Annotated in this window: 45 protein-coding genes and 1 pseudogene; 17 read left to right on the top strand and 29 right to left on the bottom strand. The window is 52.7% G+C overall.

The genetic code is table 11. The features are described from left to right. On the top strand, positions 1-1,158 hold a 1,158-nt coding region (locus IK012_RS10065; RefSeq protein ID WP_290953915.1), incomplete at its 5' end, for a nucleoside recognition domain-containing protein. Here IK012_RS10065 and IK012_RS10070 read toward each other — a convergent pair. The 4 genes from IK012_RS10070 to IK012_RS10085 are packed head-to-tail and all read right to left on the bottom strand — an operon-like array spanning position 1,155 to position 5,954. Beyond that, positions 1,155-2,387: a hypothetical protein gene (locus IK012_RS10070; RefSeq protein ID WP_290953919.1), complete on the bottom strand. Its 1,233-nt coding sequence runs from the start codon at positions 2,385-2,387 to the stop codon at positions 1,155-1,157. The genes IK012_RS10065 and IK012_RS10070 overlap by 4 nt on opposite strands. Before the next feature lie 8 nt (positions 2,388-2,395). After that, positions 2,396-3,925: an MBOAT family protein gene (locus IK012_RS10075; RefSeq protein WP_290953922.1), complete on the bottom strand. Its 1,530-nt coding sequence runs from the start codon at positions 3,923-3,925 to the stop codon at positions 2,396-2,398. Next, on the bottom strand, positions 3,897-4,895 hold the full coding sequence (locus tag IK012_RS10080; RefSeq protein ID WP_290953925.1) for a calcium/sodium antiporter: 999 nt from the start codon (positions 4,893-4,895) through the stop codon (positions 3,897-3,899). Before IK012_RS10080 ends, IK012_RS10075 begins: the two co-directional genes overlap by 29 nt. 3 nt (positions 4,896-4,898) lie before the next feature. Continuing rightward, entirely contained in the window at positions 4,899-5,954 is a 1,056-nt protein-coding gene (locus IK012_RS10085; protein ID WP_290953928.1) for a porin family protein, read from the bottom strand. 153 nt (positions 5,955-6,107) lie between these two features. On the opposite strand from IK012_RS10085, the gene IK012_RS10090 reads away from it, so the two are divergent. The 4 genes from IK012_RS10090 to IK012_RS10105 all read left to right on the top strand — a co-directional run bounded on the left by IK012_RS10090 (position 6,108) and on the right by IK012_RS10105 (position 9,937). Further along, a complete protein-coding gene (locus tag IK012_RS10090; protein WP_290953930.1) occupies positions 6,108-7,574 on the top strand; it encodes a M17 family metallopeptidase in 1,467 nt (488 codons plus the stop codon). A gap of 161 nt (positions 7,575-7,735) precedes the next feature. After that, positions 7,736-8,491: an alpha/beta fold hydrolase gene (locus IK012_RS10095; RefSeq protein WP_290954038.1), complete on the top strand. Its 756-nt coding sequence runs from the start codon at positions 7,736-7,738 to the stop codon at positions 8,489-8,491. Beyond that, entirely contained in the window at positions 8,491-9,687 is a 1,197-nt protein-coding gene (locus IK012_RS10100) for a beta-ketoacyl synthase (protein ID WP_290953933.1), read from the top strand. Before IK012_RS10095 ends, IK012_RS10100 begins: the two co-directional genes overlap by 1 nt. Positions 9,688-9,718: 31 nt before the next feature. After that, a complete protein-coding gene (locus IK012_RS10105) occupies positions 9,719-9,937 on the top strand; it encodes a hypothetical protein (protein ID WP_290953936.1) in 219 nt (72 codons plus the stop codon). Positions 9,938-10,034: 97 nt separating this feature from the next. Here the strand turns inward: IK012_RS10105 and IK012_RS10110 are convergent, their stop codons facing one another. Further along, positions 10,035-11,267, bottom strand: coding sequence for a hypothetical protein (locus tag IK012_RS10110; RefSeq protein WP_290953940.1), 1,233 nt, complete (start codon positions 11,265-11,267; stop codon positions 10,035-10,037). A 95-nt stretch (positions 11,268-11,362) separates the two neighbouring features. Here IK012_RS10110 and leuB point away from each other — a divergent pair, with 95 nt between their 5' ends. Then, entirely contained in the window at positions 11,363-12,454 is a 1,092-nt protein-coding gene (gene leuB / locus IK012_RS10115) for a 3-isopropylmalate dehydrogenase (RefSeq protein ID WP_072978351.1), read from the top strand. A gap of 76 nt (positions 12,455-12,530) precedes the next feature. Here leuB and IK012_RS10120 read toward each other — a convergent pair whose 3' ends face one another. The 18 genes from IK012_RS10120 to IK012_RS10205 all read right to left on the bottom strand — a co-directional run bounded on the left by IK012_RS10120 (position 12,531) and on the right by IK012_RS10205 (position 35,971). Beyond that, positions 12,531-14,807, bottom strand: a complete 2,277-nt coding sequence (locus tag IK012_RS10120; RefSeq protein WP_290953945.1) for an MAC/perforin domain-containing protein — start codon at positions 14,805-14,807, stop codon at positions 12,531-12,533. A 516-nt stretch (positions 14,808-15,323) separates the two neighbouring features. Further along, positions 15,324-17,690 (bottom strand): hypothetical protein, encoded by a 2,367-nt coding sequence (locus IK012_RS10125; protein WP_290953948.1) that lies wholly within the window; start codon positions 17,688-17,690, stop codon positions 15,324-15,326. Positions 17,691-17,709: 19 nt separating this feature from the next. Then, on the bottom strand, positions 17,710-19,479 hold the full coding sequence (locus tag IK012_RS10130; RefSeq protein WP_290953951.1) for a hypothetical protein: 1,770 nt from the start codon (positions 19,477-19,479) through the stop codon (positions 17,710-17,712). Beyond that, a complete protein-coding gene (locus tag IK012_RS10135; protein WP_290953954.1) occupies positions 19,460-20,314 on the bottom strand; it encodes a TIGR02147 family protein in 855 nt (284 codons plus the stop codon). The genes IK012_RS10130 and IK012_RS10135 overlap by 20 nt, the downstream gene beginning before the upstream one ends. Positions 20,315-20,531: 217 nt before the next feature. Then, on the bottom strand, positions 20,532-21,683 hold the full coding sequence (locus IK012_RS10140; protein ID WP_290953956.1) for a hypothetical protein: 1,152 nt from the start codon (positions 21,681-21,683) through the stop codon (positions 20,532-20,534). Between the two features lie 98 nt (positions 21,684-21,781). After that, the gene (locus IK012_RS10145; protein ID WP_290953959.1) at positions 21,782-22,897 is read right to left on the bottom strand and encodes a hypothetical protein; all 1,116 of its coding nucleotides are present in this window, start codon (positions 22,895-22,897) and stop codon (positions 21,782-21,784) included. A 20-nt stretch (positions 22,898-22,917) separates the two neighbouring features. Beyond that, positions 22,918-24,225 (bottom strand): sugar MFS transporter, encoded by a 1,308-nt coding sequence (locus IK012_RS10150; protein ID WP_290953961.1) that lies wholly within the window; start codon positions 24,223-24,225, stop codon positions 22,918-22,920. Between the two features lie 23 nt (positions 24,226-24,248). Continuing rightward, entirely contained in the window at positions 24,249-27,002 is a 2,754-nt protein-coding gene (locus tag IK012_RS10155) for a TIGR02171 family protein (RefSeq protein ID WP_290953964.1), read from the bottom strand. 30 nt (positions 27,003-27,032) lie between these two features. Continuing rightward, on the bottom strand, positions 27,033-28,001 hold the full coding sequence (locus IK012_RS10160) for a tetratricopeptide repeat protein (RefSeq protein WP_290953967.1): 969 nt from the start codon (positions 27,999-28,001) through the stop codon (positions 27,033-27,035). After that, positions 27,991-28,632, bottom strand: coding sequence for an energy transducer TonB (locus IK012_RS10165; RefSeq protein ID WP_290953969.1), 642 nt, complete (start codon positions 28,630-28,632; stop codon positions 27,991-27,993). The genes IK012_RS10160 and IK012_RS10165 overlap by 11 nt, the downstream gene beginning before the upstream one ends. Positions 28,633-28,730: 98 nt before the next feature. After that, positions 28,731-29,135: a biopolymer transporter ExbD gene (locus IK012_RS10170; protein WP_173344166.1), complete on the bottom strand. Its 405-nt coding sequence runs from the start codon at positions 29,133-29,135 to the stop codon at positions 28,731-28,733. After that, a complete protein-coding gene (locus IK012_RS10175; protein ID WP_290953972.1) occupies positions 29,132-29,824 on the bottom strand; it encodes a MotA/TolQ/ExbB proton channel family protein in 693 nt (230 codons plus the stop codon). Before IK012_RS10175 ends, IK012_RS10170 begins: the two co-directional genes overlap by 4 nt. Before the next feature lie 3 nt (positions 29,825-29,827). Beyond that, positions 29,828-31,321 (bottom strand): MotA/TolQ/ExbB proton channel family protein, encoded by a 1,494-nt coding sequence (locus IK012_RS10180; protein WP_290953975.1) that lies wholly within the window; start codon positions 31,319-31,321, stop codon positions 29,828-29,830. Continuing rightward, positions 31,321-32,112, bottom strand: a complete 792-nt coding sequence (locus IK012_RS10185; protein WP_290953978.1) for a DUF3450 family protein — start codon at positions 32,110-32,112, stop codon at positions 31,321-31,323. The genes IK012_RS10180 and IK012_RS10185 overlap by 1 nt, the downstream gene beginning before the upstream one ends. A 193-nt stretch (positions 32,113-32,305) precedes the next feature. Beyond that, positions 32,306-33,079 carry an ankyrin repeat domain-containing protein gene (locus IK012_RS10190; protein WP_290953982.1) on the bottom strand — a complete coding sequence of 258 codons (774 nt, stop codon included), beginning with the start codon at positions 33,077-33,079 and terminating at the stop codon, positions 32,306-32,308. A 216-nt stretch (positions 33,080-33,295) separates the two neighbouring features. Next, positions 33,296-35,584: a LysM peptidoglycan-binding domain-containing protein gene (locus tag IK012_RS10195; protein WP_290953985.1), complete on the bottom strand. Its 2,289-nt coding sequence runs from the start codon at positions 35,582-35,584 to the stop codon at positions 33,296-33,298. After that, positions 35,581-35,721 (bottom strand): hypothetical protein, encoded by a 141-nt coding sequence (locus IK012_RS10200; RefSeq protein WP_173344170.1) that lies wholly within the window; start codon positions 35,719-35,721, stop codon positions 35,581-35,583. The genes IK012_RS10195 and IK012_RS10200 overlap by 4 nt, the downstream gene beginning before the upstream one ends. Before the next feature lie 73 nt (positions 35,722-35,794). Next, complete coding sequence (locus IK012_RS10205; RefSeq protein WP_290953990.1) at positions 35,795-35,971, bottom strand: hypothetical protein; 177 nt, start codon at positions 35,969-35,971, stop codon at positions 35,795-35,797. A 54-nt stretch (positions 35,972-36,025) separates the two neighbouring features. Between IK012_RS10205 and IK012_RS10210 the strand changes: the two genes are divergently transcribed. Continuing rightward, entirely contained in the window at positions 36,026-38,152 is a 2,127-nt protein-coding gene (locus tag IK012_RS10210) for a thrombospondin type 3 repeat-containing protein (protein WP_290953993.1), read from the top strand. Next, the gene (locus tag IK012_RS10215) at positions 38,149-38,637 is read left to right on the top strand and encodes an 8-oxo-dGTP diphosphatase (protein ID WP_173383507.1); all 489 of its coding nucleotides are present in this window, start codon (positions 38,149-38,151) and stop codon (positions 38,635-38,637) included. The genes IK012_RS10210 and IK012_RS10215 overlap by 4 nt, the downstream gene beginning before the upstream one ends. 36 nt (positions 38,638-38,673) lie before the next feature. On the opposite strand, the gene lptE is transcribed toward IK012_RS10215, so the two are convergent. Further along, positions 38,674-39,198: an LPS assembly lipoprotein LptE gene (gene lptE, locus IK012_RS10220; RefSeq protein WP_290953997.1), complete on the bottom strand. Its 525-nt coding sequence runs from the start codon at positions 39,196-39,198 to the stop codon at positions 38,674-38,676. A gap of 50 nt (positions 39,199-39,248) precedes the next feature. Between lptE and IK012_RS10225 the strand changes: the two genes are divergently transcribed. From IK012_RS10225 to serS, 5 genes are all read left to right on the top strand, one after another. Continuing rightward, positions 39,249-40,112, top strand: coding sequence for a hypothetical protein (locus IK012_RS10225; RefSeq protein WP_290954001.1), 864 nt, complete (start codon positions 39,249-39,251; stop codon positions 40,110-40,112). A 2-nt stretch (positions 40,113-40,114) separates the two neighbouring features. Then, complete coding sequence (locus IK012_RS10230) at positions 40,115-40,582, top strand: S24/S26 family peptidase (RefSeq protein WP_290954004.1); 468 nt, start codon at positions 40,115-40,117, stop codon at positions 40,580-40,582. Further along, entirely contained in the window at positions 40,579-40,848 is a 270-nt protein-coding gene (locus tag IK012_RS10235; protein WP_290954006.1) for a PqqD family protein, read from the top strand. Before IK012_RS10230 ends, IK012_RS10235 begins: the two co-directional genes overlap by 4 nt. After that, on the top strand, positions 40,845-42,488 hold the full coding sequence (locus IK012_RS10240; RefSeq protein ID WP_290954009.1) for an ABC transporter ATP-binding protein: 1,644 nt from the start codon (positions 40,845-40,847) through the stop codon (positions 42,486-42,488). The genes IK012_RS10235 and IK012_RS10240 overlap by 4 nt, the downstream gene beginning before the upstream one ends. Positions 42,489-42,908: 420 nt before the next feature. Beyond that, positions 42,909-44,195 (top strand): serine--tRNA ligase, encoded by a 1,287-nt coding sequence (serS, locus tag IK012_RS10245; protein ID WP_290954012.1) that lies wholly within the window; start codon positions 42,909-42,911, stop codon positions 44,193-44,195. 115 nt (positions 44,196-44,310) lie between these two features. Here the strand turns inward: serS and IK012_RS10250 are convergent, their stop codons facing one another. Together IK012_RS10250 and IK012_RS10255 are read right to left on the bottom strand one after the other, a co-directional pair. Continuing rightward, a complete protein-coding gene (locus IK012_RS10250) occupies positions 44,311-45,342 on the bottom strand; it encodes a fibrobacter succinogenes major paralogous domain-containing protein (protein ID WP_290954016.1) in 1,032 nt (343 codons plus the stop codon). Positions 45,343-45,491: 149 nt separating this feature from the next. Beyond that, positions 45,492-45,908: a type I restriction enzyme HsdR N-terminal domain-containing protein gene (locus tag IK012_RS10255; RefSeq protein WP_290954020.1), complete on the bottom strand. Its 417-nt coding sequence runs from the start codon at positions 45,906-45,908 to the stop codon at positions 45,492-45,494. A 372-nt stretch (positions 45,909-46,280) separates the two neighbouring features. Here IK012_RS10255 and IK012_RS10260 point away from each other — a divergent pair, with 372 nt between their 5' ends. The 3 genes from IK012_RS10260 to IK012_RS10270 all read left to right on the top strand — a co-directional run bounded on the left by IK012_RS10260 (position 46,281) and on the right by IK012_RS10270 (position 50,797). Continuing rightward, the gene (locus IK012_RS10260; RefSeq protein ID WP_173383499.1) at positions 46,281-47,582 is read left to right on the top strand and encodes a pyridoxal phosphate-dependent aminotransferase; all 1,302 of its coding nucleotides are present in this window, start codon (positions 46,281-46,283) and stop codon (positions 47,580-47,582) included. Positions 47,583-47,601: 19 nt separating this feature from the next. Next, positions 47,602-49,089: an RNA methyltransferase gene (locus tag IK012_RS10265; protein WP_290954024.1), complete on the top strand. Its 1,488-nt coding sequence runs from the start codon at positions 47,602-47,604 to the stop codon at positions 49,087-49,089. A 181-nt stretch (positions 49,090-49,270) separates the two neighbouring features. Continuing rightward, positions 49,271-50,797 carry a glycosyl hydrolase family 5 gene (locus tag IK012_RS10270; RefSeq protein ID WP_290954027.1) on the top strand — a complete coding sequence of 509 codons (1,527 nt, stop codon included), beginning with the start codon at positions 49,271-49,273 and terminating at the stop codon, positions 50,795-50,797. 139 nt (positions 50,798-50,936) lie between these two features. Here IK012_RS10270 and IK012_RS10275 read toward each other — a convergent pair whose 3' ends face one another. The 3 genes from IK012_RS10275 to IK012_RS10285 all read right to left on the bottom strand — a co-directional run bounded on the left by IK012_RS10275 (position 50,937) and on the right by IK012_RS10285 (position 56,404). Next, entirely contained in the window at positions 50,937-52,121 is a 1,185-nt protein-coding gene (locus IK012_RS10275) for a nucleotidyltransferase family protein (RefSeq protein WP_290954029.1), read from the bottom strand. Positions 52,122-52,124: 3 nt separating this feature from the next. Continuing rightward, positions 52,125-52,271, bottom strand: a complete 147-nt coding sequence (locus IK012_RS10280) for a hypothetical protein (protein ID WP_290954032.1) — start codon at positions 52,269-52,271, stop codon at positions 52,125-52,127. A 125-nt stretch (positions 52,272-52,396) separates the two neighbouring features. Beyond that, positions 52,397-56,404: an InlB B-repeat-containing protein gene (locus IK012_RS10285; RefSeq protein ID WP_290954035.1), complete on the bottom strand. Its 4,008-nt coding sequence runs from the start codon at positions 56,402-56,404 to the stop codon at positions 52,397-52,399. Positions 56,405-56,498: 94 nt separating this feature from the next. Here IK012_RS10285 and IK012_RS10290 point away from each other — a divergent pair. Then, a pseudogene (locus tag IK012_RS10290) lies at positions 56,499-56,623 on the top strand (dihydroxy-acid dehydratase); the annotation flags it as partial.

Genomic DNA, 56,623 nt, shown 5'->3' on the forward strand with positions numbered 1-56,623 from the left:
ATCTTCAACAAGGCTATCCTCGGCGCGTTCGACATGTCGAAAACCGCGTTCGAAATCGCCCTCGGCCTCACGGGCATTCTCTCCCTCTGGCTCGGCATCATGAAGATTGGCGAAAAGGCGGGCGCCGTGCAGATTCTCGCAAAAATCGTCTCCCCGCTGTTCAGCCGCCTGTTCCCTGAAATCCCGAAGGACCATCCCGTAGTCGGCACGATGCTCATGAACATCAGCGCGAACATGCTCGGGCTCGACAATGCCGCCACCCCGATGGGCCTGCAGGCGATGAAGCAGTTGCAGGACTTGAACCCGAACGAAGACAAAACTGTCGCCAGCAACTCGCAAATCATGTTCCTCGTGCTGAACGCGAGCGGACTCACGCTCATCCCGGTGAGCATCATGACATACCGCGCCCAGATGGGGGCAGCGAACCCGAGCGACATCTTCTTGCCCATTCTCCTTTCCACGTTCTTCAGCACCATGGCGGGCATCTTCGCCCTCAGCTTTTTCCAGAAGGTCAAGCTTAAAGACCCGGTAACGGTCGCATGGCTCGGCGGGCTTTCGGCCTGCGTCATCGCCATCATGTTCTACTTCAGCCACCTCACCGCCGAAGCCATCGGTACCACGAGCCTCTTCATCAGCGGCATCGTGCTGTTCAGCATCATCGTCGCGTTCCTCGGGCTCGCGGTGTACAAGAAGGTTCAGGCCTACGAAGCGTTTGTCGAAGGCGCGAAGGACGGCTTCCATACCGCCGTGATGATCATCCCGAACCTCGTCGCCATCCTCGTGGGTGTCGCCGTATTCCGCGCGAGCGGTGCCATGGATTTGCTCATGAACGGCATCTCGTGGGTGCTCGGGCTGTTCGGGGTCGGAAACGACGTGGTTCCCGCGCTCCCCACCGCATTCATGAAGCCCTTGAGCGGAAGCGGTGCCCGCGGCATGATGATCGACGCCATGAAGGCTCTCGGTCCCGACAGTTTTGCCGGCCGACTCAGCTGCATGTTCCAGGGCGCCGCCGACACCACGTTCTACATCATCGCGGTTTACTTCGGTTCTGTGGGTGTGAAGAAGACACGCCACGCCGTCACCTGCGCACTCATCGCCGACGCCGTGGGCGTGATTGCAGCGATTGCGATTGCTTACCTGTTCTTCCCGCCTACTTAATCTCGAGAGGTGGCGTCCACAGCCTGCACATATTGCCTGTAGATGCGAGGAACCACACGCAAACGCCGATGATCATCCGGCAAGAATGGCTCGGGTTTCTTAATCATCCGTACTAGCTTTTCCGCGATAGCCTCGCTCGCCGCGGCATGCGCTTTTCCGTTCCAGTGGGAATCAGTCCTCCAGAAAATCTCTTCCGGAACCCCCTTAAGATTCCTGCGGCGAATTTTGGAAAAATGGTCTTCCAGATTGACATATCGAATGTCATTTAGGAGAAAACTATCAAAAAAGCCGTTATACCGGATATTGAATCCATCGACCCATTGCGAATTCCTGTTCGGAGGCATAACGAACAATATACGCGCCCCGAAAGTCCATGCCAGTGAATCGAGTTGCCGGAGGTTCTTCACGAGAGCTGCATTTTCCGACGCATATTCCGGACCAACACCAACCACGACGGTATCCGGAGAAAACAGGAGGTGGTCCGCGACCTTCGACATTGCCGGCAGGGGTTGTATCGTGCCGTCATACGCCTTTATCATTGGGCGACGCCAGACCTTCGCATCGGGATGCCTGTCCCTATAGAGCGCATAACGCCAGGTATCGGTCAACTCACGAATTTCGGCCACCGGCGGGAAGCGGCGCATCTTGAAATCGACCGCACCCGGAGCCTCGAGGAAGGCGCGACGGCGGATGCGCTTGATCTTCGAGGCGAGGCCACGGCCCTCGTTCCAGGGAGCGACATCGCCATAGTTGTAGACGGCATTTTCGCCGAAGTTCGCATACACGTTCCTCTCGACGCATTCCACGACGATGACCTTCGGAACAGGCTTCCCTTCCTTGGCGCGGGCAGCGGCAAGTGCAAAGAGCGATTTCGGGGAGCCCTGCAGGTCGACGTAGTCCACCGCAGAAACCTTCCCGATTCCCGCTGTAGAAAGCTTATCCGAAACTTCTTCGGGCAGTGGCTTGTGGCCGAACTGCACGCGGCTGAAGCTATCGCCCAACCACCAGACGATTGCCGAATCGAGCGACGCCGTATGCACGCTTTCGTCGGGGCGGTACGGCTTATCGACAACTTCTTCGTACTGCTTGACGGAGGTGAGCCTGAAGAGGTCTCCCCTGCCGGTGAACCACTGCGGGAACGCTCCGCTAAAGAACAGCGCGAGCATCGCGATGGAAAGCAGACCAAGTCCGCGAACACACCAGAGAGCGATTTTAGTCTTCGTATCCATCGTCGCTCCTAGAACTGGAAGTAAATGAACCCTTGCCCGCTAAAGCGGCCGAGGAAAATGATTGCCAACAGATAGACAAGGCACCAGGTCCAACGCCATGCTCCCGGTTCGTCACCTACGATGGCACCACGCGTACCGCCACGGGTAATAACCGCCCGCGCCCCCCAAATCGAAAGTCCCACGGAGCAACTGACCAGCACGGCACGGGGCACGGCAACACCGTCCCAAATTGCGTTGCGGAACGCATCCACCACGTCACCGAACGAACCGAAGTTAAAGAGTGCCGCCATGTAGTTCAGCCACGACGCGAAATCCGGAGCACGGAACAACGTGAAGAACAGCACAACCAAAGTAAATGTCTTTATGCGACCAAGCCACGGGTGCTTTACCGGAAGCTTGCGCCAGGGCCTTTCGAGCACGTAGGCGACGCCATGGCACACGCCCCATGCCACGAACGTCCATGCGGCACCATGCCAGAGCCCGCTCAAGAAAAACACGATAAGCACGTTCACGATAGCGCGCGGACGACCCTTGCGCGAACCGCCCAGGCTAAAGTACACGTATTCGCGGAACCAGCTCGTGAGCGAAATATGCCAGCGTTTCCAGAAGTCGTAGATGCTTGTCGCGAGCAGGGGCGCATTGAAGTTTTCCATAAGGCGCACGCCAAAAATCCGCGCGATACCGATGGCGATATCCGAATAGCCCGAGAAATCGAAGTATATCTGGAACGTGAAGCACACGCCCGCAATGGCAAGGTCGAGCGGCGACATCTGCATGGCATACCCGGCAGCGACCTGGTTGAACACCGCATCCACAAATACACCCAGGTGGTCCGCCAGCACGGCCTTCTTGAAGAAACCCTGCAATATGCGGAACATGCCCGCCTGCAAATCCGCCACATCAAAGCGATGTTCGAGCGCAAGTTGCGGCATCAGGTGCGGAGCGCGTTCAATCGGGCCCGCTACCAACTGCGGGAAGAACGTCACGTACAGTGCGTACTGCGCGATGTTCCTACACGCGGGTATCTTCCCGCGATAAACGTCAATCACGTAACTCAGACTCTGGAACGTGTAGAACGAAATGCCCATCGGGAGCAGCAGCTTGGGCAAGTTCAAAGGCATCCCCATCCACGGGGCGACAATCGCGTTCCACGTTTCCTCAAAGAATCCCAGATACTTGAACGCAAACAGGAGTCCGAGGTCAAAGCAGAGAGAAATTACAAGTGCGATGCGCCGTTTAATGTTCGCTTTAACATTCGCGCCGGGCGTATCATCAACAGGGCCGAACCTCTCGATGAACCGCGCCATCGTGAAGTCCACGCCAATTGTAGCAAGGATAAGCGCGAGGTATTCGGGGCGCCACACCGCATAAAAATAGAGGCTCGCCACCAGGATAAGGATGCGGCGGAATTTTCCGCCCCATGCATTCTCCTTGCCGACGGGAACAGCATAATACAGCCCTACGACGGCTATGGCAAAAAGGATAAAGAACCAGGAATGGAAAAGCACGCTACCCCAGGATTCCGGTCGCCTGCGCAATCAAGAAACCGATATAGCCCACGTACGCCACGAGGAAGACGGAGCCTTCAATACGGTTGATTCTCCCCACGCGACGGCCATCCGCATCGACACGGCTCTTGCGCACAGGGAGTCCGAAAAGCAGGAGGAATATGGTCAAGGTAGCCATCACCGGGAAATCGCGGCTAAGGACGGACGCGTTGAAGGAATGCATCGGAGAAATCGTAGCCGCAATGCCAACTACGGCAAGCGTATTGAAAAGATTGGATCCAATAATGTTTCCGAACGCCAGGTCATCTTCCCCCTTGCGGGCGGCAGCGATAGAACTGGCGAGTTCCGGCAGCGAGGTCCCGACGGCGACAATGGTAAGCCCGATAAGCAAATCGCTCACACCGAGCGCACGGGCGATTTCCACAGCGCCCCACACGAGAGCACGCGAACTTGCCACCAGGAGCACAAGCCCGAGCAAAAGCCACAGGAGCGATTTACCGAGCGAAGGCTTTCCCTGATCATCCGCATCAACAGTTCCGTCGGCAGACTTGCGCCTCATCTCGTTCCAGATGCTGAGGCCCATCACGACGGCGAACAGGACCAGCAGGATGACGCCGTCCAGTCGGTCGACAGAACCATTCAACATCAGGATAAACGAAACCGCGGTCACGGCCAGGAGAACCGGGAGATCCCGGAACAGGGCCTTACGAACAACGACGACCGGGGAAACGATCGCCGTCATGCCGAGAATCAAAGCTATGTTCGCTATGTTGCTGCCATAGGCATTACCGAGAGCCAGTTCGGGAGCGTTCTGCATCGCAGACAGGGCCGAAACCACCATCTCCGGAGCCGACGTTCCAAAACCGACGACTACCATGCCGATAAGGAGCGTGCTCATGCCGCAGAAACGCGCGACACCGACAGCTCCGTCGACAAACTTGTCCGCACTCCAAACTAGAACCCCCAGCCCCAGAAGTACAGCAACAATAGGTAGGATCATAGATTACAGTGCGTAGAAGGAGAACCCGAGAAGCAGGGTGCTAGAAGAAAGTTCATTGATGCGCCATCCGCCAACCTCGTCATAGTAGTTCGAGAAACCGTATTCGTAGCGGAGATCGAACGACATGTAGCGATTAGCCTTGATGGTGAACCCGAGCAGAAGCGAGAAGTCGGCAGAATTGCGGTAGTCCGCGGCAATCATGTCGTGACTGTCCTTGTAGGGTTCCTTTTTATTCGTTTCGCTGTTGTACTTTTCGAAGGAATACCTGAATTCGTCACGCACGGGAATAGACACCTGCGCACCGAAATCAACCGTGAAGCTGGCATAGGGCGACTTCAGCAAGAAAAGCATCGGCACGGAGATGCGGTCAGCCTTGAACTTGAGACGAGCCTCCTTTTCCATGTTCGTTCCATACATGTAGGAACCGGTCGCATCGGAGTGGTCATAGAGGGCGCCAATCTTGAAGCCCATCATGTACTCGTTCAGCGGGAACAAAGCGAAGGCACCGACCTTCCAGGCGACACCGCTGTAAGATTCGTCGAAATCCCAGTCGTCATCAGAAAGCGTGTTCATGCCGATGAACCCCTGCACACCGAAGGTGAACTTCATCGGGACAGGTTCGCTGCTCGGGCGATATTCGGCCTTCTTGGGCGCCGGCGCCGGCTTGCGAACTACGACAGGAGCCGGATTGCCATAGACCTCTCCGGTAGAGGGGTCAACGCCGCGAACGGCCACAGGAGCAGGCATGCTACCATAAAGGTCGGATTCGACAACCGGTGCGGGCTGAGCCGCAACAGGTTCAGCAACGGCAGCCGGTTCAGCAGGAACATCCTCCGCGACAGGCGCAGATTCCGCTGCAGGCTGCTCGACGGGGGCAGCGACAACGTCGCTCGTGGCCGGAGCGGAAGCTTCGGCGGCAGGAGCCGGTTCAGCAGGAGCCTCTGCAGCTACTGCGGGTGCTTCGGCGGGCTGAGCCGCCGGTGCTGTGGCGGGAGCCTGCGCAAATGCGAGCGCCGCCGATACCATAACAATCCCAAGTGTTGCCACTTTTTTGTTCATATAACCCTCCGTTTGGATATTCATTTATCATTATAGCAAAAAAAAGCCGAAAAGCATCATTCTTTTTTCAAAAAATCAATTTTTTCGAAGACGCAAAAGGCAAGGCCACGCCCGGAGGGCCGTTGTAAGCAAAAAATTGCTATTATTTTAAACATGAATCTCAATATTTGCATCAAGGAATCCGGCAAGGCGAACGCCTATGCCCTATTTTTCGTAAAAAAGTCCATCCAGTTTTCGAACATTCTCACCGAAGTCGGTGAAAAGCAGGCAGAATCGGTACTCGACGGCATGCAGGACGGCCCCTTCGAAGACCTCGAATACCTCGAAATTGACGACAAGCCGACTATTTTCGTAGACGCCGCCAAGGAACGCGGTCTCTCGAACCTCGACCACCTGCGAATGGCAGGCTACCGCCTCGCCCAGAAGGCGATGAAAAAGCAGATCAGCTGCGTGAGCCTGATGCTCGCCGACTGCGCCGAAGAACAGTTCAAGGCCATCCTCCACGGGCTCCACTACGCCGAATACAAGTTCGACGCCTACAAGACCAAGCAGAAGCCGAACTTCCAGGTCACCTACGAGATTGTCGCGGGCGAACGCGCGGCCGCATTCAAGCAAATCGCCGAAGATGTCGCCGTCGAAAACAAGGCGGTCGTCCTCGCGAAGAACCTCATCAACACCTGCGCCGCCGACCTCTACCCCGCCGAATTCGTCGAAAACGCGAAGACCATCGCGAAGTACACGCCGGGCCTTTCCATCAAGGTGCGCGACATGAAGCAGCTCGAAAAGGAAGGCTTCATGGGCCACGTAACCGTCGGCAAGGGCAGCTCGCACGAGCCGTACATGATTACGCTCGACTACAAGCCCGCCAAGCGCACGTCCAAGGACCACCTCGTCATCGTCGGCAAGGGCCTCACGTTCGATACCGGCGGCCTCTGCCTCAAGCCGCCCAAATCCATGCCCGAAATGATCAGCGACATGAGCGGTGCCGCCACCGCGCTCGCCGCCATCCAGGCCATCGCGACTCTCAAACTTCCCGTCCACGTGAGCGCCGTCTGCTGCCTCGCCGAGAACGCCATCGGAAACAAGTCCGTACTGCCGGGCGACATTTTCAAGGCCAAGAACGGCAAGACCGTCATGGTCGACAACACCGACGCCGAAGGCCGCCTGGTGCTCAGCGACGGACTTGCCGAAGCGGGCGAAATCGGGGCAACGCACATCGTCGACATCGCCACCCTCACGGGAGCCATGGTCCGCGCGCTCGGCTATGCCATCACCGGATTCTTCAGCAACGACGACGACCTCGCTCTCAAAGTCATTAACTGCGGTGAAGCCTGCTGCGAAAAATTCTGGAGCATGCCGCTCGAAGAAGAATACGCCGATGCGCTCAAGGACAAGTTCGCCGACCTCAAGAACACGGGCAGCGACGCTGGCGCCATCGCCGCAGCGCTTTTCTTGCAGGAATTCGTCCCCGAGAATACCGCCTGGGCCCACTGGGACATCGCGGGCACGGCCTTCACGACAAAGAAGTGGAAGTACACCGAATATGGAGCCACCGGTTTCGGCGTGCAGACCCTCATTGAACTCGTGCGTGAAATGGCAAGCGAACCTCAGGGCGAATAACCCTCGGCATCCTTACATCAAGGCAGTTTACCTGCCCCGAGAAAAGGCTTTTACAACAAACGTAAAGGCTTTTTTATACCCTGTATGTAAATTCCAAGACAAATTTATAAAAAATTACAATAAACTTATAAATTTATTGCACATTTTTATTATCTTTGCGTGTGCTTGACCACATCCACAACGCACCCGATAGGAGTTTCCGCTTGAAACTTTTCTGCTTTCCACACGCTGGAGGCTTTTCTTTGTATTATGCCTTCCTGCGCAAGTACGAATACAGACACCTCGATAAAATTCTCGTTTTCGATTACCCCCGCAACAATTTCACATTCAACGGAACACCGGACGATTTTCAGCAATACGTCGATGCGGCCATAAACTACATCCAAGGCAACAAGGAAGAAGACGAACCGTTTTTACTATTCGGGCACAGCATGGGCGCATATATCGCCTGCGAGGCCGGACTTGCGATGCAGAACAAGTACGGGAAAGCACCCTTGGGCGTTGTCGTATCGGGCCAGAACCCGCCCTACTCCGTAACGCTCGGCAAGCACCAGGAAATGCCTACGGACCTGTACGCCTTCGCGAAGCGCTTGGGCGGCGTGCCGCAAAAGATTCTCGACAACAAGCAGATGTGCGAGAAGCTCTACAGGTTCGCGGAAGCCGACATGAAGGCCGTGGCCACGTACAAGCCAACGCTTGCCTCCGGCGACGAGCGGCTCGCATGCGGTATGCTGCTGCACGGAGCAGATGATTTCATAGTCGATCCCGCTTATTACTGCCATTGGGACAAGACTTTCCGCAAGATTTTCATGGACAAGGTGTTTACGGGCGATCACTTCTACTTCAACAATCACCGCGACGAAATCGCCCCCCTGTTGGACAATTTCGCCGAAGTACTGTCAAAGGAGACAAAATAATGCGCAGGGTGGTTATTACAGGAATTGCGCCTATAGTCGCGATGGGTGCCGGGCAGGAGTTTTTCGACAAGCTCATGGCCATGGAACCGGTCATCATGCCGACTGACGAGAGCTACTGCAACGGAGCAAATACCTCCAAGTGGTACGTGCCCTACCCGGAAATAGACCTCACGCCGTACAAAGCGCAACTCCGCCAGATGCTGCTGCTCGCCTCCCGCAACGCGATAACGGCGGCGGTCGCCTCGCTCATGGCTGCCGAAGACGCGGGAATCCAGAAATTCGACCCCGATACGGCAGTATTCTTCGGCGGAAGCACGATGGATGCCGAAGACCTGTACGCCGCATACAACACGACAACGTCAGGCCGCCGCATGCACCCGTCATCGAACCCGAAGACCATGGCAAACGCCGTGCCGGCGTGGATTTCGATCCTGTTCGGAATCCACGGGCGGTCGCAAATCATCGCGACCGCGTGCGCGTCCGGTACGGACGCGATCGGCGCGGCGTACGAGCATATCTGCATGGGCAAGAGCAAGATGGCCATCTGCGGCGGCGCCGACCGCATGAACTGCTCATCGCAAATGATATTCCGCTCATTCGACGTGCTCGGGGCGCTGACTCGTTCACCCGACGGTCTCCCCCGCCCGTTCTCCGATGAACGCAGCGGCTTCTTGTTCTGCGAAGGCGGCGCATGCACGCTTATCCTTGAGGAATACGAATCCGCGAAGGCCAGGGGCGCAAAGATTTACGCCGAGATTACCGACTTCCGCGCCTGCTGCGACGCATTCCATATCGTGAAGATGCCGGACTACCCCGAGCAAGTCATCTCGATGCTCAAGGAGATGGCGAAAGGGAAAAAACTGGACTACTACAACGCGCACGGGACGGCGACAACGGTCAACGACCAGATGGAAGCGACAGCACTCCGCGAAGTTTTCGGCTCCGAACTCGACAGCATTATCATCAATGCGACAAAGAGCATGACGGGGCACGCCATCGGCACCTCGGGCGCCCTGGAAGCCGCCGTAACGGCGTATTCCATCAAGAACGGAATCGTTCACGGCAATCTCGTCGGAACCCCGATGGAGGGGCTAAACCTGCCCAAGCAAACCCAAAATCGTGAAATCAACTGTGCCATCAGCACATCGTTCGGATTCGGCGGGCACAATTCCGCCCTGATGCTCGAAAAAGTTTAACGCCGGCACACGGCAAAACATAGGAAACAACATGACTCTCGCAGATTTTAACGCCCTTCTCGAAGAACACAATATCAAGCCCGAAGTAGAACCGCAGGAAAACGTGCCTGTCGTGGACCTCGGCATCGATTCTTTTGAAATCCTGATGGTTCTCGGAGACCTCGAAAGCGCCGCAGGCACGTCGCTCGACCTTTCGCTCGATGCCACCGTCGGAGACGTTCTTCAAAAGATGACCGCCGCCGGGAAATAAGCGGCAGCGCATCTACATTTTCACCCGAACAATTTACCGGCCATCGGCATAGCCGATGGTGCGGCTTTTTTGTCAGTTTAACGTTTGAAAATCAAATTCATTCTGGTTTCGGAACTATATTATGCTTTCTTTCGGAACCAAGAAACGTTCCGTCTTTTTTGTACAACATCCCATCACTGCTCGGCATTATATCTCCATGCGACAGTTCTTCTTTTGCCGCATATAAATCCTTAGTGCTAAAGCGATACAAAGCCATTCTAGAATCTACAGCGTAACACAAATCCATCGCTCCGGCACATGTATGTTTTACATTTTTTTCTTCAAGCATTTTACAGAACTTCTCTAATTCTTCATTTTTCTCCCTCACTAGCGCATACAATTCACAGCAATGAATTCCGTCCTGGGATTTGCAAAAATGCTTGCTAGTCATTCCATCATAAGCAAAAGCTTTCATTGTTAGACTTTTTTGGTAAGTAACAGCAATTAAAGTATCCCCATAATTCTCAACTGTTTTCTTCACAATATCACGCTCCTTTGGGGACAATCCGCAGGGAACCGCAAAACCATTTTCATAACACATTTCAAAGGAAATCAAGGAATCAACCTCATTTCCCCAATAGAAGTGCTTAAGACTCCTTTCAAAAATAGAGGCCAGCAGTAAAGCCATTTCAAAATCATTGGCGAAATTATTTTCATCGATGCCAACATAGTAACGTTCCGGCACCCAAGTCGAGCCTTCTTCTTCTAGGAATCGCTCTATTGAAAACTTCTTGGATACAACCACTTGAGCATAAAGATGATCGCAAGTCTTTCCTTCTTTTGAAGCACAGGTCGCTTCAAGAGAACCATCCTCATTAAGAATTATTTTTGACATTGTCGGAAAGTCTTCAATGACAGATTGCGCATAGCTTATGGATTGCAGTTTAAAACGAAGTCCCTTCAGAGAGTCTTCACCATTCATTTTCTTCACCACATTCACAAGCAGTGCAGAATCCAAGGAACACGGATGCCGAGTTATGACTCCATCAACATCTGAAAAGCAAACCTTATAAGAACATTGCTGTTTTGCACTATCAGGTGCATTTTGCACAAGCTTTAACTTCGAACTAATAGCTTCTAATTCATTAACAGACCGAGCCATTCTGTCATCAAAAAACTTTTTAAAAAGAGCCGAATCTAAAATGCTATAAGTCGTAACGGAAACAGGCTTCGCGGGGGGCGTATTTTTCGCAACCATTGCGGCAGACAATTCCGCCGTCGTCACCTTTTGGTCTATAGCTTCGTCTTTTGGGCCACAGCCAACCAAAACCATCAGAACACCAAGAATCAACACTCTAAAAAACACTCCAAACCTCACGGAAAAGCCTTAGGCATCCCACAATTTACTATTTTTGTTCCGTTCAAAATTTAAACCAAGGACTCAAAATGAGCAAGAATTACAAGATTGCAGTGCTTCCGGGCGACGGTATCGGTCCCGAAGTGATGAAAGAAGCTGTCCGCGTGCTGGACGTGGTTTCCAAGAAGTTCGGTTTCGACGTGAACGCCGAATGGGCAAACGTCGGTGGCGCCGCCTACGACGAAAGCGGTTCTCCGCTGCCGGAAAGCACCCTCAAGCTGGGTGAAGCTTCTGACTGTATTCTTTTCGGTTCCGTGGGCGGCCCGAAGTGGGAACACCTCCCCCCGAACCTGCAGCCGGAACGCGGCGCTCTCCTCCCGCTCCGTAAGCACTTCAAGCTTTTCTGCAACCTCCGCCCGGCCCGCGTTTACAAGGAACTCGCCGGTGCTTGCCCGCTCCGCGCCGATATCGTGGGCGACGGCTTCAACATCCTTACCGTCCGCGAACTGACGGGTGACGTTTACTTTGGCCAGCCGAAGGGCCGCGAAGGCGTTCCGGGCTCCAAGGAAGAAATCGGTTTCGACACCATGAAGTACAGCCGCTACGAAGTCGAACGCATTGCCCGCTTCGCTTTCGATGCCGCCATGCTCCGCAACAAGAAGGTTGCCTCCATCGACAAGGCCAACGTGCTCACCACCAGCGTGCTCTGGCGTGAAGTCGTGAACGAAGTCATCAAGGACTACCCGGAACTGACTCTCGAACACCTCTACGTGGACAACGCCGCTATGCAGCTTCTGAAGCGCCCGCGTGAATTCGACGTGCTGCTCTGCCCGAACCTCTTCGGTGACATCCTCACCGACGAATGCGCAATGCTCACCGGTTCCATGGGCCTCCTCCCGTCCGCTTCTATCGCCGAAGGCTCCTTCGGTCTGTACGAACCGGCCGGTGGTTCCGCTCCGGATATCGCTGGCAAGGGCATCGCTAACCCGCTCGCCCAGATTCTCTCCGTGGCCCTCATGCTCCGCTACACCTTCAAGGAAGAAGAAGCGGCCAAGGCCATCGAAGCGGCTTGCGAAAAGGTCATCGCCCAGGGCTTCCGCACTGGTGATATCTACCAGGAAGGCTGCACCAAGGTCGGCACGACCGGCATGGGTGACGCGATCATAGCCGCTCTCGGCTAATCGCTAGTCACAGCAAAAAAAAAGGAACCACCAGCCATAGCTGGTGGTTTTTCGTTCATATTACCCAACAACAGAATTATCGCTTATAATAGATAACAGGAACACAGAACTTTGCCGAGATCTTCAAATTGGGCCGGTCATCATCAGCAGGTCCATCTATCTTGACAAGCACACGACTGCTCTTGGTATCGACATACGGGCAGCTTTCAAGTTGTTCCGTAATGTCTATCCAGCCATGGACATACCCTATATAAGAAAAAACAGCCGATTCATAGGGCTTCACATCAGGGGAAACGGCATATTTATAAGAATAGTCGCAAGGCATTTCAATCACCTTGGACATTTGCAAGAAGGTAGCATTACCGCCCTGCATATAGCCTTCCGACACCTTGTAGCGAACAGCGACAGCAACTTTTCCGCCATCAATATTTATCGGCGTAAACATCAACTGGAACTGAGAAAGTGCTCCATCCTCAGTATAAACATCGAAATCGCCACGAAGACCGATCACATCTTTTTCCGAACCTTGAAGAACCGAATGACAAGAAAGCGTCTTTTCACCCATCGGAACAATAGAAGAACCACGATTCTTTAGATAAGTCATCCAAGCATCCCTAATCTGTTTCGCCCTTGTACTATTGGGAACAAGCATGTAAATGGGGATAAGCGTATCCTTGACAAAGTCGCACCACACCCAGCTATTGGATTCATCCAGAGAATCAGCCCATTTTCCCGAAAACTCACGATTTCCTCTTAAAAACTGGGCCAAATACATTTCGTCGCCACCGCAACCAGAAATCGATATTTGGGTAGATTCATTTTCTTCGTTCACATCTGCAGAAGTCGTCTCTGTATATTTCAGCGATGCATTTCCTCCGATTTTAGAAGAACTCCCCCCCGACATATTCCCGCCATTCGATTGACTAGACGATGATTTTCCATTACCCACAAGGTAATTGTTAATCGTGCAATCAATGAAATTGTTGTTTGAAATAGTCATCACAGCATCACTAGCCTTTGCCGCATTAGACTGAGGGACAGGATTTCCATGCAATTTACCAGCCGAATCATACGAAACGCTTGATGCCGTTGCAAACGTTTCCGAATGCGAATGTTTTGCAACGGACTGCAAGTAGCTCATGGCATAGTTCACACGAGCCCCAAGAACAGCCCCCAAAATCACGTGCGTTCCATATAACGAAATAATTCTATCTGCAGAGAGAGTATCAAGATCTCTTTTAAACTTATCCGTTAAGAACGGCATCAAATATCCTAATTCCTGATAGCCGTCAATTCTGTAAGTACTCTTTTTCATCGTTATTTTTGTAGACGCGACACGAGTAGTACTCTTACTATAATCGCTATCCTTAACAGTCTTTGAAGTCTCGTTTTTGAACGTTACACCAAACATCGAAACAGAAGCGCTAGCCCCGATTTCTTTGTCATAACTTGTAGAAACCTCCTTTGTATTTGATCCAGAAAAATGCGAGGACGTTATAGATGAATTATCATTCCTTTCAACACGCTTATGCGTTTTAAGAGCATCAAGATCAAGAACAGGCTGTTTCACATAGTCTATAGAAGCATATTCGCCTGTAATGTCATATCCACATCCCAATACAGAATAGGCTTTATCATCAATTTCCTTAACTTTGCGAACAGTACCATCAGTTTGTTTTCTAGATACCTTCTCCATTACGAATGAGGGTAATATTTCGTCTGTTTCATCACGTTCTTCAGTCACCTGAATCCAGAATTCAACTTTACCTCTTATGCCAATATTGCCGCCTTTAATCAATTCTTTATCGGCATCATCAACTTTAAATTCCAAGCTAGATGCCGGCATCCATGACTGACTTTTATTTACAGATGGATAAGACGAGGAATCAAACCGATTCCACCTATGGTTGACGCCAAATAAAGAACCCTTATAAACAGCTTTTTTCGGCTTTATAGAAAAATCCCAGCTACGAGATTTTGTCACGTTTCCATCAGTAGTCGAACCAAAGAATTCTCCCAAATCGATATCTTCGTATGCAGTAAAATAAAGTTTGTCTCGATCAGGCAAATTCGTCGTTTCAAAACTAGATTCCCAAACATAATAGGTTACATTCAAACGAGCGATTTTATCATTCAATTTAACAAGTTCAGCTTCTAGCTGGACAATTGTCTTGCCCCCATTAACCGTATAAATATCGCCATCACCACGATTGCTGAACTTTTTCACAGAAGCAAGAGAAGCGGCCCCTGTAAAATGGAAATCACTTTCTTGAATGCCGTTGAATCGTTCATTCCCCCTGAAATCAAATGGTTTAGAAACCAAAATGTAATTGCTGGTAGATGTTTTAGACACAAGAACTCCTTGTTTTATATGTTAATATAAAGTAATTGTTATATAAAAATTACTTAAGTGCTACGAATATATTTTATTTTATATACAAAAACAAGTTTATTTTTATAAACAAATTACCAAACATAATAACACCATTCATCCAATTTCGTGTACAAAGTAATAAAAATCAATTCAAGAAATTAATTGATAAGTTCTTATCCCAATTCATTTTACGCACAAAGCAGTTCGAAAAAATACAATTCGTTTCCACCACAAAAAAAATAACATGTCCATCAAAAAAATGAGGTATTCTTTCACACCAGCATAATCCGAAAATTTATTTTTATAAATTACGTTGTTTATACAAATTACGTTGTTTTCACATACACTTATCACTAAAGACGCATTCTCGTCATGTAGGAAATTCTGTCATTTCGACCATTTTCAAGAACCACCAGCCCTGCTAATGGTCTTCAGTTCATACGAAAAGCGACCAGATTTCTCTGGTCGCCTTTTTTGTCGTCCCCTCACGACATATTATGGAGTCATATATGAAATTTCAGATATATTGAATCGAACTTTCTTGTCGCGAGCGGCATTCCCTTGAAAACGCCATCTTATTCCGACCACATGTTTTAGCGCTTCTTCCAAGTCCATATGGGGGCCCCAGCCAGCTTGCTTAAATCGGCTCCATTCATAGCAAACAGGATAAGTCCCATAAGACAACGAAAGATTAACATCAAACACATCATCATCAAGAACCGCTTTCAGGGAATCTCCCAAATCAAGTTCCAAAAACGCCGAGACATCCGAATAACTATGCACAACGCATATGCCCTTCTTATCCGTAATGTCAACCGCATCGTGGCCGCCCTTGCCATCCTCTCCCGCAAGCCAAAAACCTAGATAAACAAAAGGAATAACCGATGTATCTTTTTGCTCATAATGTACAGTTCCAATTAAATAACCATACTCGCCAAATACAGAATCCAAGGCGTTCGGATCATTCCAATCTTTAACGACATAACCATTATCCCATTCGATATGAGAATTTCCGCCATACGCAGAATCCGTCATATAGTACCATTTGCCGGAAGTTCCAGTGCCATTGTCAAAGCCGGTATTGACCCGTGTCCAGACACCATTCCACATGACGGTAGGCTTTTCATAGTCTTCCACACAAGTATTGAAAAGATTGCTGTGATATTGCCGACTCGTTTCTTTTGCAAGATTCGCCACTTCCGATGAATCCGTGTCGTCTTTAATCCCTAGTTCTTCCAAGAAATCCTTATATTCATCCGAATAGTACACGTTCCCGCTCTTGCAGCGAATCAATTTGACCAAAGGATGATAAACCGGCGGCGGGGCAAGAAGGGGTTTTGCAAGCGGGGCGCTCTGTCGAATTGTAGGACGATAGTTAAGTACGCAATACCGAGTTGCGTCGTCCAAGGAATCTAACCCATAAAGAGAATCCAACATGGCAAAAAATTCTTCCATGGCAATGGATGCTCCTGCACTTGCATATTTCAAGTCATAAATAGATCTGTCCGAAAGGAGTTCTTCTGCCTTGCATGTATCTGGAATCGGCTCCCCGTTAAACTGATAATCCACCATAGACAGACACTCTGCATAAAGAGAATCCACTAAAGCCTTTTTAGGAAGATACAATTCATACGTCTTGGCATCAAAAACAGCCCTCATTTCAGCATATTCCAGCGATACACTTTCAGAGCCATCCACACAAGCAAACGTCATGGGAAGAGGCTGGTCACAACGATTTTTCCAATCGACCAATTTAGTGGCAGGCAAAGCTGTTAACGCCAAATTCCGGACACAATTTTCAGCATTTACCGTAACAAATTCCCCGCTGTTCATCAACGCCGACTTTAGTTCAAGCGAATAGCTCATAGCCACCGAAAGCGCCCCTTGTTCAGCACGTTCATCAGGGTATGAACTTTTGCAGTAATAATCTTTTACAGACAAGACCTCGCAACTTTCATCGAGCGGTCGGATTTTATCTTCGATCAAAGGGTTATTCAAATAGCGCCCTAAACCAACGATGTCGAAATTATCTATAAAAGCATAGTCTTGATTGGAAGATATTGTAAAACGCAATCCCTGTAAATGGGAGACCGCTTCTTCTATCGACACAGGCGCTTCATCGGCGCCGATTGCGTTTGACAACACGAATTGTTCCCACGGGTAGCAAATCCTGTTTCCCACCTCCTTGCCTTGCACAGCACTCAACACCGGATAGGGAGGCAATTCGACCCCATAAAATTCGCCATCCATAAGCGCATTCAGCGAATCCCCCAGGTTCAGTTCCATCCGCATGGCATCGGCAAAATATTCTATGCATATGCCCTGCATATCACGGGCATCCACGGTTTCGTACTTTCCAGAAGCGTCCTTGCCGGCGAAGCTGAATTCAAGCGAGAAAGAACTTGTCCCTTTAAGAGAATCGGGAACAGAACGCGACGATTCGTCCAAGGCATCAAACACGACCATTCCGCAAAGGCTCCCCTTGCACTGATCTATGACATTCGACAACGTCATAGAATCATAATCCGCCGTAAGAGGCTGATTCCAATTGACTCGAACATTTCTGCCATCCGCCGCGTTGACAGACCAGTACCAAACACCCGATGTATTCGTTCCATTGTCGAGATCCGTATGCACGCGATAGCCCGAGTTCCTGTACCACATCTCAGTGGAGAACACGCACCCATGCAATGTGTCATCGGGATGATTCGGGTCGGCAACGTCACAGCGCACGTCCGACTCAGTCCCCACCAAGTCACCAGGATTCGGGGATTCAACCGAAATCGAAGTCTTATCATCTGAACAAGCCGCCCAAAACAGCAGCGTTCCCGCACCAATCAGGCAACAAAGTAACTTTTTCATTTTTGTGGCCCTCCATTTTTTATTCATCACAATTGTTTTCCACACACTCAGCATACACCCTCAAGCAGTTTTCAAGGACTGAATCGGCTTTATGCTGATAAAGCTTCTTAACAACAGAATACACAAGAACCGAATCCGTATCGTCTTCAATGCCCATTTCCTGCAAGAAGGCTTTATACTCATCGGTATAATATTCCTTTCCGCTTTGGCAACGATAAGACTTGACCAAGCGCTGATGTTCTTCTACCGGGGCAAAGAAATGCGATGTCAGGAATTTATCACCATACGTATCCCTGTCCTCGATGCAGGAATTCACACAATACCTGACCGCCGCATCCAAGGAATCAAAAGAATTCAGGGAATCCATGCGGTCAAAAAATTCTTCCGTAGCCTCATGGATGGCGTCTCCTGCATAATCCAGGTCTTCTACCGCCTCAAACCACAAATTTTCATTCACTTGGCATGTATCGGGAATTTCATCACCACTGCCAAGGGTATCGCGACGCAAGAGACACTGTGCAACGACGGAATCAACAACTATTTTTTCCCTTTCAAAATCATACCTCAATCTCTGTTCGTATTCAGCACGCACTTCAGAAAATTCCACAGACTCGCTTACCGTCCCTCCGACACAAGTCAACGTCTTTGGAAGCTGGTTATCGCATGGACGTTCCCAAGAGAAGACCGTGTCAATCTTTTCTTCATTGAGAACCTGCATAAGGACATCATTCAGGCAATATTCGGCAGCATGAGGAATGACAACCGAAGAATCCCATATCGTTCTCCGCAACAAGCCCTTAAAATAGGCTCGCGCTTGGTTTTTCGCCTCATACGCGCTTCTCTCGTCCGAATAAGAACAATCGCAGAAATAATCCATCACAGATTCAACTTCGCATTCTCTCTTCACCGGCCGTATTGTCCCTTCATTCGAACCCGAATGGACGTATTCACCCAAGCCTATAATATCGAAGTACGAACTAAAGTACGCGCTCCTGTCGGTACCGATAGAAATACGGAGCCCCTGCAAATACGGGACAACATCCCGAGTCATCGGAGCATACCTAATAAACGAGCTCCAGGGGAAACAGATTTCATAGCCCTTAGAGTTTACGTCGGGGTCCACCACCTCATAATCAGGCATATTGACGGCATGCGTCCAGCTTTCCCTCCAGCCCTTTAAGGAATCCTCCCCAAGGACAAGCTCCATTTTCATGCCTTTGCCTATGTATTCAATACAAATGCCCTGCATTTCGCTCGCATCAACGCTTTCAAAATTGCCGGACGAATCTTTACCCGCAAAGCTGAATTCAAACGAAACGCTGCTCCGGGGCCAATATTCGCTACGGGTATATATCAGAGTCATGTCGTCAAAATACGCCGTTCCGCACAAACTTCCGCCGCATTTATCGATAACATCAGCCAACGCCATCGAATCGTAATCCGCAGTCGCTTTTCCCGGCCAATCGACATGCGCTTCCCTTTCATTGGCTCCGTTGAGAGCCCAGAACCAAATACCCGAGGTATTCGTCCCGTTATCAAAACCGGTACGCACACGATACCCGGATTCACGGCTCCACATTTCTGCCGACCAGCGGCACTCATCCGACTTATCGTTTCCAGAAGATTTCGCGAGAGAACGATGGCACAGGACATACGTCGAAGTATCCGCCGTTATCATATTCGGGTCTTCGGTCGCGCCCGAAATCCGCACAGAATTTTCATCTGAGCAGGCCGCCCAAAGGAGAATCGCGCCCAAGGCTATAAGCAAGCTATACAGATTCTTTTTCATTTCCATCCTCCCTTGAATCATTCAAATTCCAAGTCATCGGGAATAGCTGCATGTTCAGACGGTAAATCTGGTCGGCATCTTCGGCTTCCGATGCGATTGCGATAATCTTTTTCCTGAACGCGTCGATTTCGTTTGAGATGCGCTCGTAACATTCGCGGTTGACCGTAAAGGTGACACCCGAAACATTGCGCTCTTGCGGACCGAACCTGTCGATGGAATCCGCGGCGAACTCCATCATTTTACGCTGCATTGCGTGTACGGCATAAGCCATGCCTTCCTTGGACGCAGTCACGTTCTTTTCGGTCTGGCGATAGGCTCCATCGGCATCCTTCTTCAAGAAGCCCGCCTTAGTCAGAAATTCGAGCGAAGAACTCACCTCCGCAGCGGAGATTTCGTTGCAGCACATCTTCGCCATCTTACCCGGGGTAGCCCCCCGCATCAACGGGGCGAGTTCGCGGATCACCGGATGTTTCCAGCCGTCAAAATACTCGACAGCCTCCTTGTCCACGACGCGCACCTTGTATTCCAGCGCAATCGTCTGCATTTGCCTGAGGTACGGAGCCTTGCGCTCCTCATCCTTCGCGTTGCAGTAATTGACCATCGCCTTGAAGTAATCCACCTCGTAGCCCGAAAGTCCCATCGCGTTCACCATGCGGTCCATAGTAACGCGGCTCAAGTTGCTCTTTCCCTCGCTCACTAGCCTCAGGTAAGTCGAAGAAGAAAAGCCTGCCACTTTCGCGAACTCACGCCAAGAAAAGTACGAGGTCCTCTTGCGTTCCTCGTAATAGTCCTTGACCAAAAGGTGGTAATCTTGATATTCTACAATCGGCTTCACGTCTTCAAATATAACTAAAAAAATCCATCGAATGACACAAAAATATTTATTTTAGCAAAAATTATTAATGTATTTTATAAAATATCAGTATATGACACATATCAGGTTTTATATGACACGACTGGATCATTTGCAAGCAAAAAAAATCCGTTTACAGAAAAAGGGCCGCACAAAGTGCGACCCTTCTTTTTTTTGTTAGGGGGGAGAATTTCGTCGATTATTTTGCGCAGCCAGTGCCGAGAGTGCCTTCCATGACGGACACGCACTGAGCGGTCAGCCCGGCAGCTTCATCGCTACCTGCAGGAAATTCAACACATTCGCCTAAGACACCCGGGATATCGCAAGAAACCATGTCGCCGGAAGGAACCTTGGTGGTATCAGGGACAGTCGCCGATGTATCGGGGGTAACCGCAGAAGTATCAGGTTCAACCGGAGGAATCTCCACGGCAGGAACCTTGTCCTTGCAGAAGTTCTGTTCGCTCCCGAACACTTCTTCCCTCGTCTTGGTAGAATTGCCCGAAGAGGAGGCTTCTACGGTTCCTTCCATGGTGCAGAAGCCGTTGTAGCTGATCTTCGCAAACTGCTTGGTCATGCATTCCACGTAAGGCATCGGGGTGATGGAGTACTTGTGAGAGACGAGATTATCATCGCCCTCTTCCTGGGACACGACATACTTCACGATGACACTGTCGGGGCTGTTGTAGCCCTCGTCGAGGTAAGAATACACCCATTCAGGATCATCGATAGTAAAGTTGCAATTCGATGTCACCTTCAGGGGGAATTTCTCAAAAGCGCTGCCGTTCACAGCGGCGTCACAGGCCTTCTTCACAGAAGCATGAACAGCCTCGCGTTCGTTGCTAGCAAAATAACCCTTCTCCGTGCGGGTAGAAACGAACACAACCGTGCTGCCTTCGCAAGTTTTCACGCCGGCAAGTTTTCCATCCATGGATTTAGAGTGAAGTTCCGTGGAGTCTTGCATCTGCATCGCACGGCAAGCCACATTGGCGGTTTGACCCGTATAGCGGATAGAATCGCGGATAACGAGGTCTTCGCCCTTAACTTCGAAGACGGTCCAAATATTGGCAGAATTAGAGCCATCGCTACCCTTGTACGAAACAGCCCAAGAATCGTCCGTCGCTGCAAACGTGCAGGGTTCAACCTCTTCAACGGAGGAACTGGAAACTTCTTGAACGGAACTGGAGGATTTGGCCTTATCGGAACTGGATTCCGGTTTATCCGAGTCACCGCTGGAAGAGGAAAGTTCCGGCTGGTCATCCGGACCCGACGAAGAAGAAGCATCGTCACCACAGGCCATGAGGCCGAGAACTGCAGCAAGGGATAAACCCAAACCAAATTTTGAAATGTTCATTTTTTCTCCTTGATTTGTGACCGTGATAAAAAGATAAGAAAACCCGGTGCAAAAAACATCACCGGGTATATATTTATGTTGTACAAGACAACAACACGCTAGTCGCGGTCGTCGAAAGCCTGCGCTTCTTCGGGCTCCTCGACCGTCCATTCGCGGATATGGTCGGCAAGTTCCTTCTGACCGTCTTTTTCCAGTTCGTCCGAGATGCCGTTCAGGATTTCCGCATCCTGGGCAGGCAGGTCCTTTTCGTACATGTCGATGTACTGTTTGAGGATGGAATAGCGCTTCATGCCGGCAAGCAACTGCATGAATTCCATGTCGATGTTCCCGCCGCTCCTGAAGCTGGAATGCTCCGTAAGGAGCGTATCGGCCTGCTTCTCGTCCACCAACTGGCAGAGGCGCGCGAGGTTGATGACCTTCGGGAACTTTTCGTACAAAAGATTCGCAATCTTGAGACAGTCGGACTTGCGGCCTTCCTTGTCGGCAATCGCCGCCATGAGGTCAAGGTACGCTTCTTCGTCTTCGGCACCGGGGTCGCGCACGTCGCCGAGCCACTGCTTTGCAAGTTCGATATTGCCCGCGACAAAGTACTCGTTCGCGATATCGATGAGCGTCGCGTTGCTCTTGTCCGGATCCTTGAGGAGAGCGGCCTTCGTGTAGCGTTCGCAATCGCCCACGGCATCGGACATGTCCGTAATCGCGTCGATAATGTCTTCGCGGTTCTGGAGTTCCACCTCGGTTACCGTCGCGATGAGCTCGTCGATAAGTTTCTTCGCAATATCATCGGGCAGCACCTCGTTGAGCGAGAGGAACAGCACGGAACGGCCTTCCCCACCCACATGGCGCAGCGCCAAATCGTGAATCAGGTCAGAAATATATTCCTTGTCGTCGTACTGGCTTGCAAGTTCCACGAAGAACGTTCCCGCATCGTAGAAGAGGCTTTCCCAGTCGTCGCGTTCCTCGTCGTCCGCCTTGAACGAAAGGAAGTCCGTACGGAGCGTCCAAGCGAGCAGTTCGAGCTGCAGGCCGACATCCTTGAAATCTTCGATATCGTCAATTGTCTGCGCGATGAATTCGTAGAGTTCATCCGGGCGGTGCAACAGGCGGCTCTGCCCGCTGATAATCTGCGTGAGCGAGTCGCGGATACGGTCTTCCTTGCCGCGGAAGGCGGCGGCACCGCTATTCGATTTCCAAACTTTTTTCTTTTTAGCCATAAGTACAAATGTAGAAAGTTTTAGCGTGTACGAGCCTTGGCAAGCTTGGCCCTTTTTTGTTTTCGACGGAGTTTACGGCGTTCTCGACGGGCCCTTTTCCGCTGTTCATCCATGGCCTTCACCTGTTGCAACACGTCCATGAATCGTTCGACGGCAAATGCCTTGTTGAGCCTCCGGCGCGTCACGTAGTCCAAAAGGCACACGCAGAGCAGGAGCGAACCCACAAAGAACGCGAGGGCGATAGGCCACACGATTACAGAAAAATGGCTCGCCACGAAGCCGAACGCGGGCGGCATGATGATGGACCCCAGGTACGAACCCGCCATCTGGATGCTGATGGCGCGGCCCGAAAGTTCTTCGCCGAAACGCGCGGGAGTGGCATGAATCAGGGACGGGTAAACGGGAGCGCACCCGAGACCGAGCAGGCAGATGCAAACCGGGGTTACCCAGAGCGGAAGCGGAAACACGAGGACAAGGCAACCGACGACAACGATCGCGATACCCGCATGGACAAGACGCATGTCCGTAAACCGGATGGCGAAAAAACCGCTGAGGATGCGCCCGACCATTACGGATGCGAACATGAGAGAAACCGCAAGTGCGCCCACTTCCGGCTCGAATCCCCTTGCCACCAGGTACGTTCCACACCAGAGGCTGGTCGAAATTTCTAGCGAGGAGTAGAAGAAGAAAGTCAGGAACGAGAGTTTCATTCCCGGCACGCGCAAGGCGGCCCGCAATGAAATATCGGGTGTACTGGAAGTTTGTTGCAGGCGGGAATCGCCTCGCTCCCTCCGCTTCCACATCGGGAGCGAGGCGAGCATCATGACCGCGATAATAGCGAGCAGGAAGGCGACCATCTCGTAGGCGCCCCGCCAGCCGAACCCGAAGAACGCAGAGCCCGCTAGGAGCGCGGGACCGAGGCACGCGCCGATACCCCAGCTCGCATGGAGCCAGCTGGTATGTTTTGATTCCAGGTGGATGGCCGCAAAATTGTTCAGGGAGACATCGATGGCGCCCGCCCCAATTCCCATCGGGATTGCGAACAGGCACATCATCCAGAATGCGGTCGAAAAGCCGTACCCCACGGAGGCAAGCGCCGTAAGCGCGATACTTACGAAGACGAGTTTGCCCGTACCGATCAGGCGCAGGAGTTTCGGGGTCAACAGGCTCGAGACAATCGTCCCGACGCTCACGATAATCGAGAGCAGGCCCGCCGCGGAAAGCGGCGCATGCATGTCACGCTGCATCAGGGGCCACGCCGCCCCCAGTACAGTATCAGGAAGGCCAAGGCCTATAAACGCGACGTATATGACAACCAGCAGGAACAAAAACTACTAAGCCTTACAATCCATTACCACGAAGCCAATTTCTGGTCCAAGCGCCGAGACATTTTTTCCGTTCCCTTAAGTCCCAAATGGTCCATATTGGAGAACTCTTCTGCAACATAGTCGTGGTAACCATCCTTATTTTCATCCATCACGATGAAGTTCGGATACGCTTTCGTCAAGTCGTCTACAGCCCCCTGCATTATCTTGACCGCCTCGCGGGTAGGCCCGTAACGGCCCCACGCCCCCGTTTTAAGATAATTGGGCGATTGTGGATAAACAACACCAATAACCTTTACATTGGCTTTCCTGCAGAGTTCCAGAATCCTCGTAAGAGTGAAAAGATTAAAGTGCATGCCGGAATCGTCCTTATCGAACCAGGCCGGGTCTTCCGACACATCGGGAATATCTTCGCCCCATCCCTCCGTTTCCGAATAGAACAGTCCGCGATGGTAAGTAAAGATGAAATAATCCAGTTCGTTCGGGTTCAAGGTGCCTCTCGAAATGGCATACATGTCGGCCTTTACGCCGTCTTTCCAGAAGCCGTGATTCCTGTCGTACTCATAACCCGGAATATTCGAGAACCACTTATTCCAATTTCCATCTTTCACATACCACCTGTCGTAATCCAGCGTCAGCACAACATACTTGATTTTCGGCATCAGGGGCAGAATGTAATTTTCGACAAAGAACTCCGTACCCTTCAGGTCTTCGGCGGAATACGAGAGGTTTACAGCAAAGTAGGATTCGATGAGTTCCGGATCTACGCCGGCAAAAGACCTGGAAGACCCGATAATGACAACTTCCGTAGTATCGCGGTACAGCCAGAAGAGTTCCATCTTGGTCTTCATAATCGCAGTCGTTATATCGGAATGCTCGGTCATATAGACACAAGCGCTGTCTTTATCCAGTTCGTCGAAACCCTGACTTTCGATGCTTTCGCCACTCCAAAGATCGGGATGCCACAGTTCCTCGCCTTTCACGAGCGTTATAACGGGCGCATCGCCAGATATGTTCAACAGCACGATTTCATTATGGGCGCCATTCACGTTAGTGAGCGTCGCCACGGCAATATTGGCCTTGGCATTCGCCCATTCCGTATGGTCAAACGTGGTTCCATCCGGCGCTTCGATAGAATAAATCAAATTTCCAGTGCTATCCGCGATAAACAGATACTGATGGGCAGCAACAGCGTTATCATTGCCAACAAATTTCTTGCCCGTTTCACCGGCGAAATCCAGGAACATCGTGCGCTTGCTACCATCTTGCGCGAGCGACACATTGCAAGCGCGCTCACCGTTATACCACACCGTATCGCGAGCAGACTGTTCCAGCGTGGAACTGGGATCCGCGACACGCGCACGGAGAAGGCTCGCTCCAGATACCGCCAGACGGTTATCTTTGCTTATGCCGCCGTGATAGGCCCCATCAAAAAGTTTCTGGGGGACACCGAATTTTCCATTCGCAAAAGGAACCTGCCAAGTAGAAGTAGACATGAATGTTTCTTCATTGGTATTGACGCCCGTACTGGTGACATAGACAATGACCGTATCGCCATTGTCGAGCACGCGCCAACGAGGAATGGCGGCACTCTCCACATCGAGCTTGACAAGATTAGTGCCTTTTTCATTCAAATCGCGCACATAAAGTTCCGATATGCCCCTGCTTCCCTCATACATCGTGCAAAAAGCCACTCGTTTTCCGTCGGGCGAAATCACAGGATGATACGAATCAATCGTGTCCGCAATTTCTACCACGGACTGAGCGCCCTTGGAATAATCGATGAAGGAAAGGTTGCCCGTAATATCGTTACGGAATACCAATTTCGTCTTGTAACTATTGGTATATGCGTATACCGAAGATGAATTGATAAGCGACGTCACCCTGCTAGAAGAAGCCTTACCGTTGTTCCCCATCCACGCCGCCTGGGGAATCGCTCCATACGCGAGGCGGAATCCGACATAATCAGCACGAGACGAGGAAATAATCGTATAGACATCGCCACGAGCGTACAACGTCAAGGACGCCGCCCTATTGCGGAAAGATCCACCCTTTACAACGCGTTGCGAAAGTTTTCCACCGTCGGGAGCCCCCACGTAGTTAAGGACAAGGGTATCACGGAAATAGCCAAGCCAGTCGTTCGCCCATTCCATCGCGTTTCCCATCATGTCGCAAAGCCCATCGCCGTCTTCCTTGGAGCAAACAGGATGCAACTTGTAATCCGAATTGTCCGATGTCCAAGCCTTTTCCGGGTCCCAATTCGATCTTGCAGCAAAAACCCATTCCGCCTCGGTCGGCAAGCGATAGGTCGCAATCTCAGGATGATACTCTATTCCCTCTAAACCGACACAGTGTTTTTCGGAATCGATGGTCTTAGACGAATAGGTATAGGCTGTATCGCGGTTCTCGCTTTTACTGAGTTCGTTTGCGAAAAGGACGGCATCGAAATAAGTCATGTTCGTCGCTGGCAGCGAATCATCAGGACAATCCACGACAAGACCTGTTGCAGGTTCCATAAGGCTGTTGAATTCGCCACAAGTCACTTCGTTGCGGGAAATATAAAAATCATAATCCATGAACACCCTGAGGGAAGGGCGTTCAATCACATTCGCGCTAGAATCAGTAGTTCCAAGAACAACAGTGGAACCCTTGGCCTTCATCAAGACCATTCTGCTATCGTCTTCACCAAAGGGATAATCAGCGGACACCCCGTTCCCTTCAGAGCAGGCAAACAAAAACCAAGCGAATAAAAAAAGAAAAGGACAAAGGACTCTTTTCATACGCCCTCCTACAAACACAAAAATAGCAATTTACCTTTTCTCACGTATCCTTTTATAGAGAGATTCTGCTTTTTCGTAATCTCCGGCATTAGAAAATGCATGACCCACATTCTCGGCTCCAATGCGGCCCTGTGAATTGCCTGCAAGCCAAGCTTTCATGTAGCTTTCGAACGCTTCGTCGTAACGTTTTTGTGAGAAATAGATTTGACCCAAATCAAGATTCAGTTCCGCTTTTCCCTTGTTATGGCGGAGGCCTTCTTCGAGCGTGAATATAGCCATCCACGGAGAATTGTTCTTCACGTACATCTGCGCGAGGTAACGACGGGCGGACACGTTTTCCGGATCCATCAGAATTCCGTTTTCCATCTCGTTCAGCGACTGGCGCGTCGAATCCATGCTGCGGTAGTAATAGGCAAGCGTAAAATGCACATCGGCCCCTGCGGTTGCCGTCATCTGGAGCGCATTCTGCAAAGTCTTGATGGCGTATTCGTAATCGCCGAGCTTCTCGTAAACTTCGGCAAGCCCGTACCATGCATCCATGCGATCAGGGTTCAACTGCAAAGCGCGTTCAAAGTTTTTCTGGGCGAGCGTCCAGTCGCGCCCCTTCAGGTAGCATTCGGCAAGCGCGAAATGCACATGGTCCGATTCCACCCCGAGTTCAATGGCGCGCCGGTAAGCCGCAATAGCATCGCCCGGAGAATCGGCCAAGTAATAGAGGTCACCCAGCAGCATCCACGCCTTCTCGAAATTCGGCAGAAGTTCCACGGTACGCCTGTACGCGACCATCGCGACCTGCTTGCGGTCAAGCTGCACCAAGGCGTTTCCCAGATTGAACCACGCGAAAGGCTCGTAACGGCCCTCGTCAATCGCGGCTCGGTAAAGCGGCACCGCTTCCTTGTACTTTCCCTGGTCGTAAAGTTCGTTCGCCTTAAAGAAATAATCGTCGGCCGCAAAAAGCGGGACTGCGAGCAAAAGGATGTAAAGCAATCTACTTAACAAAGCGGAACTCCTTTGTGGCCTTCTGCGCCACGGGATATCCGCCCAACTGCGCCGGAGAGAACTTCCATTGGCGAATCGCCTTGAGCGCCTCGGTATCGAATCCGTATCCCGGAGGATCCATGCTCATCACGCTCGCCTGCGACACGTCGCCATACACGTCGATAACGATCATCACCTTCACGTAACCGGAGATGCCCAGTTTCTTGGCCCTTGCCGGGAAAGTCGGCTGGACTTCCTTCAAAACCTGCGCCTGTTCATCCACCTCACCCGCTTCATACACCACGTTCTGCATCGAGCCCGTCCCCACGGCGACACCATCACCTGCCGCACCGCGCGCAAGCGAGAGGTCCATCTGGAAATTCTGGCTACGGGAGACGCCCATATTCGAAGAAATCTTGAACGGGTTCGGATTCACGATGGTGCGAATCACCTTCTGCTTGACTTCGGGCTTTTTCTCGCTCACCAAAACCTCGACTTCCGTCACGGTATCGAGTTCCTTTTCCGCCTTCACGCCCTTGTCGAAGAACAGCGCGTTCAGCACCGGCACGGCAAGGAAGAAAACCGAACTCACCACGAAGGAGAGTACGAACGCCACCGGGAACCGGAAATATTTAGCGAGGAAGTCGAGCATAGATTATAAAGTTATTAGTTCCGAGTTACTAGGAATTCAGATAGCAAGAATCTTCTTGGCACCCCGAACTTCTAGTAACTATTATCTAGTAACTAAACTTATTCCTCCTTATTTGCGGAAATGGAAACCTTGCGGACCTTGGCGATATTGCATTCGTCGAGAATATCGACCACAACGCCATTGGGAGCATCGCGGTCGCCCACGATAATCACCGGACGGTCAGGCGCCTCGGCCATCATCTGGCGGAGCACCGTCTGCAGCGTAGAGAGGTTCACCTGGGTCTCGTTGATATGGATCGTCCCCTGGCGCGTCACGCCGATCAAAATGCTTTCCTTCGCCAGTTCCTTCGAGGAACTCGCCTTGGGCTTCGTCACGTCCACGCCCGTCTCGCGGGTAAACGTCGAAGTCACGATAAAGAAGATAAGCAGGATGAAGACCATGTCGAGCATCGGCGAAACATCAATTCCACCGGCATCGCGCGTCCTCTTGCGAATAAAACTCATTCTTCCTCCTCCACAGGTTTGTCACCTGCGACGGGGTTGGCCAATTCGGCACCCTTATTTTCAAAAGCGAAAGATTCAAATTTCAGCGCCTCGCTCCAGGCTTCGTCTTCGACCTTTTCCACGCAGCCGGCGAGGTAATTGTAGGCAAGCATCAGCGGGAAAGCCACCAGGAGCCCCGCCTGCGTCGTGAGCAGCGCTTCCGAAATTCCATCCGCGAGGAGCACCGGGTTACCGAAGCCGAACTGCTGAATGGTCTCGAAGGTATGCACCATGCCCGAAACCGTACCCAAGAGCCCCATCATCGGCGCAAGCGCCGCACAGGTAGAAATCGTCTTGAGCGACTTGGAAAGGTTCACCGAAATGCTGTGGCGGGTCGCCTCCATCGCATTGCGCACGGCGACAGGCCCCAGATCGCGATACTCGCGCACGTCCTTGACCAGCGAGTAGAAATAGCCGTAGGGGCGGCTCGAAAGCTTTTCGAAGGCGACGTCTTCGCCGCGCTTGCGCAGATTCCTCCAGAACCCGGCAATAGAGCGGCCCTTCAGCATGAAGTAGTAGCCGTAACGTTCGATCATCAAAAACCAGCCGAACCATCCGAGCAAGAAGATGGGCGCAAGCACCCATCCTCCCCTGAGGAGGATGTTCACGGCAGCTTCAAAAAGCGAATTCTGGTCGACGCCTGCGATCAAGCCTTACTTTTCCTTTATCCAGAGGGCGTTGAGCACGGCAAGGCCAGCCTTTTCCATGCGGCTGCGCAACGCATCGCAACGGTTCACGAGGAACGTGTGCAACAACTGCAGCGGGATAGCGACAATAAGGCCCGCCTCGGTCGTCACGAGGGCAACGGAAATACCGCCGGCGAGAAGCTTCGGATCGCTGGTGCCATGCATCGTGATGACGTCGAAAAGTTCAATCATACCCATCACCGTACCCAGAAGGCCGAGCAGCGGCGCGGTAGAGGCGAACACGGAAACCCACGTAAGGCCAGACTCGATTTTCGGGACCTCGGCTGAGAACAGCTCTTCCAGGGCTTTCTCCGCGCTCTCGCGGCCCGGATAGGGCTTCGAGAGCACAGTCCGCAACACCTTCCCGACCTTGCCGTGCGACTTTGCGGACTGAGCGCGCGCTTTCTCCACATCGCCTGCAGCAAGCGCCTTGAGCGCGCGCCGCGTAGAAAGCCCGCCAAAACTCGCCACCATGAGCCAGATGAACTTCACGAGGAAAATCAGGAGACCGAGCGCGAACAGGGTCACGATCGGGTACATCAGAATGCCGCCGTTCTTGAAGAACTGCTTCAGGTCATCCTTCCAGGTGGTTTCCGTGTGGTTCGCAAGTTCGCTCGAAAGTTCCGTACTCAGGAGCACATCCACGGGAACCATGACAAACGCGGAATCGCCCACGTTGCCGAACACCTTCGCGATATTCTTCTTCGTTTCGGGAGTAAGATTTTCTTGCCAGCTGTAGACGCGCTTCTTTTCGCCCGCCACCGGGAGCATCAAAGCCGCCGGATGGAGGCCGTTGATATCGACGGTGCTCGCCATCTGCATGGCGTACAGGCCACCCAGGCGCATGCGGTCGCCCTGCGCGACAGCAGTACCGAACATCAGGTCGGCCTTCTCGACTCCGGTCTCGCGGGTAAACGCCATCTCGGCACGCGCGGCATCGAGCACGCCCTTCGCAATGCGGAGCGGGTCGTCGCGGTATAGCGCCATTTCCTTCTTCACCTTGTTCTGGACTTCGACGCGTTCAGCCACCTTGAAGGGCACGCCCTGTTCCTGGAACTTCGAAAGCGTCTCGAGGCGTTCGGGACCAGCGGCAAGCGAGAGGTATTCGGCACGGGCCTTCTCGGCCTGGAGCTTCACCTGCGCCAGGTCTTCGCGGGCCACACGCACGTCCTCGAACAGGCGGGCGCGTTCCGACATGAGCGCATCCACCTTTTCCTTGCTCTCCTGGTACTTCTCGTTGAACATTTCGCGTTCCTGGTTCGCCGTCTCGCGGTCTTTCCAGCGGGCGGCAACAGCCATGTCGCGTTTTTTGCGGGCCTCTTCCAGGTCGGCCTTCGCACTGTTCAATTCGGCGCGCTTCTTGACTGCGTCGATATCGGAATTCTGCTGAGCGAAAGAGAGCGGAGCAAGCAGAGCGATTGAAACAACGGCAGCTGCGATATGACGATTGGCAAAAAACATTATTCACCCTCCTTCGGGAAGGCGACCGGAATAGTCACGAGCCTCGGCGCGGTCTTCCCTTCAGCGACCTTCATCACGTCCTTCAAGACGGTGCGCATCGCAAGGTCGTCAGACACGTTCTTCCAGGAGTATCCGCCATCGGCGGTGCGGGCAAGCCACAGCACATCGTTCCCGTCGTTGCTCACGAATATCGAAGCCACTGCGCCATAGCGCAAATAAGTCCCCGGAACGCTGCGGGCATCCACCTGCAAGAATCCCTTCCAGACCTCGGTCGTATAGCCCAAACGGATGCGGTCATAGAAAACTTCGAGCGTACGGTTCAAGGCGTCGTCCGCCTCGATAACGCCCTTGTGGAGCTGGTCGGCAATTTCCTTCACGCTGTTGACCGTTTCCTCGTTCCGGTACGGGAAGTCCGACTCGAAAACGGGCACGAGCGAATCGATGACCTTCGCGAGCGATTCATTGTACTTCGTCTTGCGACCTTCGAACCAGCGGATGGTCCCCATCGTCTTCTGGCGAGCATCGGAAATGTGGTTCAGTTCCGCCTTCAGGGAATCGATTTCGGCCTTGAGCGTCTTGTTCTGCGTAGCGAGGGCCTGGACCTTCTTGCGTCCGACCTCGACAAATTCGGCATGACGTTTCTTTTCGGCATCATGCATGCTCTTTTCGCGTGAGGTTTCCGCCTCGACCGCCTTTATCTGGCGACGGACGCTTTCGACAGTCTCCTGCGCGAAAGCCATCACGGAGCACAGCCCAAGGCAAACTAGGAATTTCGGGATATAAGACTTCATAGGCGAAAAATACAAAAAACTGGGGATAAAAAACAACAACAAACGAAGCAAAATGAGCATACAGAAAACCCCGCGACATCGCTGCGCGGGGTTTCCATAAAATGCGATGCAGTCTCCATCCGGGGATCATGCCCACATAAGTGCTAAAGCACTAAGTGGTCAAAGAGAACAAGTCCGGCAAGACAATTACAGGTTACTTCTTGGAGTCCTTGAAGTACTGCGGAGTATTCTTGGCGCCGGCCTTCTTCAGGGCCTTGATCAGGCGGGTGTAGCCTTCGTTGGTAGCCCAGTCGAGCACGGAGTAGCCCTGGCCGCACTTGGCGTTCACGTCGGCACCCTTCTCGATGAGGTACACCATGGCGTCGTAGTTACCATTCTTCACAGTCCAGTGAATCGGGAGGTAGCCATCCGGGCCGCGGTTGTCGAGCGGAGCGCCAGCTTCAGCGAGCACCTGGAGCATGTCGACCTTGCCTGTCTTGGCTGCGATAAGCACTGCGGTACCGAGAGATGCCGGATCAGCGCCTTCCTTCTTGAGCTGCTGGAGGAGGAGGGCGACCACGTCCTTGTTGCCCATCATCACGGCATTATCGAGGACGGCTTCACCGTTGCTATTCTTGACGTTGGCCTTCGCACCGTTATTGAAGAGGTAGTTCAGCACCATCATGTTGCCCTTGTTCGCGGCAATAGCGACAGCGTTGTTGCCGTTATCGGCAGCGGCATCAATTTCAAAAGAGGCCTTCAGGAACACGGTCATCATAAGCGTATCGCTGTTGAAGGCATAGTTGATGAAGTTGTTCGCATTGAAGCCAATGTGATTGATTTCAAGAGCCTTGCGGACACCCTGGGGATCGCTATTGGCAAGGAACTTCTGCACAGAGGCAGGTTCCTTGAAGTTGACGTCTTCGCCACAGGCGACAAGAGACAAGGCGAGACCGAGGCCACAAATTCCGAGAAGTGATTTCTTCATTTTTTACTCCAAAAATTGATTTTTTGTCTTTATGCCTCTAAAATTACACTTTTTTTCACAAATTTATCCACATGAAAACAAATTTTTTTCAAATTTCTGCAATTATGCAGTACGCGTAAAAAAATATTTGCCTGAAACGGGCCGGAAGCATAGCTACGACCGCCCCAAAAGCCGCATACGGCAGCCCTCGGCTACCACAATAACCTTACCGAATGCTTACGGCTTCTTGATCTTGAGCTTGTCACCGGCCTTTATCTTGGTGTCGGTGAGGTTGTTCCACTTGACAATGCTGTCAATAGTTGTCTTATAGCTCTTGGCGATATCGAACAGGGAATCGCCCTGCTTCACCGTGTACGTGATGAATTCGCCCGACTTCGCAGCGCTCCCGCTGTTCGCCGTACCCGCCGAGACCTTGGTAGCCCCGCCGCGCACCACGAGCGTATCGCCCGGATGGATGTTCGTATTGGAAAGGTTGTTCCACTTCATCAGGTCATCGACCGTGCAAGAGAACATCCTCGCGATATAGTAGAGGTTGTCGCCCGATTCGACCACGTAGGTATTGCCCCTGGTCACCGGCTTCTTCTCTTCTTTCTTGGGCTCGGACTTCTTGGCATTGGCCGTCTTGTTCGCAGGCACGTACTTCTGCTTCTTGGGCGGGACATAGGCGGGAATCACCAGCGAATCGCCCACAGAAAGGCGTTTCACGAACCCGCCGTTCGCCTGCATGAGCAGCGCAGCGGGGATTTCGAGCGCTTCTGCGATATTCGCGTAGGTATCGCCCGCGCCCACCACATAGCGTTCGCCCTTCTTGAGCGCAATCTTCTTCACCTCGCCCGCCGGCTTGAGTTCAGGCTTCGAGACGAAAATCGTATCGCCGGGCTTCACGACCGCCTTAGCGTCCATCTGGTTCCAGGTGCGCAGGGATTCCTGCGAAACGCCGAACTGGCGCGCAATGGAAGCGAGGTTGTCCCCCAGTTCCACCACGTAGGTGCGGACCTTGAGAGGCTTCTTGCCCGAAGACTTGCGGGGCGTCACCTTGATAGGAATGAGCAGCGTCTTGCCCTGGCGCAGGCGATCGTTCTTCAGGTCGTTCGCCTGACGGAGCTCGGAGACCGTAATGCCGTATTGCTTGGCAATCGCCCCCAGGTTTTCGCCCTTCTTGACCCTGTGGTGGTGCCAACTCGAGAAATTGTTCTTCTGCATCCTGTCGTAGCCTTCGACAAAGGCCGTGCGGGTGCCGACCGGGAGCCTGAGCAGGTAGGAATCCGTATTCGGAGGCGTACACCACATCACGAGTTCCATGTTCAGGGTACGCAAAGTATCCTCGGGCACCTTCAAAAGCTTCGCGACCTCTTCAAGCGAGAAGGAGTCAAAAACGGTAACCGTGTCGAACTGCGGGCGGACCGTCTGCTGCACGGTCATGTCGTACTGGTCGGGATAATGCCCGATGACCATCGCCGCGAGGATTCTCGGCACGTAGTGCATCGTCTCTTTCGGGAGTTCCAAATCCCAGTAAGACACGGCCTGCGTGGTATCGTGGCTGGAATCGGCCTTCCATTCACGGATTTCGCGGCGGATACGGCCTTCACCGCAGTTGTAGGCGGCCATCGCCAAAAGCCAGTCGCCAAATTCGCTATAAAGGTACGAGAGGTAGTTAAGAGCGGCCTCGGTCGCCATTTCGGGGTTGCGGCGCATGTCGACCCAGTAGTCCACGCTCAGGCCGTAACGCTTGCCCGTCTCCGGAATAAACTGCCACAGTCCGGACGCCTTCGCACGGCTGTACGCCTTCACCTTGAATCCGGATTCCACCAGGGAAAGGAAAATGAGGTCGCGCGGCATGTTGTGCTCGGCAAGCTTCGCGTAGACCATCGAATCGTAGGCGGTCTTGCGGCTGAGCGAGCCTTCGGTAAAGCTTTTCGCCTTTGTCGTGAGGTAGAAGACTTCCTGCATCACGCGTTCGTTGAACTTGATGGGAAGCGTAAAATCGTTGATATCGAGAGAATCGAGCTGATCCTCGATGGAAATAAGCGAAGCGCTGTCGGCAAGGACGCTTTCGTCCTGGAAAATGCCATCCAGGGGGCCTTCGTCCGGGGCAATCACCTCGTTCGGGTAAACTTCATCGAGCGCCCGCACCAAAAGTACGGACATCTTGAGCCTGTAGAGGGAATCCTCCTTCGGGCTCACGTTCGCATAGACAGAATCGTAATGTTCGGTAACAAGAGTGCGCAACGACCTCTGGAGGTAGCGCCTAGCCAGGTTCCATTCCTGGTTGTCCATCGCCTGCAAGGCATACTGGTAGTTTTCCCACGAGGGGCGTATAGACAGGGAATCGGAGACCTTGAACCGCAAGGACCATTCGGCAAAAGACACCGTATCGCTCACAGGCGGTTCAACCACCTGCACATCGGCAAGGCCGGACGCAGCCTGGTTCGGAGCACAGGCCAGCAGCACGGATGTCGCCAGAACGGCTAAGAAATAGCCAACAAGCCTAAGCCTGCGGGTCACTGATCGAAATCCAGGTCTTCGGCGTAATCAGACCAAATCTGGTCGCGCTTGAAGGAAGGATGATCGAAGTCAACTTCTTCGTCAACTTCTTCTTCTTCCTCAATTTCCTCCTCTTCCTCTTCGTTAGAAAAGGGCATAGGGGCATCGAAACCATCACCTTTGGGGCGGCGTCCACAATGATAGGCGAATTGCAACATAATACCTCTTACTTCAGTGTAACACCCGCTCCATTCCATACAGGATAACTCCGCACATGACCAGGGCGGCGACCATCTGGAGGACGATTATCACGCGGTTCACGTGATACGCCTTCTGCGCCTTCCTGTGCCAGGAGGGGATACTCTGTTTGTCTTTGGACACGGGACTCACGGAGGCAAATATATACATAATCTTTAAAATGGAAATAGGGAAAACGAAAAAAAGTTAAATTTTTTACGGATTATGAAGAAAATCCTCTTCACACTGCTTATTTTGGCCTCAATCCTCCCTGCCCAGATTGGTCCCGGCAGGAACACCGAGGGCGTACACGTCCCTGCCGCGGGTACGCTCGAGCAAGGTTTCCTCCTGATTTCGGGAAGCTACGAGGCGGTAAGTGACGGACATGCGCTCGCCATGGACGGCTACAAGGTGCTCGGAACCGACTCCACCTACGCCCTCGACAAGAACACGCCCTCGTCGGGCGGCGCATTCGCTTTCGGGATAGGCATCACAGACAACATCGAATTCGGCGCGCGCCTGCCCATCTACTACGAAGGCGAAATTGCCGGCACCGACCTCGGCGGCTTCGGCCTGGGCGACCTGCAGGCCTACCTCAAGTACTCCTACCCCATCCCGTCGACTCCGGTAGACCTCGCGATTTACGCCGAGACGACCGCCCCCACGGGAACACGGAGCATCGGGTTCCGTCCCAGGCACCAGTGGTTCGTCTACGAAGAAGAAGACTCGTACGCCTTCACGGCGGGCAAGTGGGCCCTATTCTTCGCCGGCCTCATTTCCGTAAACCTCGGGGACTTCGCCCACTGGAACACCTACCTGGGCTACCTCCACGTGATGGAGTCCGACAACCACACCCTGCTCTGGGGCTCGGGATTCGAGCTGTTCCCCAAAAGGACCGTCTCGGGCATCATCGAAGTATCCGCCGAAACGGGCCTGTTAAAGGACAAGGCGATCAACGCCCTCCGGAACGACGTCTTGCGCCTGACTCCGGCCGTCAAGATCCACCTGCCCAACGAACTCAACCTCCTGCTCGGGATGGACATCGGCATAGACTTCGTCCGCAAGGCCACGCTCGACAACAGCATCGAAGTGCACAGGAGGAGCGGCGAACGCAACCTCGAATACAACGTACGCGGAACGCCCGAATATTCACTGGTACTCGCCATCACGAAAACCCTCGACTTCAGCCGCAGGGATGCCGACAACGACGGCGTGATAGACAAAGAAGACCTCTGCCCCAACACCGAACTCGGGGTCGCGGTCAACAGCAGGGGCTGCCCCGTGGACCTCGACCAGGACGGTATCCTCAACATCATGGACGACTGTCCGGGAACCCCGCGCGGGCTGCAGGTCGACTACAAGGGATGCCCCATCGATTCCGACGGAGACAGCATTCCCGACTATGCGGACAAGTGCCCCAACACGCCGAAGGGAACAGCAGTCGATGACGACGGCTGCATACTCGACAGCGATGGCGACGGCGTGGACGACCGCCGCGACAAGTGCCCGAACTCCCTTTCGAGAGACAAGGTGGACGAATTCGGATGCCCCCTCGACGATGACCACGACGGAGTGCTCAACGACAACGATTCCTGCCCCGAGACCCCGCGCGGCTACCCCGTCGATAAACAAGGATGCCCGCTGGACTTCGACCACGACGGTGTCCCGAACGAAATTGACATGTGTCCGAACAGCCACGCAGGCGAAATCGTCGACGAAGACGGATGCCCCGCAGACTACGACAAGGACGGCGTTCCCGACAGCAGGGACCAGTGCCTCGAAACGCCTTACGGATTCTCGGTCGACATAAACGGATGCCCCAGCGACCACGACCGCGATAGCGTACCCGACGCGCTGGACAAGTGCCCGAACACACCTCCCAAGGCGGCGGTCGATTCCATCGGTTGCCCCATCGACAGCGACGGCGACGGAATCCTCGACTACCTGGACAAGTGCCCCGGAACGTTCAAGAACATCATCGTCGGCAGCAACGGCTGCCCCCTGAAACCGAAGAACAACCTGAACATGCTGGCCGCCCACATCAAGTTCAAGAACAATACCGATGTTCTCCTGAATTCGAGCTACACGGCGCTGAACGACGTCATCTACCTCATGCGCAAGCACGTGTTCTTCCTCGAAGTCCAGTGCAGCAACGTGAACGGGCAGGAAGCCTCCGACAAGCAGGCCCAGGCAATCGCCAACTACATGATCGACAAGGGTATCGACATGAACCGCATCAAGGCCCAGGGATTCGGCACCAAGCTCCCGCAGGGTGAGGAATACCGCCTGTGGAATTCGAGCGGCGTGAGGCTCATCCCCTACGAAGAAACAACCGTCGAAGAACAAGAATGATCAATACGACTCTCTGCTACATCGAGCAGGAAGGCAAGTACCTCCTGCTCCACCGCGTCAAGAAGAAGAACGATATCAACAAGGACAAGTGGATTGGCATCGGCGGCAAGTTCGAGGAAGGCGAATCGCCCGAGGACTGCATCCGCCGCGAAACGATGGAAGAGACGGGCCTTACGCTCATTCGCCCGAAGTACCGCGGGATTGTGACATTCATCAGCGACGGCATGCAGGAAACGGAATTCATGCACCTGTTCACCGCGACAGAATTTGCGGGCGAACTCAAGGAGTGCGACGAAGGGACGCTGGAATGGGTCCCGAAAGAAGACGTGGTGAAACTCCCCCACTGGGACGGCGACCTGATTTTTCTCGCCCTGCTGGAACGCGGCGAGCCGTTCTTCTCGCTCAAGCTTACCTATGTAGGTTCGACACTCACCGAAGCCCTGCTGAACGAGACTCCGGTATTCGTCAAAGATTTCGTGAAATAATTGAACGTCAAGGACTGCGCAGGTATCGCGTAGTGACTACCACTTCGCAAGCGCGTTCGCGATAATCAAATCCTGCAACTTCTCGATAGCGCGGGCCTGGCCGTGGCGGTCTTCGACCTCGTTCTTCTGCACGTCGTAAACGCCTTCCGCAGAAAGAGACTTGTTCTCGTAAATGATGCGTTCCTTCACGTTGTCGTAGAACTTCACGCTCACGCGAATTGTCACGCGGTAAGTTTCCACATCGCTGTTGCTGTTGTAGTTTTCGGGCTTGTTGGTGTACCCGATCAGCGTCATCTGGAAATCGGCATTCGCATCGTCGTTCACGAGGCGCACGCCACCCGCATTCTTCTTGAACATTTCGACAACCGCCGTATGGATGTTGTTGGCCAACACCGGATCGAGCGTCTTGTCTTCGACTTCGTGAATCTGCACCGTCTTGATATGGCTCGGCAACGTACTTGCCGTAAAGCTGTAGCAGCCCGTCAATGCGCCCGCGACCGCGAGCACGACACATGCTAAAAGGAACTTCGCCGAAGTCATTTTACGAAACATTTCAATCATGTCGTAAATGTAGTTTTATTTTTATATTGTATAAAAAGGAATCCGCAAGAATGACCGCACGCTCGTATAAAGTCGCTGGGCACGTGTTTACGCTCGAATCAGACCTCAATATCGACGAGGGTCTCAAGAACTACGCCCCGTTCGCCGTTCCCGCAGGCGAAAGCGCTCCGGCAGTTTTCACGCTCCGCATCGTGCAGTTCACCTCGCCTATCGAATACACCGAAGAAACCCGCCAAGACGAAGAAGGCCAGCAGATAATTTGCGGGCGCACCGCCGGCAGGCAAAGCGTTTTCGAATTCACGCTCACGCACAAGCACGCGGGCACGCTCGTCTGCGACGAAGGTTACAAGAATTCCACCCTGTACCTCACCGACTTCGCGCCACGTTTCGGCATCAACAACGCCCTGATGGTCCTCTACGCTCTCGCAACCGCGCCCCTCGGTACAGCGCTGTTCCATTCGGCGGTGGTCGAACACGGTGGTTACGGCTACATGTTCCTCGGCAAGAGCGGAACGGGCAAGAGCACCCATGCGCGGCTCTGGCTTGAAAACATCGAGAACACGACGCTCCTGAACGACGACAACCCGGTAGTGCGCGTGCTTCCCGAAGGCATCCGCGTCTACGGTTCCCCGTGGAGCGGCAAGACCCCCTGCTACAAAGACGAATCACACCCGCTGGGCGGAATCGTGCTCCTGGAACAGGCGCCATTCAACAAAATTCGCGCGCTGCGCGGGATTGAAGCCTACGCGGCGATCCTCACGAGCATCTCCGGCAAGCGCTGGGAAAAATCCATCGCCGACGCCCTGCACGTTACCGAAAACGCAATCGCGATGGGCGCACGCATGTGGAACTTGCAGTGCCTTCCCGACGCCGACGCGGCTCGCCTCTGCCACGAAACCATAAAGGCGCGCTAGACATGCACAAAGAAAACGGCATGGCGACAAGCGACAGCGAAATCCTCTCCGAAGCCATCCGGCTTGCAGGCGAAGGAATTTCCATCACCTTTCCCGTCAACGGCAGGAGCATGCTCCCGTTTATTGTCGGCGGGAAAGAAAGCGTCATCCTCCAAAAGCCCCGCACGCCGCAAGAGGGCGACGTCGTCCTCGCCTACGTGGAGAACTGCCGCTACGTCATCCACCGCATCATCAGAATCGAAGGCGAAACAATTACGCTCATGGGCGACGGGAACCTCTACGGGGTCGAACACTGCCGCCTGCAAGACATCAAGGCAACCGCCACGCACGTGGTCGGGGCGAACGGAAGGAAGCGCTCGCTCGATTCCAGGCAATCGAGACGCCGTGCCGCGCTCTGGCTCAAGCTCAGGCCCGTACGAAAATGGCTACTATTGGTATATCGCATTATCCGCAAGGTAAAAAGCTTATGAAACTGAAAGAAGGATTCGTGCTGCGCGACGTGTGCGGCGAACAGGTCATCATGGGAGAAGGCATCGGCGCGCTCGACTTCGGGCGGCTCCTCTGCCTCAACGAGACCGCGGCATTCCTCTGGAAAAAAGCGGGCGAACAGGGGGACTTTTCCGCAGATTCCCTCACCGACGCCCTCTGCGCAGAATACGACGTGGCACGTGAACAGGCTATCGCCGACGTGAACGCCATCGTCGATGAATGGAAGAAGGTCGGCGTCGTAGAATGAAGTACGTAGCCTGGCTATGGCAAAACACGCGGGGGACGCGCCTGAACGGTTCCGTCCGCATCGCACTCGGGACCGCGCAAGTCGTGCTCGGGCTTTTGATGGTATGGCTCTCCAAGCGGTTCATTGACGAGACCATCCATACCGGCAGCAGGGAGGCCATCGTGCAGATGATCGTCCTGCTTGCGCTCACCGTGTTGGGCCGCATATTGCTCCGCCAGGTTTACTTCTACATGACGACCGTCGCGACGACCCGCAAGTCGAACGAACTGCGACTCAGCCTATTCTCGAAACTCTTTTCCAGGCGCCTCTTCGACGAAAAAGAACTCCACTCCGGCGACGTGACCTCGCGCCTTTCCAAGGACATCGACTCCGTATCGAGCGTCGTCGCGGATACGATTCCGCAAATGGTCGTCACGGGAATCCAGCTCATTGGCGCGTTCCTGCTCATGCGCTTCTTCGACGCCTGGCTCGCCTGGGCGCTCGTCATCTTCACCCCGCTCGCCATCATCCTCGGAAAATTCGTGGCAAGGCGCCTCCGCCGCATGACGCTCGACATCCGTGAAAAAGAAAGCCGGATACAGATGCACGTGCAGGAAGGCGTCGAATACAACGCAGTCCTGCGTTCCCTCGGGAGTGAGCAATGGATGGCCGACCGCCTCGACAACATGCAGCAGGAACTCAAGGGCAACGTACTGCGCCGCACGCGTTTCTCCGTCATCACGCGCTTCATGCTGGGAATCGCCTTCGGGTTCGGCTACCTCGCCGCGTTCATCTGGGGCGGCCTCGGGCTCTACCACGGCACCATCACCTTCGGCGTGATGACCTCCTTCCTGCAGCTCGTGGGTCAAATCCAGCAGCCGATACTCTCGCTCCTGAACATGACCCCGCAGGTGATACACTCCACCGCGAGCATAGACCGCCTCGAAGAATTGCAGACAAACGATTCCGACGAGCCCGCATTGAACAGCGCAGGCACGCAAACAGCAAACGGTGCCTTATTCAAAAACGCCGCCGGCATCCGGTTCGACGACGTCACGTTCAAATACGCGAAAGGCGACCGCGAAATCATATCGCATTTTTCGCATGACTTCAAACCCGGGAGCAAGACCGCCCTGATGGGCGAAACAGGCGCGGGCAAGACGACGCTATTCCGGCTCATCCTCGGGTTCATCGAACCTGCAAGCGGGAACGTCTCCGTATATGCGGACCAGTCGTTTACCGCAGGCAAATCAACGCGCGCAAATTTCATATTTGTCCCTCAGGGCAACACGCTCATGAGCGGCTCCATCCGGTATAACCTGCTCCTCGCAAAGCCAACCGCCGGCGACGAGGAACTCCGGGCGGCTTTGCATACCGCCTGTGCCGACTTCGTGTTTGAATTCCCCCTCGGGCTCGATACCGAAATCGGCGAGCGCGGCTGCGGTCTCAGCGAGGGCCAGGCACAGCGTATCGCAATCGCCCGCGGGCTTTTGCGCGAAGGTTCCGTCCTCCTGCTCGATGAAATCAGCGCCTCGCTCGACGAAGAGACCGAACGCGAACTCTACTCGCGCCTTTTCGCCGCCAATCCCGAAAAGACGATGCTGTTCATCACGCACCGCAGCGCCGTCTGCGAGCTCTGCGACGAAACCGTTCGGGTTTAATCAGACCTTTTCAACCTACATTCCTTAGACTATCGCCTACCGTCGTTAGTCTAAAAATTCTATATGGCGCTCTTGCAGAGCGCATTTGGCATCTGCGATGCCATGCGGCTGCATTTCGGCCATAGGTAATGTAAACATTACCTGCGGCACTCAATTTGCACGCATTTAGTACGGCTCGGCAATGCCAAAACAAAAAAATGTTTTGACGTCTACGACGTCAGTGGCTACGGCTCGCAAATGCAAAAAACAAGTTTTTTGCGCTTTCTCGCCTTGCACACTTTTGTCGCTGCTCTCACCTTTGACACTCTTCGAGTGTCTTTTGCTAGGCTCAAAAGTGGGCCTGTAAACAGTCCCGTTTCACTCGCCTTACGCAAAAGTTGCTAAATTTTCCCGCGTAAAATTTCCTAACCGAGGCATAACATGCTTGACATCAAGAAAATCCGTGAAAATCCGGAATACTACATTGCAGAAACCGAAAAGAAGTATACGACCGTCAGCCTGAAGGACGTTCTCGAAATCGACAACGAACGCCGCCCGCTCCTCACCGAGGTGGAACGCCTCAAGAGCGAACGCAACGCCGAATCCAAGAAGATCGGTGACTTGAAGAAGAAGGGCGAGAACGCCGACGAGGCCGTAGCCGCCATGCGCGCTCTCGGCGACAAGATCGACGAACTCGACAAGAAGCTCAAGGAACTCGACTACAAGCAGACCGAAATGCTCATGCACGTGCCGAACATCGCCCCGCGTTCTCCGGAAGGCAAGGACAGTTCGGACAACGTGGTGGAAAAGGACGGCCCGATTCCGTTTGACTACTACACCAAGAACGACGACTTCGCCCGCGTGGACCACAAGACCCTCGGCGAACGCCTCGGCATCTTCGACTTCGAACGCGGCGCCAAGATTTCCGGTTCCGGCTTCCCGGTCTACCGCGGCCTCGGTTCCCGCCTGGAACGCGCCCTCATCCAGTTCTTCCTCGACGAACACCAGAAGAACGGCTTCGAAGAATTTACGCCTCCGTACCTCGTGACCCGCAACACCATGCGCGGCACGGGCCAGCTCCCGAAGTTCGAAGAAGACATGTACCGCTGCGACAAGGACGACGACCTGTTCCTCATCCCGACCGCCGAAGTGCCCCTGACCAACCTCTATGCCGGCGAAGTGATTCCGGAATCCGAACTCCCGAAGCGCATCTGCGCCTACTCCGCCTGCTTCCGCCGCGAAGCCGGTTCCTACGGCAAGGACACCCGCGGTCTCCTCCGCCTGCACCAGTTCAACAAGGTGGAAATGGTCTACTTCGCCCATCCGGAACATAGCTACGAAGACCACGAAGAGCTCACCCGCTTCGGCGAAATGCTCCTCGAGAAGCTCGGCCTCCCCTACCACCGTCTGGCCCTCTGCAAGGGCGACCTCGGTTTCGGTGCCGCCAAGTGCTACGACCTCGAAGTCTACGCCCCTGTCGAAAAGAAGTGGCTCGAAGTCAGCTCCTGCAGTAACTTCGAAGACTACCAGGCACGCCGCGCCAACATCAAGACGAAGATTGGCGGCAAGAACACGTTCGTCCACACGCTGAACGGTTCGGGCCTCGCCACGCCGCGCGTGATGGTCGGCATCTGCGACAACTACCAGCAGAAGGACGGCTCGCTCTTGATTCCTGAAGTGCTTCGCCCGTACATGGGTGGCATGGAACGCATCGAACCGAAGAAGTAATCAGAATGTCACCCTGACGCTGAGCGTCCTCAGCATGACAGCAGGGTCAAAACGACACTTTACAAGAAACCCCGGTCGCAAAACCGGGGCTTCTTTTATACAATCCAAATAAAGGCTAGTGATTTTTCTTCCGGTTCTTCAGGCAGCGCACCGAATAAGCGTACTGCTTGTTCTTGCTATAGTCCCCGAGGAACGCATCGTTGTCGTAGTAGAGGTTCCAGTATGGAGCATGCGTCGGAGCTTTGCTCTCTTCGGCAACCCAGAAGTCCGCATCCTTGCCCATTTCCTTGAAATCGCCCTTCGCATTCTTGAAGCCGCCCGCCATCGCGCCAAAGCCGTAACGGTCCGTACCATCGGGCCATTCATCGCTATGCGTCCAGGAGAACTTCATCTTGAGGAGCGTACCGATCTTTTCCTTTTCATATTTGTTAGACTTCTTCATGAAATCGGTTAGCGCCTTCATCTCGGCACTAGTCGGCATGTGGTATCCGTCCGGACACACGCCTTGGTGTTCCCCACGCAATTTCGAAGCAGCAGACTCTCTTGCATAATTGGCCGGCAAAGCCATCGCCGCAGTCCAGGTGTAGAGCCTTCCGAACACGTTGCAGTTTTCGTTCTTGTTGTCGTAGCACCAGCTGCCTTCGGAACGGTAATTCAAGTTCTGTCCCATCCACACCTGGCCGCCGATAGTCACGAGCCTGTACAACTGACCATCGCGCTTGTCGCACAAGGAGCCTGCAGGTACATTTTCGCAATAAACGGGAGGAGGAGGTTCGACCGAAGAAGAGGAAACCACAATGACGGACGGCCTGTGCCTAGCCCTCAACGACGAGGAATATGTCGTGGCGACAGGTTCTTCGGCAACAAGCGTTCCGGCAGCGGAGGCCGTATCGGCAGGCGGTTCGACAACCGTATCTACAGGCGGTTTTTCCGTTTGTTCGGTTCGTTCGCGATAAACCATGGGAGTATCAACCGGAGTCGAGTCGACCTTTGTTTCCGGTTCGGCGGGCTGAACCTGTTCGCGTGGAATTTCCCGAACCCTTAGAGGCGCTTGCCTTTCAAAAGGTTCTTCCCTGTTGCACGCAAAAAGCATCCCGGCGACAGCCAGGAGCAACCCTTCAAATAATCTTCTCTTAACAATATTCACAGAAAAAAATATATGCAATTTTAGGGCGAAAATCACGCTTCAAGAAGAAAAAAGTTTGTAAAACGAAAGTTTTTTTTAAGTTTATTCGGAATATCCGGCCCCTTATTTGGAATATTCCTTCGCAATATGGCGATTTTAGAGCAAAATCGCTACATATAGGCCGGCAAGGAGCCGATTTTCTGAAAACGGCCCGATTCGGCATCCAGAGCGAAATAGGCAGTCGCATCTCCCAGAGCGAGCATCACGTACTTCGGCGAAAGTACCTGGAGGTACTTGTTGAGCTGCACCTGCAATGCGGGCCAGGTGTATTCTCCGGGAGCCTTGCATTCCACCAGGAGCCACGGCCTGTTGATTGCCGCCCCCTCGCGGAAATTGTGCACCAGAATGTCTACGCGGTCGTCCGTCTTCGGATCAACCGTCGCAAGCGCGAATTCCACAGCGATCAAGTGCGCCGGCACCTTAATCTCGTTCAGCAAGAACTGGATGGTCGCCTGGCGTACGCGCTCTTCGGGAGTGTCGGGGACATCCTTCTTGCGGATCGGGTCGTATATCATTTCGTGCGTCATGATGTTTAAGATAGAAAAATATCCCGCGCATCTTGTAAAAAAAAGAAGTGACGCCCCTTGACATTTTTAGACAGCAGAAAGTATATTTAACGGCATGAACAAAATCTTTGGACAGACCATCGCAGCATTTGCGATCGCAGCAAGCCCGGCAGCAGCCCGAGCTATTATGGGGCTGTCCAGAGAAACCAAAATCTGTAAAGCATAATGCGAAAAAACAGATTGAAAGTTTCAAGGGCAGCCCCGCAAGCGGCTGTTTTTTTTATTTACCCCAATTTTAACCATTAAACACAAGGATTAACGGAAATTCTAGAGCAATTATATGCTATAATTACACCGCAAAAAGAATTTTCGATACCTATACAGGAGCTTAAAATGCGCAGAAGACTATTGAGCGAAGGTGCCAAGGAACTCTCTTACGAAATCCGCGAGATCGTGAAGAAGGCAAACCAGCTCAAGGCACTCGGCCTCCCCATCCACTGGGAAAACATCGGCGACCCGATCGAAAAGAAGTGCCAGATTCCCGACTGGATCAAGGATATCGTCGTGGACCTCGCCAAGACGAACCGCAGCTACGGTTACTGCCCCTCCAAGGGCATGCTCGAGACCCGCGAATTTCTCGTGAAAGAGAACAACAAGCTCGGCGGCGCCCAGATCAACGTCGACGACATCCTGTTCTTCAACGGCCTCGGCGACGCCATCGCCACCATCTACGGCCTGCTCTCGATGAACACCCGCATTATCGGACCGGCCCCGGCCTACTCCACCCACAGTTCCGCCGAAGCGGCCCACGCCCACACGGCCCCGATTACTTACAGGCTCCAGCCCGAAAACCACTGGTACCCGGACCTCGAAGAACTCGAGAACAAGGTGAAGTACAACCCGAGCATCGCGGGCATCCTCATTCTGAACCCGGACAACCCGACCGGCATGGTCTACCCGCTCGAAATCCTCCAGAAAATCGTGGATATCGCTAAGCGCTACAACCTGTTCATCATCTGCGACGAAATCTACAACAAGATTACATACAATGGCGCTCACGCCTACGCGCTTGCCGAATACATCGGCGACGTTCCGGGCATCGCCCTCAAGGGTATTTCCAAGGAATACCCGTGGCCGGGCGCTCGTTGCGGCTGGGCCGAGTACTACAACCGCGACAAGGACGAACAGTTCGACGCCTTCTGCCGTGCCATCGACAACGCCAAGATGGTGGAAGTCTGCTCGACCACGCTCCCGCAGATGACGATTCCGCGCGTTTTGGGCGACAAGCGCTTTGCCGAACACCGCGCCGCGCTGAACGAAAAGATCGGCCGCCGCAGTGCCATCATCAACGAAATCCTTTCCGACATCCCGGAACTCTACTTCAACCCGACCTACGGTGCGTTCTACAACACCATCATCTTCCGCGAAGGCACGCTCAACAGCCACCAGAGTCTGAAGATTGACAACCCAATCATCAAGAAGAAGGTCGAGGAATGGTGCAGCAAGACCACGAACCTGGACTACCGCTTCGTGTACTACCTGCTGGGCGCGAAGGGCATCTGCGTGGTGCCGAGTACCAGCTTCTGCACCGACCTCAAGGGCTTCCGCGTGACGCTTTTGGAAGAGGACGAAGACGAACTGCGCAGCGTGTTCACCACGATCCACGACGCCATCGTGGAATACCTGCACAGCTAGCCCCAAGAAAGAGACCCAAATGGATGCGGCCCTTGAAAAACGCCTCAAGCGGCAGGTTATCGGGAAACCGCACCGTTTTTTGGCGGTTGTTCCGCTCGGCTTCGAACAAACTCTTGTCGAAGAGTTAAAAAGCGTAGGCATTGAAACCATCGCAGACGCCGCAGATGCGGCCGGTCAGTTCCGCATTGTCGGGGACGGCAAGGTGGAATTCACGGCGAAAATCGTCGAAGCCTGGAAAGCTGTCGCCTATAGCCGCATCGCGAACCGCGTGCTGATGCACATCGCCGACTTCAAGGCCGAAAACTTCCGCGATCTCGAGAAGAAGGCCGCCGAAATCCCGTGGGAACTGTACCTGCGCAAAACCGCAGTGCCATTGTCCCTGCGTCACACCGAAGCGCGAAGCGCAAGTGTGTCCACTCCTAGTAACTCGGAACTAGGAACTGGGAACTCACTATCCATCCATGTCACCTGCAAACATTCGCGCCTGTACCACAGCGACGCCATCGCCGAAAGGCTGTACAAGGTAATCGAAGAATCGTTTGACAGTTCCGCGCCCGCTGTCATCCCCGCCCCGAGTCATCCTGACGAAGGTCAGGATCGGCATCTCGCACCAGAACGTCATCCTGACGTAGGTCAGGATCGGCTTCTCGCACACCAGAACCTTTACGTCAATTTTCTCGACGACCGTTGCACCCTCTGGCTCGACCTCGCAGGCGAAGAACTCTACAAGCGCGGGCATGAGCGGCACGTCAACGACGCCCCGCTCAAAGAAACCATAGCCGCAGCGATGCTGTTCGAGGCATCTGCGCTCGTCGCCGCACCGATCACACTCTTCGACCCAATGGCAGGCAGCGGCACGTTCAGCCTCGAAGCCGCATACAAGGCAAACGGGCTCATTCCCGGCGCGTGCCGCGACTTCGCGCTAAAGCACCAGCCCGCCTTCAAGGAAGCGACGTGGAAGCACATTGTTTCCGCAATGGATTCACTTGCCCCTACGGGGCTGCGGAATGACAATCAAAATAAGCAAGCGTGTCCACTCGCAATTATCACCAGCGACATCTCGGAACGCGCCGTCGAAATCATCAAGTACAACGTACAAAGCGGCCCGCTCAAAGAAAAAGCGCCGGACTCAATAACCCCGAAGCTCAAGGACTTCTTCTGCTATACCGCCGAAGAAATCACCGGAGCATGCTCGGAAGGCACCTCCCCCGCAATGCTTTTGAATCCTCCCTACGGAAAAAGACTCGACTGCGATGCGCCTGCACTTTATGCGCAAATAGGACGCAAACTCACCGAACTCGTCCGCAGCCTCGACAATGCGGGCAAGCCGCTCACCGTCGCCATCCTTTCCCCGAAAGACGATTCTGGCAAAGCGGCGAAGTATACTTGCACTGCAAACTTGTTGCGCGAATGCCCTGCGCTCGATCCATCGAAAAATTCAAAAGCAAAGCGCATTGTCACAAGCCACGGCGGCCTCACTCTGAACGCATTTATAGCCACGCTCTAGCGCATTTTTTCGGGTAGAAAAGTTTCATTTTTCTTACCCAAATTAGTCGTGCTCTCTACAAGGAACGCCTAGAGAACACTTTGTATTGACATACGTCACCCTAACCTTTTTTTTACATCGCAATTTGTCCTTATGGATATATTTTATGGGCGGAGAATGTTTGGTTAAAAAACATGAGGTTATGATGAAATTTCCATTCTTTAAAGCATTGCTGCTTTCCAGCGCCTTGGTGATCGCCTGGAATTGCACAGGCGACGACATATTAAAACCGAATCCAGGTAACGATGCAAACGCATCAACACCCTGTTGGCTTTTCGTGAGCGACATGGATTACCTGATTACCGCGACAGAAACGGGCTATGTCGTCAGCACCATTACCGGAGTTCCCGTTGGGGCCTACGATCCGCAAACCGGAATTATTTACGATGTGAACGCAAATCCCATCGTCTCAGGCCTGGACTTGAGTATCCTGCCTATCGTAAATCTGAACTCCGATGGTACCGTCACAGACCTGAATGGCAATCCTATCGTTCCCACTCCCGTCATTCCGACATCCAGCGCCGTCATTGCCAGTTCCGCAACTATTCCCGTCGTCTCTTCCAGCAGCGTAGTGACTCCGGCATCTTCCGCCACAGTCCCGCAGCCCAAGAGCTCCGCCCAGGAAAAGAGTTCTTCCTCCGAAGCCAAGTCCTCTGCGACAGAACAACCGAAATCATCTTCCTCCGTGCAAACCGCCCAATGTGGCGACCAACAATGCTACGACGCCCCGTCGGCGAAATGCGTTGGCAAAAACAATGAGCAGACTGGTCCGAAGGGTGAAAAATACGCATACGACAACTCTTGTGCTTTGAAATGCTATTACGACCCCGACAACAAGGAATGCAAAAACCTCGGAGCCTCTACTAATCCCAAGAGCAGCTCCAGCGCCAAGTCCTCGAGCAGCGCGAAGTCCAGCTCTAGCGTACAGTCCAGTTCCTCTGGACAGTTGACCGGCGGATGCCCGAACATCAAAACGACCGGCGGTAAATCCGGCTCCGGCTGGGCCACCCGTTACTGGGACTGCTGCAAGCCCCATTGCTCCGGAGCGACAAACACTTCTTACCATTCCAAGCAGTGCACCAACAAGGGAAAAACCGAAAGTACTGACTGGGGTGCAGGAAGCGTCTGCAGCGGCGGAAACATGATGGCTTGCACAAGCCAGATTCCGTTCACCATTGACGGCTGTGACGAATACGGTTTCGCATTCGCCGCTGTTCCGGCTGCTGACGGTGGATCCTGCGGCAAGTGTTTCCAGCTCACATTTACCGGCGAAGGTCACTACAACTCTACGAACGCCAACACCAAAAAACTCAAGGGCAAGAAGCTCATCATTATGACGACAAACATCGGTGGTGACGTTCAACAGGGACAGTTCGATATCATGATCCCGGGCGGTGGCGTCGGCATGTTCAACGGCTGCTCTTCCATGGGCTGGGGAGCACAAGGCGCACAATACGGCGGCCTCCTCTCCGACTGCGAAACAGAAAGCAACTACAATGCGGGCACATATGCAAAATGCCTTACCGACAAGTGCAACAAGGCTTTCAGCAACGACGAACAAGCCAAGAAGGGTTGCATGTTCCTTGTCGATTGGATGCAGTCCGCAGGCAACCCCGAGCACAACTACGTGGAAGTGGAATGCCCCGAAGTGCTCAAGCAGAGATACTAATCAAAATAACCCATGTTAAAAGGCCTCGGCTCTGCCGAGGTCTTTTTTTATCGTCTCATCAAAGCCCCGCAGGAGCAAGCGTGTCCATGGATTCACTTGTCGTGCTTCGCACGACTGCGGAATGACGATGGGGTGTATACTAAAACAATTCGCGGATCGAGGCCTTGCGCAACTTGATGCGGTAGGGAATCGAACGGATGAAATTTTTCCAGTAGGAAACTTCTGACCAGATGACTTCGGACGGAGCGAAGGACTGGAAACGCAATGCACGGCAGCGCCGGAAGAACCACCTCGGGATAATCGAAAGCGACTCCCCCTTCTCGTAGTATCCGAAATTGCCGCCTCGGAGAATCTGCTCCAGCATCAGCTTGCCGCGGATGGCGTCCGGAGCGCAGAGCATGCGTTCCCGTTCAAGCCCGAACACATACCCGAGCACCCACATAAGTGCACCGCACATGCGGTAGAACCCGAACTTGCGGAGCTGGCGGGCAAATTCTTCTCGATCGGAAGCCGAAGCGTTCCGCAGCAAAACGAAGTAGTCGGCAACCTGCTTGAATCCTATACCACCGGCGACAAAATGGCGCTGGATATGCGAGAACTGCATAGCAAGCGCAAACTTAAGCGACGGGACGTAGAAACCCTCCGGCACGAGTTCCGTATGTGCGAGTTCTGCGAGAAGGTAGCGCTGCAGCCTCCTGTTCGTAAGCGGGTTCAAGTTGCCGGAAGAAGGCCTGAAATGCACCTCAATGCTGATTCCGTTCAACTTTTGCGCAAGATGCACATGGTGCCCGGAAACCGCAAGTTTTCTCTTCGCCATGGCGTAAAGTTCTTCGCGGGACTTGCCATGCGAAAAGAAAAAGGATTCCGTCGGCTCAGGAGCCATCATCCCGAGATCCTGCAGAAGCGTAACAACCGTCTCGCGCCCGCCATCAACCCAGATGTCGATGTCACCGCATTGCCTGATAAACGCATCTGGGTACAGCCTGGCATTGGCCGCCCCCTTCAGGATGGCAGTCCGCCTCCCCTGCTTCTGGAAAAGTTCCGTAAGATGCGCCGCCTCGGCATTTATCAGGCGGTTATGCCCGCGGATAGCCTCGGCTTCGCTCGCCCACTGGAGGGCGAGGTTCAACGGCGGGCGGCGGTCCTTCGGGAGCTTACAGACACCCGCATAGGCGATGCCCACAACGGAAAGCTTGGATGCCAGAGAATACAAAAGAGACCACTCTTTAGCGGTCTCTACTTTAAAATGTGTATAATCTTCCTCGGCCGCACCGAATGCGAGCCGAAGAAGAGCGAAAAGTCTTTCCTCCGAACCAGGAATCAAGGCTTAAGCCAGCGGGTCCTGTTCGTGCGGAGCGAGGCCAAACGGACCACAACCATCGCTATCAGGACAAGAGGTATCAAGCAGATTGTTCTGGGCGGCAAGATGCACGATTTTCATTTCCGGTTCATTGTATTCTTTTCTGTTTTCCATAAGTTCCTTCAATTAGTTGCGCTCGATAAATTCTACATCCATGCTTTCGCTCAACAGGTCTGCAGAATGATCCAGTTCAACAACCTTCATTTCCGGCGCTATGTATTCTCTTTTTTCGTTCATAATTAACGGACCATAACCTGTTTACCGTTAAAATAGTAAATTCCCTTGGTTGTTGGCTTGGCATTCAGCTTGCGGCCCTTCATATCGAACCAGCCGTTTATAGCCTTAATTTCGCCAGAAATGGGTTTTACTTTACTTATGACGGTCGTTTCTTCGACTTCTGCTTCAGTTTCGGCTTCAACTTCACGTTCAATAAAGTCAACTTCCATGGAATTGGAACCGGAGCCATTGCTGATAGAAGCCGTCTGTGCGGAAACATAAGCGGCCTTTGCCAACAAGCGGCGAGAGGACTGCTGAACCGAGGTCTGTTCTTCAGGCTGGGTATTGTAAAGGTAGCCGCGCAAAGGAACGATATAAGCTCCAGTACCAGCACGTTTAAACTTTCCAACCTTCTCTTGTTCAGGACTGTTATTCGCAACAAAGCCCCAAGCCTGCTTATTACCGGACGGCCAATCAATGCGAGAGTACACGCCTCTAAATTGCCATTTACCGCCATCCTTTTCACTGACCGGAACTGTAATATTATTCGTGTTCAAGATAACGCTATCGCCATCAGCGATGTTGATTATAAGCGTATCAGAGGTCGGCACAAAGATATACGGCGTATTGGCCTGGATTACTCCGCCAGCGACGTCATTGTAGAATACGGCCTTAGGAACGCTTTCATCTACATACGCAAATTCCTTGAAAGAACCGCCCGAAATCTTGGTCGTGTCAATCGAGAACGGAAGCATAATCGTAGAATTCTTCCCGACCGTGAACTTGCGGACAAATTCCACGTGGTTCACAGAAACATCCGAAGGAATCTCAACCGTTTCCGAAGAATTGGTATTGATTTGAGCGGTCTTCGATCCATCAGCGTTCTCGAAAACCTTGATGGCGCCAAATTCGCCGACCAGGAACGGATAGACCTTTTCCCACTTGGCGTAGAAATGAGCCTCGCCAGTAGAACCAGCAGCAATACCTGCCACCGGTTCTTCTGTGTCTTCACTTACGAACCAGCCCAAGAAATTGTATCCAGTCTTAGACGGGCTATTGAGATCAATATTTCCGTCTTCAACCGTGTACGTTTCCGGATTCTCCGTTTCGAAAGTCGCACCTTCGATATTGTGATAAACAATCGGGTACGCTTCGGGAGTCCACTTGGCATAGAAAGTCTTGTCACCGGTGGAGCCCAGCGGGACTTCCGTCACGGCATCGCCTTCGAAGTCGGGATTATCGTACCAGCCAGCAAAGGTGTAACCAGCACGAGGGGCGCAAGTCCTAAGTAGAGCAGCCTTTTCAGATGTATATGTTTTGTCACCATAAGCATTATCCGTTCCAACATAGGTAATTGTATAAACCTTAAGCTGTTTTCCATACAAAGTAATATTTCCATACGATTTCTTCACAATCTGCGTTACCTGCGTTTGGAAATCAGGTTCTTTAAACCATCCAGCGAAACTATAGCCTTCGGGCGCTTGCGCAAACCTTATACCCTTCTGGTCATTATACGTATATGTCGTCGGATTCGTCGGATCATTCACGCAGCCATCACATTCGTAAGTAATCGTGTAAGTCGCCAAGCTCCACGACGGGTACAGCGTAACAGGAGCCACAACCGTATATTCTTCACCAAGTTCATAACCCTTTGCTCCACCCATAGTTGTCGACCAACCATTCTGTTCGTAGCCCGCACGGCGGAAAATGCCCGCAGATTCGAGAGTGATGGTGGTTCCATGTTCCACAAACTGGTCCGAAATGGAACCGTAGGAATTATTGTCGGCCAAATACATGATCCTGTACGTTTTCTTGGACCACTTGCCATAGAAGGTCTTGTCACCTGTCGTTCCCGGAATCACCTGAGTTGCCTTGTTAGTGAAAGCAGCATCATAGAACCAACCTTCAAACTCATAGCCTTCGATATCAGCCGGAGCCTTCAAGGCAAAAGATGTATCGATGGTATAAGAACCGGGATTGTCGCCCGTATCCGTACCCTCATTCATTACATAACTGATATTGAAGCGCTGGAGAGTCCACTTAGCATATAGAATGATACTCTGGGTTATTTGAGAAGTAAATTCGTATTCATTTACGCCATTCGAATCAGTAAACCATCCGGCAAATACATAACCATCATTCGCAATCGGGTCCGTCGGAGCCGAAACCGTATCGCCAGCACCTACGCGAACATAATCCACAGTTGTCCTACCATGTTGATTGGCATTGTAGGTCACCGTATAGGTTTCCACATCAGTCCACACGGCATGCAAGACGAGTTCGTCAGATGCAGTCACAGTATCCAGAGAAACCGAATCACTTTCATGAGCTCCTGCAGTCAGCGCCCAACCGGTAAAGTAGGACCACGTTTCGCATTCATCTTCCGATCCCGATACATAATTTTTGCAGCGGGATGACGGCAAGGTTCCAAGCCCCTCGACAGTAATCGTTTCTCCGCTAGTAACCTGCTTTGTTTTTACACTATCGTTAGATTCCGGGAAAACACCGGGAGCCACATTGAAGGTCACCGTATAAACCGGAGTCCAAACAGCAAAGACCGTGTCACTCTTAGAAACCGTACCAAGATCAGCAGCCGGTACAGCCGCATCACGGGTCTTAGCCCAACCAGCAAAACTGTAATTTTCACGAGACGGATTTTCTATTTCATCGGCGGTGATTGCCATTCCGCCATCAAGGAATTTATTCTTGTCCGCTTTTCCATTGGCAAAAGCACCTCCGTTCGCATCAAAGACAATCTTGTAACCATCTGCACCATACCCATTGAGCGAAAGGGACGTTTCACCAACAGACCACGGCTCCGTCTTGCAGGCGCCAGTTGTTGTATCTATTCCATTCAACGCGCAAGCAATGGAATCCTCGTTGATTTCACTCGTATTTACAGTGGTGTCATTCACCGTACAATCTTTACAAGTTTTTCCAACACCAGAAACAGCGTTGCCCTGATAAGTAAGCCCTTCACCCTCATAATAACTGTCAGTTGCAGTCATCGTTCCGGACCAAACGTTTCCGGTAATTCCGCCAACAGAACCTTCCGAACCTGTATTCATGAGTCCAGGACCAGCATAAACACAAGAGGTAACAGTCACTTCCGTCTTTGTGATACCGATAATGCCTCCGACATACGCCTTGCTTCCGCTCGTCTGGATTTCGACAAGGCTCATGCAATTGGATATAGTACCCTTTTTAGCATTACCCACAATGCCACCGACGCCCTGGCTTTTGCCCGTCGTCTTGATGGTTCCCGAAGTAATGCAGTTATCAACGACATTGGTTCCTTTATCGGACATCCAGCCGACAACAGCTCCGACCGAAATCTGGTTGTCCTGATTAGTAATAATGGTACCGGCATTCGTCGTGGCCTGGATATCCACATTTTCAAGGACCAGATTTAAGACTTTTCCATCACCCAGCACTCCGACAAAACCAAGATTCTGGGCGTACTCTTTATTGATGGCAGAAAGTTCATCTCCATTTACGTAAAGATTCTTGATTATATGGTTCTGACCGTCAAATATCTTTGAATAATATTTATCGCCCTTTCCGGCTGCTAGCGGAATCCAAAGATGTCCACCCAAATCCAGGTCGGCAGTCAGCTTCGCATTACCTTTATTATAGTTCGCTCCATACCAGGCCAACTTTGCTTCCGTATCAATGATATAGTAGCCACCTTCCATAGACGGTTGAACTTTCGAGGTTCCGTCCCATGCGGCAAAAGCCTGTCCAACACCAGCCAGACAGAGCAGGAGTATTCCGAGCAGATTTCTCGAAGACGTGGTTTTAAAGAGAGAACTAAACATAACACACCTCTTTTTTTGCAAAAATATGAACTTTTCGCAAATTATACCAAAAACATAACAAGAATAACAGATATGCAGCCTAAAATCGTGACTTTTGTCACCCATAGAGGCAAAAAAAGCGCCTAAGTCGTTGTCAAACATGTGATTTTGCGCAAATTTATCAAAAATGCGCCATTTTTCCCCCATATCCCAATTAGACAGCGCACAATCCACAGACAAGCCAAATCGCTCCCTTTTTTTCTACATTGTGTGAAAATTTTGGCGCACTGGACCGCCAGTGCAGCCGCACACAAAAAAGAGGATAAAAATGCCGAAACTTCGTTCGCTCAAGACTATGGAAGGCCGTGAAATGGCCGGTGCACGCGCCCTTTGGCACGCAACAGGAACCAAGGTGGAAGACTTTGGTAAGCCGGTGATTTGCGTGGTGAACAG

This window comes from Fibrobacter sp. (genome assembly GCF_017551775.1).
In the GTDB taxonomy this organism is placed as follows: domain Bacteria; phylum Fibrobacterota; class Fibrobacteria; order Fibrobacterales; family Fibrobacteraceae; genus Fibrobacter.

Excerpts from the sequence above, each read along its gene's own strand:
- IK012_RS10260 (WP_173383499.1), top strand. The coding sequence starts at position 46,281 with ATGCGCAGAAGACTATTGAGCGAAGGTGCCAAGGAACTCTCTTACGAA.
- IK012_RS10180 (WP_290953975.1), bottom strand. The coding sequence starts at position 31,321 with ATGTTTTTTGCCAATCGTCATATCGCAGCTGCCGTTGTTTCAATCGCT.
- IK012_RS10215 (WP_173383507.1), top strand. The coding sequence starts at position 38,149 with ATGATCAATACGACTCTCTGCTACATCGAGCAGGAAGGCAAGTACCTC.
- IK012_RS10235 (WP_290954006.1), top strand. The coding sequence starts at position 40,579 with ATGAAACTGAAAGAAGGATTCGTGCTGCGCGACGTGTGCGGCGAACAG.
- IK012_RS10205 (WP_290953990.1), bottom strand. The coding sequence starts at position 35,971 with ATGTATATATTTGCCTCCGTGAGTCCCGTGTCCAAAGACAAACAGAGT.
- IK012_RS10170 (WP_173344166.1), bottom strand. The coding sequence starts at position 29,135 with ATGAGTTTTATTCGCAAGAGGACGCGCGATGCCGGTGGAATTGATGTT.
- IK012_RS10090 (WP_290953930.1), top strand. The coding sequence starts at position 6,108 with ATGAATCTCAATATTTGCATCAAGGAATCCGGCAAGGCGAACGCCTAT.
- IK012_RS10190 (WP_290953982.1), bottom strand. The coding sequence starts at position 33,079 with ATGAAGAAATCACTTCTCGGAATTTGTGGCCTCGGTCTCGCCTTGTCT.
- IK012_RS10155 (WP_290953964.1), bottom strand. The coding sequence starts at position 27,002 with ATGAAAAGAGTCCTTTGTCCTTTTCTTTTTTTATTCGCTTGGTTTTTG.
- IK012_RS10105 (WP_290953936.1), top strand. The coding sequence starts at position 9,719 with ATGACTCTCGCAGATTTTAACGCCCTTCTCGAAGAACACAATATCAAG.
- serS (WP_290954012.1), top strand. The coding sequence starts at position 42,909 with ATGCTTGACATCAAGAAAATCCGTGAAAATCCGGAATACTACATTGCA.
- IK012_RS10100 (WP_290953933.1), top strand. The coding sequence starts at position 8,491 with ATGCGCAGGGTGGTTATTACAGGAATTGCGCCTATAGTCGCGATGGGT.
- IK012_RS10140 (WP_290953956.1), bottom strand. The coding sequence starts at position 21,683 with ATGAACATTTCAAAATTTGGTTTGGGTTTATCCCTTGCTGCAGTTCTC.
- IK012_RS10185 (WP_290953978.1), bottom strand. The coding sequence starts at position 32,112 with ATGAAGTCTTATATCCCGAAATTCCTAGTTTGCCTTGGGCTGTGCTCC.
- IK012_RS10225 (WP_290954001.1), top strand. The coding sequence starts at position 39,249 with ATGACCGCACGCTCGTATAAAGTCGCTGGGCACGTGTTTACGCTCGAA.
- IK012_RS10270 (WP_290954027.1), top strand. The coding sequence starts at position 49,271 with ATGATGAAATTTCCATTCTTTAAAGCATTGCTGCTTTCCAGCGCCTTG.
- IK012_RS10200 (WP_173344170.1), bottom strand. The coding sequence starts at position 35,721 with ATGCCCTTTTCTAACGAAGAGGAAGAGGAGGAAATTGAGGAAGAAGAA.
- IK012_RS10240 (WP_290954009.1), top strand. The coding sequence starts at position 40,845 with ATGAAGTACGTAGCCTGGCTATGGCAAAACACGCGGGGGACGCGCCTG.
- IK012_RS10080 (WP_290953925.1), bottom strand. The coding sequence starts at position 4,895 with ATGATCCTACCTATTGTTGCTGTACTTCTGGGGCTGGGGGTTCTAGTT.
- IK012_RS10070 (WP_290953919.1), bottom strand. The coding sequence starts at position 2,387 with ATGGATACGAAGACTAAAATCGCTCTCTGGTGTGTTCGCGGACTTGGT.
- leuB (WP_072978351.1), top strand. The coding sequence starts at position 11,363 with ATGAGCAAGAATTACAAGATTGCAGTGCTTCCGGGCGACGGTATCGGT.
- IK012_RS10085 (WP_290953928.1), bottom strand. The coding sequence starts at position 5,954 with ATGAACAAAAAAGTGGCAACACTTGGGATTGTTATGGTATCGGCGGCG.
- IK012_RS10165 (WP_290953969.1), bottom strand. The coding sequence starts at position 28,632 with ATGCTCGACTTCCTCGCTAAATATTTCCGGTTCCCGGTGGCGTTCGTA.
- IK012_RS10255 (WP_290954020.1), bottom strand. The coding sequence starts at position 45,908 with ATGACGCACGAAATGATATACGACCCGATCCGCAAGAAGGATGTCCCC.
- IK012_RS10265 (WP_290954024.1), top strand. The coding sequence starts at position 47,602 with ATGGATGCGGCCCTTGAAAAACGCCTCAAGCGGCAGGTTATCGGGAAA.
- IK012_RS10145 (WP_290953959.1), bottom strand. The coding sequence starts at position 22,897 with ATGGCTAAAAAGAAAAAAGTTTGGAAATCGAATAGCGGTGCCGCCGCC.
- IK012_RS10125 (WP_290953948.1), bottom strand. The coding sequence starts at position 17,690 with ATGAAAAAGTTACTTTGTTGCCTGATTGGTGCGGGAACGCTGCTGTTT.
- IK012_RS10210 (WP_290953993.1), top strand. The coding sequence starts at position 36,026 with ATGAAGAAAATCCTCTTCACACTGCTTATTTTGGCCTCAATCCTCCCT.
- IK012_RS10130 (WP_290953951.1), bottom strand. The coding sequence starts at position 19,479 with ATGAAAAAGAATCTGTATAGCTTGCTTATAGCCTTGGGCGCGATTCTC.
- lptE (WP_290953997.1), bottom strand. The coding sequence starts at position 39,198 with ATGATTGAAATGTTTCGTAAAATGACTTCGGCGAAGTTCCTTTTAGCA.
- IK012_RS10280 (WP_290954032.1), bottom strand. The coding sequence starts at position 52,271 with ATGGAAAACAGAAAAGAATACAATGAACCGGAAATGAAAATCGTGCAT.
- IK012_RS10230 (WP_290954004.1), top strand. The coding sequence starts at position 40,115 with ATGCACAAAGAAAACGGCATGGCGACAAGCGACAGCGAAATCCTCTCC.